The organism is Streptomyces sp. NPDC052043 (assembly GCF_044548235.1).
Classification (GTDB): Bacteria; Actinomycetota; Actinomycetes; order Streptomycetales; family Streptomycetaceae; genus Streptomyces.
The window spans coordinates 347,186-403,285 of record NZ_JBIUBT010000005.1; the positions used below are offsets into that span (position 1 = coordinate 347,186).

Sequence of the window (56,100 nt, forward strand, 5' to 3'; positions counted from 1 at the left end):
ACCTGATCAGCGCGAGCCGGGACCTGCTCGACTTCGTCGTCCGCCAACAGGTCCTCGAAGGCCCCCGGGTCGGCGTGCGCACACGTACCAGGGCGGTCGGGCTGCTCGGCGACCGCCGCACCGTGACGGGCGTGCGGGTCCGCACCGCCGACGGGACGGAGGACGAACTCCGTGCCGACCTGGTCATCGACGCCTCGGGCCGGGCCACCCGCACGCCCCAGTGGCTCGCCGGGCTCGGCATCACCGGCCTCGCGCAGGACCACATCGACTCCGGTCTGGTCTACGCCAGCCGGATCTACCGTGCTCCCGTCCCCACCGACGACTGGCCCATGGTCGGTGTGCAGGCCGACCCGCGGCTGCCCCGGCCCGGCAAGGCGGGCGGCATGCTGCCGATCGAGGGCAACCGCTGGCACGTCAGCCTGATGGGTGCCCCCGGCGGGCATCCCACCCGTGACGCGGACGCCTTCGAACCCTTCGCCCGCACCCTGCGCCACCCCCTCCTGGCCGACCTCCTGGCCCACGCCGAACCGCTCACCGACGTCAGCGTCAGCCACAGCACCGCCAACCGGCGCTACCGCTACGAACGACTCGCCCGCCGGCCGGAGGGCCTGGTGGTACTGGGAGACTCGGCGGCGGTCTTCAACCCCGTGTACGCGCAGGGCATATCAGTGGCGGCGCAAGGCGCCCTCGCCCTGCGCGAGCTGCTCTCGGGCGGCCTCACCACGGGGCTCGCCCACCGCGCCCAGCGCGCCATCGCCCGCCCCATCGACCACGCGTGGGCTCTCGCCACCGGACAGGACATCCACTTCGCCACCACGAAGGGCAAGAGCCCGACCCTCGCCGACCGCCTCCTGCACCGTTACGTCAGCCGCCTGTCCCGCACCGCGACAGGTTCCTTCCACGCCGCGACGGCGCTGACCGACGTGCTCGCCCTGCAGGCCGCGCCCGCCTCACTCGTCAAACCCGGCGTGCTGCTGTCAGCCCTCCTCGGTCCCCTCCGCCCGCCACTCGACGGCCCCCAGCTCACCCCTGCCGAGCGTGACCTCCTGAACAGCCCGAACAAGCCGGCAAGAGATTCCGACTATGCATAGGTATGCAGTGCACGGAAAAGTCATTGACCGGTGAGTGGTCGCATTCCTATGCTCTGCGGGCATGGAGCTGATCCAGCACACCTCCGACCTCTCCGCCTATCTGGCCGCCGACGAGGCGATCGACCATCAGCACCCGGTGGTCCGCGAGACCGCTGCCCGCCTTGCGCAGGACGCGGCGGACTCGTATGACTATGCGCGTGTCGCGTACGAGTTCGTGCGTGACGCCATCCCGCACTCGCTGGACGCGGGCGACCCGCGCGTCACCTGGCGCGCCTCCGACGCCCTCCGCCTGCGCACCGGCATCTGCTACGCCAAGGCCCATGCCCTGGCGGCGCTGCTGCGGGCCGAGGACATCCCGACGGCGCTGTGCTACCAGCGACTGACGCGGGACGAGGGCGGTGGGCACGTGGTGCACGGAATGGTCGCGGTCCGGTTCAACGGAGCCTGGCACCGGCAGGACCCGCGCGGCAACAAGCCGGGTGTCGACGCCCGGTTCTCCCTGACCGGCGAGCGGCTGGCCTTCGTACCCGACCCGAAGTCCAACGAGCTGGACTACCCAGTGCTGTACGCTGAACCGCACCCGGCCGTGCTGGCCGCCCTCACGGCCGCTCCGGACCGGCCGCGGCTGTGGAAGACGCTCCCTGCCGCACTCTGACCGCGAGGCGGGAGAACATGGCACTGACGCTCACTGTGTCCGACGAGGTACGCGCACTCGCGCCCGGCTTCACGCACGTGGCCGTCGAGGCCCACGGGCTGGTGGGCGGACCGAGCACCGAGGCCTCCTCGGCGCTCCTCGACGACGCCGCACGCCGTCTGGCGGCACGCCTCGACGGACGCGCCCCGCACGAGGACCCGCACATGGCCGCCTGGCGTGAGACGTACACGGCGTTCGGCTCCAAGCCCTCCCGCACCCGCAACTCGGCCGAGGCGCTGGCCCGACGGGCGCTGACCGACGCCGGCCTGCCCCGCATCAACCTGCTCGTCGACCTCTACAACGCCATCAGCGTGGCCCACCTCGTCCCCGTCGGCGGCGAGGACCTCGACCGGATCCAGGGCGGCATGCGCCTGGTGCGCGCCGGCGGCGAGGAGGACTTCGTGACCGTCGCGGGCGGCGAGGAGACCGTCGAGCACCCGGACGCGGGCGAGGTGGTGTGGTGCGACGGGGCCGGCGTGACCTGCCGCCGCTGGAACTGGCGCCAAGGCCCGCGCACCCGCCTCACCGAGCAGACCACGTCGGGCATCTTCCTGCTGGAGAGCCTGCTCCCGATGCCGGTGGCCGAGGTGCAGGCAGCGGCGGCGGAACTCGCCGAACTGCTGGAGAAGTTCAGCCCGGGCGCCGAGGTCACCGTACGGCCGCCCGCGTCCTAGGCGCAGGCCTGTCCGTCATCTTCCCGGTCTGCTGTGCGACGCCGGTCAGTGCGCAAAGGCCCTATCAGTGCGCAACAGGCCCTGGGGGAAATCGGTCCGGGGTCAGTGCGCCCCGGCCGTGCGGAGCTGGTCCGGGGTCGGGGCCGTGCCGCCGAGGTGGGCGGGCATCCACCAGGTGTCGTCGGCGGACCGGGGGCGGACCGGGTAGGCGCGCTGGGCGGCCTCCAGGAGTTCCTGGACGCGCTCGCGCAGCTTGCGGGTGAGGGCGCCCGCGTACTGCTCGCGGGAGGCCTCCATGGCCTCGCCCACCCGGATCGTGATCGGGATGTGGCTGCGCCTGAAGTTGCGCGGGTGACCCTTGGTCCACAGCCGCTGCGTGCCCCAGACGGCCATCGGCACCAGGGGGACGCCCGCCTCCTGGGCCAGGCGGACCGCGCCCGACTTGAAGCCCTTCAGTGTGAACGACTGCGAGATCGTGGCCTCCGGGAACACCCCGACCACCTCGCCGGACTTCAGTGAGTCCAGCGCCCGCGCGTACGCCGCCTCGCCGTTGGCGCGGTCCACCGGGATGTGCTTCATGCCGCGCATCAGCGGCCCGGAGATCCGGTGCCGGAAGACCGACTCCTTCGCCATGAAACGCACCAGGCGCTTCTGCGGGAGCGCCGCGAGCCCGTTGAAGACGAAGTCCAGATAGCTGATGTGATTGCTCACCAGCACGGCGCCGCCCGTGCGCGGAATGTTCTCCGACCCCTGGCAGTCGATCTTGAGGTCCCACGCCTTGAACATCGTACGGGCGAGACCGATGACGGGGCGGTAGACGAGCTCTGCCATGAGCGGGACGGACCCTTCTGTCTGCCAGGGAAGGGGCTCCCGGCGGAAGTTACGCTGCCGTAGGTTTACGGCCTGTCGCAGATCGTGCCCCAAGAACGGCCCGGGAGCCAGCCCACGTGCCCGTCCACGGCGAGATCCTCGTCACGTCACCCCTGAGATTCCGCCCGACGGCCCAGCGGGGGTGTATGTGTCCAGGGGCGCCGGCCTTGGCGGCCGCCCGGGGGAGCGTCCCGGCTGCCGGGAATCTCCGCGCCCGCGCGGACGCTGACAGGGAAGGCGTGTTCGTGAAAGCGCGTCGGCGGAACAGCGAACCCGCGGAACAGCGGAACAGCGGAACAGCGAAACAGCGGAACAGCGGAACAGCGGGAAAGGGGAGAACGGGCGTGCGGGGATGTGGCGAGGGCAGGCGGCTCGGGGCGGCCGAACTCGGTGAGGGCCTCGGCGCGCGGGCCACACTGGTGCAGTTCTCCAGCGCCTTCTGCGCTCCCTGCCGGGCGACCCGGCGGATCCTCGACGAGGTGGCCGGCATGGTCCCCGGGGTGGCGCACGTCGAGGTCGACGCCGAGGCCCGGCTCGACCTGGTGCGCGAACTCGGGATCCTCAGGACGCCGACCGTGCTCGTCCTCGACGCGGACGGCCGGGTGGTGCGGCGGGCCGCCGGACAACCGCGCAAGGCGGACGTCATCGCGGCGCTGGGGGAGGCGGTGTGAGGCCCCTGTCCGTGACGGTGGGGCAGCTCCCGCATCCCGTGACGTACTTGACTGTGCACGCCAACTATCGTGAGCCTGACCGCATGCCCTCGGAACTCCTTCTTCTCGGGCGGCCCCGCGTCGACCCAGCCCGCCACACGAGCGTGCGCCGTCCGGACTGTTGAGCAGCCGCGGATCCCGCTCGTCCGACCAGCAGGAGGACGACTCCATGACGGCCACGTCCGGCCTGGGTGCCTTCGGCACGGTCCAGTCCGCCTCCCCCCAGCTGCTGCGCTCCGTCTTCCGGCGGCATGCGGCGGGCGTCGCGGTGATCACGGCTCGGGGCGAGACCGGTCCGGTCGGCTTCACCGCCACCTCCCTCGCCTCCGTCTCCGCCGAGCCCCCGCTGCTCTCCTTCGGTATCGGTACCGGCAGCTCCAGTTGGCCGGCCATCGCCGCGACCGACCACGTCGGCGTCCACATACTCGGTGAGCACCAGGAGGACCTGGCCGCCACCTTCGCGCGCAGCGGTGCCGACCGGTTCGGAGCGCCGACGGCGTGGCGCGAGGGCCCCGAGGGGGTGCCCGTCCTCGACGGGGTGCTCGCCTGGCTGGTGTGCCGGGTCGTCACTCGGGTGCCGGCCGGGGACCATCGCATCGTGCTGGCCGAGGTCGTCCTGGGCGACCCCGCGGGCGTCGGCCGCCCACTCCTCTACCACCAGGGCCGCTTCGGCGCGCTGCGTGATTGATCACCCCGCGGCTCTCCTGCGAAGTCGTTCGGTTCCGGTTACGCTGCGTTGCGAAGGTCACAGTTCAAAGCGCTTGCTCAGCGGGCATGAACTGGGTGTACTGACGAGTAATATTCCACTCGGAGCGCGCGGTCGCCCTGACCGGGATCGGCCGCTTCAGGCGCCTATGCTGCCTCCAGGAAGGCAGCCCAGAGAAGACGATGCAGTAGGAGAGCCGGCGTGAGCTTGAGGATCGTTGTCACTGTGAAGTACGTGCCCGACGCCACTGGCGACCGGCACTTCGCCGATGACCTGACCGTCGACCGGGACGACGTGGACGGTCTGCTCTCCGAGCTGGACGAGTACGCGGTCGAGCAGGCGCTGCGGATGTCGGAGGAGTACGACGGGGACGGCGACGCCGAGGTCACCGTTTTGACGGTGGGTCCGGAGGACGCCAAGGACGCGCTGCGCAAGGCGCTGTCCATGGGTGCCGACAAGGCGATCCACGTGGAGGACGAGGACCTGCACGGCACCGACGCGATCGGCACCTCGCTGGTGCTGGCCAAGGCGATCGAGAAGGCCGGCTACGACCTGGTGATCTCCGGTATGGCTTCCACCGACGGCTCCATGGGTGTGGTTCCGGCGCTGCTGGCCGAGCGCCTGGGTGTCCCTCAGGTGACGCTGCTGTCCGAGGTGTCGGTCGAGGACGGCACGGTGAAGGGTCGCCGGGACGGCGACGCGGCCTCCGAGCAGCTCGAGGCGTCCCTGCCCGCGGTCGTGTCGGTCACCGACCAGTCGGGCGAGGCCCGTTACCCGTCCTTCAAGGGCATCATGGCGGCCAAGAAGAAGCCGGTTCAGTCCTGGGACCTGTCCGACCTGGACATCGACGAGGACGAGGTCGGTCTGGAGAACGCCTGGACGGCCGTCGACTCCGCCGCGGAGCGTCCGGCCCGCACCGCGGGCACGATCGTCAAGGACGAGGGCGAGGGCGGCAAGCAGCTCGCCGAGTTCCTCGCGAGCCAGAAGTTCATCTGAGCCCGCAATCCGCCGACCGCCCCCCTTCGCAAGCAGGAGAGAAGAAGTCCCATGGCTGAAGTCCTCGTCTACGTCGACCACGCAGGCGGTGCCGTCCGCAAGCCGACCCTGGAACTGCTGACCCTGGCCCGCCGCATCGGCGAGCCGGTCGCCGTCGCCCTCGGCGCCGGTGCCGCGGACACCGCCGCGACGCTCGCCGAGCACGGCGCGGTGAAGGTCCTCACCCACGACGCGCCCGAGTACGCCGACTACCTGGTCGTGCCGAAGGTGGACGCCCTGCAGGCCGCGGTCGGGGCCGTCTCCCCGGCCGCGGTGCTGGTGCCGTCCTCCACCGAGGGCAAGGAGATCGCCGCCCGTCTGGCGCTGCGCATCGGTTCGGGCATCATCACCGACGCCGTCGACCTGGAGGCCGGCGACGAGGGTCCGGTGGCCACCCAGTCGGTGTTCGCCGCCTCGTACAGCACCAAGTCCCGTGTCTCCAAGGGCACTCCGGTCATCACGGTCAAGCCGAACTCGGCCGCCGTGGAGGCCGCCCCGGCCGCCGGTGCCATCGAGGCGCTGGACGTCACGTTCTCCGACCAGGCGACGGGCACGAAGATCACCGGCCGGACGCCGCGTGAGTCGACGGGTCGCCCGGAGCTGACCGAGGCCGCGATCGTGGTCTCCGGCGGCCGTGGCGTCAACGGCGCGGAGAACTTCGCGGTCATCGAGGCGCTCGCCGACTCCCTCGGCGCGGCCGTCGGCGCCTCCCGCGCCGCCGTCGACGCCGGCTGGTACCCGCACACCAGCCAGGTCGGCCAGACCGGCAAGTCCGTGTCCCCGCAGCTCTACATCGCCAACGGCATCTCCGGCGCGATCCAGCACCGGGCCGGCATGCAGACCTCGAAGACCATCGTCGCGGTCAACAAGGACCCCGAGGCTCCGATCTTCGACCTGGTCGACTACGGCGTGGTCGGCGACCTGTTCCAGGTCGTCCCGCAGCTCACCGAGGAGATCAAGGCCCGCAAGGGCTGATCCTCCGGCACCGACCGAGGCCCCCGTGCCCCGCCCTCTCCGGGTGGGACGCGGGGGCCTCGGCCCGTCCTGGCGGCCCACCCTCCCGAGCGCACCCTCCCGGGCTTCGGCAGGTGATCCCCGCCTCCCACGCGCCAGGATGAAGGCGTGGGCGGTCGCAGAAAGACGGTGTTGACCCACGGGAAGATCCACGGATAACTTCGTTCTGCGGATTATTGATTCCATGAAGCGGAAAGCAGGAGGGTGTGGAATGGGTCAGGGCCAGCAGGAGAACGTGGCGACGAGCCTCGCGGGCGCCGTCAGCGAGGAGATCAGCGCCTCCCTCGCGCCGGTCGACGCCGAACTGGAGCGCCGCTACCCGGGCGACCCCGGCACCCGCCAGCCCGTGCACACCGTCTATGTCCCGGGCGACGTCTTCGACGCCGGCACCGTCCGCTCCTGGGGCGACCAGGCGCTCGCCGCGCTCGACGAACACGCCCCGGACGCGGCCTCCTTCGCCGCCGTCCTCGGACTGAGCGACGACCTGGCCGCTCCCGTGTACGACCGCGTCCGCGCCAAGCTGGAGCGGGAGCCGATCGAGGACCTGCGGATCGACTTCGAGGACGGCTACGGCCCCCGCCCCGACGCGGAGGAGGACGAGGCGGCCGCCCGCGCGGCCGGACTGGTCGCCGAGGCGTACCGGAACGGGACGGCCGCACCGTACATGGGCATCCGTATGAAGTGTCTGGAGGCGGCGGTCCGCGACCGGGGCATCCGCACCCTCGACATCTTCCTCACCGGCCTGATGGAGGCGGGCGGCCTGCCCGAAGGGCTGGTCCTGACCCTGCCGAAGGTGACCTACCCCGAGCAGGTCACCGCCATGGCCCGGCTGCTCGAGGCCTTCGAGAAGGCCCATGGGCTGGCGCCGGGGCGGCTCGGCTTCGAGGTCCAGATCGAGACCAGTCAGTCCATCCTCGCCGCCGACGGCACCGCCGCCGTCGCCCGGATGATCCAGGCCGCCGAGGGCCGCGCCACCGGACTGCACTACGGCACCTTCGACTACAGCGCCTGCCTCGGTGTCTCCGCCGCCTACCAGGCCAGCGACCACCCGGCCGCCGACTACGCCAAGGCCGTGATGCAGGTCGCCGCGGCGGGCACGGGCGTACGCGTCTCGGACGGCTCCACCAACGTCCTGCCGGTCGGCCCGACGGAGAAGGTGCATGACGCCTGGCGGCTGCACTTCGGCCTCACCCGTCGTGCCCTGGCCCGCGCCTACTACCAGGGCTGGGACATGCACCCCGGCCACATCCCGACGCGGTACGCGGCGGTGTTCGCCTTCTACCGCGAGGGCTTCGAGCAGGCGGCCGCCCGGATGGCCCGCTACGTCAGCCGGGCCGGCGGCGACGTCATGGACGAGCCCGCCACCGCCAAGGCGCTCAGCGGCTACCTGCTGCGCGGCCTGGACTGCGGCGCCCTCGACTCCGCCGAGGTCACGCGGCTCAGCGGCCTGACCCGCGCCGACCTGGAGTCCTTCGCCGCCCCGCGCCGCGGCGACCTCACAGCGTCGGCGCAGTAGCCGCACGGCCCACCGTCAGGAGCGTGACCAGGGACCTCTGGCCCCGAGGTCATGCTCCTGCACGCTGCGGGTCACGTTCCCGCGCGTCCCTGCGGCCGGCGGTGGTTCAGCCCGACGGGGGCAGTTCGCCCGAGCCGCGGGTGATCAGCCGGGTCGGGATCTCGATGCGTTCCGGGGCGAGGAGGGTGCCGTCCAGCTGGCGGAAGAGGCGCTCCGCGGCCGTCCGGCCGAGGGCTGCCGCGTCCTGGGCGACGACGGTGACGCCCGGCTCGAGCAGATCGGCCAGTTCGATGTCGTCGAAGCCGACGAAGGCGACCCGGCGCGCGTGCCCGGCCAGCACGCGGATCACGGTGACGGTCACGCGGTTGTTGCCCGCGAAGACCGCGGTGACCGGGTCGGGCCCGGACAGCATCGTCTCGGTGGCCCGGCGCACCCGCTCCGGGTCGGTGACGCCCAGCGACATCCAGGAGTCCTCGACCGGTATGCCCGCGTTCTCCATCGCCGCCCGGTAGCCGCGCAGACGCTCGGCGGCCGTGTGGATGCGGGGCATGTCGCCGATGAACCCGATCCGGCGGTGGCCGTGGGCGATCAGGTGGGCGACGCCGTCGCGGGCGCCGCCGAAGTTGTCCGACAGCACGACGTCGGCCTCGATGTTCCCGGCCGGGCGGTCGACGAACACGGTCGCGACACCCGCCTTGATCTCCGGCTCCAGATACCGGTGGTCGTCACCGGCCGGGATCACGACCAGTCCGTCCACCCGCCGTGCGCACAGCGCCAGCGCCAGCTCCTGCTCGCGCTCCGGGTCCTCCGCGCTGGAGCCGTTGATCAGCAGGGCCCCGTGCGCGCGGGCGACCTCCTCCACCGCACGGCTGAGCGGCCCGTAGAACGGGTCGGCGAGGTCTTCCAGGACCAGCCCGACACTCGCCGTACGGCCCTTGCGCAGCACCCGCGCGCTGTCGTTGCGGCGGAAGCCCAGGGCCGCGATGGCGTCCTGGACGCGCCGCTCCGTGTCGGGGGTGACCCCGGGCTCGCCGTTGACCACGCGGGAGACGGTCTTCAAGCCGACGCCCGCGCGGGCCGCCACGTCCTTCATGGTCGGACGGCTGCCGTAGCGGTTCCCCAGGGCGCGGTGGGGACGGTCTGCGGGGCGGTCTGCTCGACGGGCGGTCTCGGGCACGGTGCGGCGTCCTGTCCTGTCGTCCACGGAGAAGTGACGCGTCCACGGGGATCGCGGGTCCATGGGTTCGTATGAGGATGTGGCGTCGAGCATAGAACCTGGACAACGTTGTCATACGCACGAGAGACTGTCCATCGAACACTCCGGGCCGCGCCCCTTACGGTAGGACCGGAACTGCGCCCACCTCTTGGTTTTCTCATGGTTGACGGGGAGATCTGACTCTGATGCACACCGACCTCGTGGCCGCGCTGGACATCGGCGGCACCAAGATCGCCGGAGCGCTGGTGGACGGCCGCGGCGGCATCCTGGTACGCGCGCAGCGCCCGACGCCCGCGCAGGAGGACGGGGACACCGTGATGCGGGCCGTCGGGGAGGTGCTCGGCGAGCTGGGCGCGTCGCCGCTGTGGTCGCGTGCCACGGTCCTGGGCATCGGCAGCGCGGGCCCGGTGGACGCCTCCGCGGGCACGGTCAGCCCCGTCAACGTGCCCGGCTGGCGCGGCTATCCGTTGGTCGAGCGGGCCAGTGCCGCGGCCGGCGGCCTGCCTGTGGAGCTGATCGGCGACGGCGTGGCCATCACGGCGGCCGAGCACTGGCAGGGCGCCGCCCGGGGGCACGACAACGCGCTGTGCATGGTCGTCTCCACCGGTGTCGGCGGCGGCCTGGTCCTCGACGGGCGGCTGCGTCCCGGCCCGACCGGCAACTCCGGTCACATCGGCCACATCAGCGTCGACCTGGACGGCGACCCGTGCCCGTGCGGCTCGCGCGGCTGCGTGGAGCGCATCGCGAGCGGTCCGAACATCGCCCGCCGGGCCCTGGACCAGGGGTGGCGCCCGGGCCCGGACGGCGACACCTCGGCCGCCGCGGTGGCCGCCGCCGCCCGCGCCGGGGACCCGGTCGCCGTGGCCTCCTTCGCCCGCGCCGCCCGCGCCCTGGCCGCGGGCATCGCCGCCACCGCGACCCTGGTCGAGGTCGACATCGCGGTGATCGGCGGCGGAGTGGCCAAGGCGGGGGACGTGCTCCTCGCCCCGCTCCGCCGTGCCCTGGCCGACTACGCCACCCTCTCCTTCGTACGGCGTCTGACGGTCGCCCCGGCCCAGATGGGCACCGACGCCGGCCTGGTCGGAGCGGCGGCCGCAGCGCTCGCGGCCCGAACGGACGTGACGGCGGCTGGGGTCTGACACGGCGGCCGCGGTCCAGGGCACGGGCCGTGCCGGCCGGACGCGGCGGCGTTCCCCGGCGCGGGCTCGGCCGGGGAACGCCTCCTCAGCCGGCTCAGCACATCAGGCGGGCGTCCGCCCAGTCCGCGTGGTCGGAGTCGATGCCGTCGCCGCCGTCCGTGACGACGAGGCGGACCACCTGCGCTCCGGTCACGTCGGCCGACAGCGGCTGCGCGCCCGACGCGTTGGTGAGGACCCCGGTGGCGGCGACCTTCCTGCCGTCGGCCCAGACCTCGAACGCGACCGTGCCCTTGCCGTCCTTCTCGTCGTCGACACCGACGTCCGCGGTGACCGCCCGGCAGGCGCCGCCGGTGTAGAACTCGACGGCGCTCTCCGCGTGGACGCCGAGCCCCTTGGCGTACACCACCCCGCCGAGGGTGATCGGATGACCGTCACCGGCGGCGCTCTCGCCGTTGCTGGTGTCGCGCTCCACCGGGCCGTAGCCGTTGGCGGCCGACATCCAGGGAAGGTCGCTGAGGTACGACGTCCCGGCGGGCGGCCGCACCACCACACCGGCGGCGACGGTCAGGTCGCTGTCGGCGCGGGTGCCGCCGGGGGAGCGGTAGCCCGCCTCGAGTGTCAGGTCGTACGGTCCCGTCGGTGTTCCGGCCGGTGCGATGACCGTCCAGCGGGTGCGCAGCGCCTTGCCCGTCGGTACGGACGGGGCCCGGGACGCGGACTCGGGCCGTACCGTCCAGCCCTTGGGGCCGGTCAGGGACACGGACACCTGCGTGGCCGGCGTACGGCCCAGGTCGGTGACGGTCGTGGTCAGCGTCACCGGCTTGCCCGCCTCCAGCAACGGGACCCCGTCCAGGCCGAGTTCGACGGCGGGCGGGTTCGCGGCCCAGTGGCGGTCGGCGAAGACGCGGACCAGGACGGTGCCGTGGGCCGGAACGGTCGCCGAGATCGCGCCCGCGGTGTTGTAGGACCGGTGCCGCCACAGGTCGCGCAGCGTGTAGGCGGCGGCGTCGGGCAGGCCCACGGCCCGCGCGGTGGTGGCGATGCGCTGCGGGCTGCCGGTCTCGTTGAACAGCGCGACGGCGCGGCTGCCGTCCGCCATCTCCTTGGCCACGACCCAGCGTCCGCCCTCGGAGGAGACGACGGCGCCCTGCCTGCCCAGCGGGTCCTGGTCGACGGCGACGACCTCCTTGTTGCCCAGGATGTCGAGGGTCGCCTCGGAGGCCTCGCGCAGGTCCGAGCCGATGAGGAGCGGCGCGGCCATCACGGACCACATCGAGAAGTGGGTGCGGTACTCGGTGTCCGTCATGCCGCCGTTGCCGACCTCCAGCATGTCGGGGTCGTTCCAGTGGCCCGGACCGGCGTACGGGGCGAGCGGCAGGTTCTGCTTCAGGATCGACAGCATCGAGCCCCAGTTGTCGCTGATGTCGTCGGTGGTGCGCCACAGGTGCCCGATGTCGGAGGCCCATTCCCAGGGTTTGTTCTGGCCCCATTCGCAGATGCTGTAGACGATGGGCCGGCCGGTCGCCTTCAGCGCGTCCCGCATGGTGGTGTACCGGATCCTGGCGTCCACGCCCTGGTTGTTGCAGTTGTCGTACTTGAGGTAGTCCACGCCCCAGTCGGCGAACTGCTGGGCGTCGCTGTACTCGTGGCCGAGCGCGCCGGGGAATCCGGCGCTGTTGCAGGTCTTGGTGCCGGCGCTGGTGTAGATGCCCAGCTTGAGCCCCTTGGAGTGCACGTAGTCCGCGACGGCCGCGATGCCGTTCGGGAACCGGGCCGGGTCGGGTACGAGCTTGCCGTTTGCGTCGCGGGCGGGCAGGGCCCAGCAGTCGTCGAGGTTGACGTACTGGTATCCGGCGTCCTTCAGGCCCTCGGCGACGAAGAGGTCTGCGATGCCCTTGACCATGGCCTCGTCGAACTCGGTTCGGCAGTTCGTGGAGTTCCAGTTGTTGAAGCCCATCGGAGGGGTGAGGGCGAGCCCGTCGGCCCGGGTGGGCGTGACGGAGTCCGGTGTGGGAGCCGCGGCGACGGGCGCGGCGGCGACGGGCGCGGCGGGGACGGCGACGGCAGGGACGGCAGGCGCGGCGGGCGCGGCGACGGCGGGGACGGCGAGTCCCGCGGTGCACAGCAGTCCTGCGACCAGAGTCCCGACCACGGTGCGACGGGCGGTGCGCGTGTACGGGTGACGCATAGGAACGCTCCTCCGAACTCGCGAAAGATGGGATGACCTCATGTCCGCGTCATCGGTGCGCGGTTATGGTAGGACGTGTCCAACTCTGTTGGAAGAGAAGTGGTAACGGTTGTTCGATATCCCGTCAGATCCCTTGACTGCTCCCCGAGTTGGCGATGAGATCCCCTTCTCGCGTTCGGTTGTGTTGAGTCGCACCCCGAGGAGGGGACATGGCGCAGTCATCGTTCAACCGGCTCGTCCCGCCGACCGGTGCGGCAGGACATCCGGTCTCCCGGCGCAATGTCCTGCGCGGCGCGGCCGTCGGAGCGGGCGCGGTCACCCTTCCCGCCCTGCTGTCCGCCTGCGGCTCAGGACCCGGCGGAGGCAAGGATGAGGTCACCGTCGGGTCGAACGCCTCGGACGCGGTGCCGAAGAAGGCGTTCGCGGCGGCCTTCGACGCCTACCGGAAACAGTCCGGCAAGAAGGTCAAGGTCAACACCAAGGACCACAACGACTTCCAGGAGAACATCAACCGCTATCTCCAGGGTCGGCCCGACGACGTCTTCATGTGGTTCGCGGGGTACCGGATGCAGTACTTCGCGGAGAAGGGGCTGCTGACCGACATCAGCGACGTGTGGTCGTCCTACTCCGGGTTCTCCGACGCCCTGAAGGCGCAGTCGACGCACAACGGCAAGCAGTTCTTCGTGCCGTACTACTACTACCCGTGGGCGGTCTTCCACCGTAAGAGCCTGTTCCAGCAGAAGGGCTACCAACAGCCCAGGACCTGGGACGAGTTCATCGCGCTGGCCAAGCAGATGTCCAAGGACGGCACCCCGGTCGCCTTCAGCGACAAGGACGGCTGGCCCGCCATGGGCACCTTCGACTACATCAACCTGCGCCTGAACGGATACGACTTCCACAAGTCCCTGATGGCGGGCGAGCAGGCGTGGACCGACAACCGGGTGAAGAAGGTCTTCGACACCTGGCGCGAACTGATGCCGTACTACCAGAAGGGCGCCCTCGGCCGGACCTGGGAGGAGGCCGGGCAGAGCCTTCAGCAGCGCAAGACGGGCATGGCCGTCTTCGGCATGCCGCACCCCGGCAGCCAGTTCCCGGAGAACGAGCGCGACGACATCGACTTCTTCGCGTTCCCCGAGATCGACCCGCAGTACGGCCAGGACGCCGTGGAGGCGCCCATCGACGGCTTCCTCGTCGCGAAGAAGTCCAAGAACGTCGCCGCCGCCAAGGACCTGCTCAAGTGGCTCGGCACAGCGAAGGCCGAGGACGTCTACCTGCGGTACGACCCGAACAACGTGGCCGTCAACTCCGGTGCCGACACCTCCGCTTACAGCGCCCTGCAGAAGAAGTCCGCCGAACTCGTCTCCGGCGCGAAGCAGATCTCGCAGTTCCTGGACCGCGACACCCGCCCCGACTTCGCCTCCACCGTGATGATCCAGGCGATCCAGGACTTCATCGGCAATCCGAAGGACGTCGACGGGCTGTGCAACAGCATCGAACGGCAGAAGAAGACCATTTTCTCGCAGCCCGTCGGCTGATCACTGGGGGACCTCTTCCGTGGCGCTCACCTCCCCGCGGCGCGCCGGACGGCCACGGCTGCGCCGGTTCACCCGCCGTGACCTCGCCGTCCTCGGCGTGCTGCTCGGCATACCGGTGCTGCTCGACGTCGCCATCGTCTGGGGGCCGACGCTGGCCTCCGTCGGACTGTCCTTCACCTCCTGGGACGGCATCGGGGACATCCACTGGGCCGGCGGCGAGAACTACCGGAACCTCGCGGAGAACTACCCGCCGTTCTGGCCCGCGGTCCGCCACAACATCCTGTGGCTGCTCTTCCTTGGACTGATCGCGACACCGTTCGGGCTGTTCCTGGCCGTCCTCATCGACCGGGGGGTCCGCTTCAGCCGCTTCTACCAGTCCGTGCTCTACCTGCCGGTGGTGCTCTCGCTGGCCATCGTCGGCTTCATGGCCCAACTGCTGCTGGGCACCGACCAGGGCGCGATCAACACCCTCCTCGGCAACCGCACCGACCCCATCGACTGGCTCGGCGACTCCCACCTCAACATCTGGATGATGATGATCGCGGCGAGCTGGCGGCACGTCGGCTACGTCATGATCCTCTACCTGGCCGGCCTGAAGTCCGTCGACCTGGCGCTGAAGGAGGCGGCGGCGATCGACGGGGCGAACGAACGCCAGACGTTCTTCCGCGTGGTCCTGCCGACCCTGCGCCCGGTGAACGTCGTCGTCGGCGTCATCACCGTCATCGAGGCGCTGCGCGCCTTCGACATCGTCTACGCGGTCAACAAGGGCCGCAACGGCCTGGAACTGCTGTCGGTGCTGATCACCGACAACATCATCGGCGAGGCGAGCCGCATCGGCTTCGGCTCCGCCATCGCCGTGGTCCTGCTCACCGTGTCCCTGGGGTGCATCGTGACGTTCCTGGTCCAAGAGCTGCGAGGTGCGCGCGACCGATGACGGCAGACATCCGCGGCACCGTGCCCGCACACCGCGCGGCGCCGGCACCCGCACCGCCCGCGGCACCCCGGCGGCGGGGCCGCTGGGGCGTGCAGATCTTCCTGTCGGCGGTGTCGCTGGTGTTCGTCGCGCCGCTGCTGCTCGCCGTCTACGCCTCACTGCGCCCCTATCAGGACACGGCGCAGCACGGCTACTTCTCCTGGCCCAGGCATCTGTCCTTCGGGTACTACCGCCAGGCCTACACCGAGTCCGGCATGGGCAGGTACTTCGCCAACACGCTGATCATCGCGGTGCCCGCGGTGATCGTCACGCTGTTCCTGGCGGCGTTCGTGGCGTTCGCGGTCTCGCGCCTGAAACTGCGCGGCGGCCTCGTCCTGCTGGTCTTCTTCACGGCGGGCAACCTGCTCCCGCAGCAGGTGATCGTCACACCGCTCTACGTCCTGTTCAACAGGATCCCGTTGCCGTGGTGGATGTCCGACTCGCTGACCATGTACGACTCCTACTGGGCCGTCATCATCGTCAACATCGGCTTCCAGCTGGGCTTCTGCGTCTTCGTCCTGGCCAACTTCATGCGCACGCTGCCCCAGGAGATCCTGGAGGCGGCGATCGTCGACGGCGCGGGCGTGTGGACGCAGTTCTGGCGCATCACCCTGCCGCTGTGCCGCCCGGCCCTCGCCGCCCTGGCGACCCTCGAGTTCACCTGGGTCTACAACGACTTCCTGTGGGCCCTGATCTTCATCTCCGACCCCGACAAGCTCCCGATCACCTCCTCCCTGAACAACCTCCGCGGGCAGTTTTTTACCGACTACAACCTGCTGGCGGCCGGATCGGTCCTGGTGGCCCTTCCGACGATCCTGGTCTTCCTGCTCCTGCAACGCCACTTCATCGCGGGGCTGACGCTGGGTTCGACGAAGGGGTGAGCCCTCCCCCCGGGTGCACGAGCGTGACCTCGGAGCGGTCGGCGCAGTTGAACCGAGCATGAAGAAGCGCAGCATGCTCGCCCTCGCCTCCCTGGCCACCGGATTCGTCGTCGCCGCCGTCAGCCCGTCGCACGCCGTCGACCACGACGGGCTCGGCGATCGGAACGTGAAGGACATCGTGGGCACCGTCGACCAGGTCGTCGGTCAGGAAGGCCACGCCGCGGACGACGACACGTCCGGGCACCACCACGGCTGACCCCCACCGGCCGAGAACGGCGCCGGCGCCGTCCTGTGACGTACTGGTACTGACAGGCCCACAAGCGAACGCCCCCGACTGGGAGTCATGGTCGGGGGCGATGGACGTTCGGCGGGTTGGTGCTCTCGTCGTGGTTCGTTGTTACTGCCCTTCGTCGGGCGGTTTGGCTCGGTCGTCGATGACTACGCGGACGGGTTCGGCCTCGATCGTCTGATCCGGATTGCGGGTGATCTCCTCCACGGTTTCAGTGAGGCGCTTGTGGAGGTGTCCGGCGACGAGGAACGCCCACGTGTCACGGTGGGCCCGGAGGTTGGCGTAGGAGATGCCCGCGGCTGCGCGGAGCGTGACGAGGTTTGGGGGCTCTTCGATTGCCACGGCCGGCTGGCGTGCTTCGGGTTGAGGGTGTTCGGTCGCTGATGGTTCGACTGGTGACAGCGGGCGGTCAGGCGTCAGGGTTGACTTCGGAGTGCGTGAACCGCACGGGCTTGCCCAGCGACCGGGCGTAGGCGATTTCCGCTCGGGTGCTGTCTCCGATGTAGTCGCCGACTACGAGCACCTCATCAGCGAGCCGGATCTTCGCCCGGTGCAGATCGTCGAGTCGAACCTTCAGCGCCTCGGCCTCGACAGGATCGGACCAAAGTTCGTGCGGCGACTTCATGTCACAGCCCGGTTTGACGACAATCTTTCCGGCTTTGGTCTCCCGCAGATCGGCCTCGTTCATCTCGGTCATGAAGCGGGCGGGGCCGCAGATCGCGACGATACACGGGAGGCTCAACAGCTTCTTCGCGTCGGCGAGCTTCTCCTCGGGGGTGAGCAGTTGCGGGTATGACACTGGTGCCTCCTGGTGGTGTGGTCCAAAGGGTGCCTGCGGAGACGAGAACGAGGGTGTCCAAGATCGTTTTGTGACGAACGACGTGGACACCCTCGCGACAGCACTCTATGCGACGACCGACGACATCATGGCTCCGTCATGCCCGTGCCCACCTGCGCCACCTCTTCCCCTACCTGTCCCAGCAGCCCAGCTACAAGTAGCGGCTGCGCAAGGCCGCCGGTCTGATGCGAAGCGTCCACCGGATCCTGGCCACCACCACCTCGGTGTGGAGCGACGACGCATGGGTGGTGGACTCCACCCCATCTGGTGACTGCGGATTGATGAGGGTCGCCGCCCTCAGACGTGGAGGTCGGGAGGGAAGCCGGTCCAGCGAAGGTTGGCGGGCAGGTGACCCGTGTCGTTGAAGACAAGCACGGATGGAGGTCGGCCGGGCGCATAGCGGATGACGGTCAGCGCGGCATTGGCGTGGTTGATGCCCATCCAGCGCCACTCCGGGGCGTCGAGGGCGGCGCGGACGAGCCAACCGATGAGGAAGTTGTGCGTGACGACGAGTTCGTGGCGCGGCTCGTCACCGACGACAGGTCCGGTGAACTGCGCGAGAGCCGCCCGGGCCAGTTCTGGCCCTTGTTCGCGCTCCTCGGCTGGGAACTGGGCCAGGTGACCGAGCATGGCATCGGCCGATTCCGACGGCAGCTCCTCGCGCTGCGGCATATAGGGGATGTAGTCGCCAGCCAGTTCGGACGGCCGCACGGGAACGCCGTCGAGCTGCTCGCAGACCAGCTGCGCCGTCTGCTCCGCGCGCGCGAGCGGGCCGTGGTGGATTGCCGTGAGAGGTGCCTCACGAAGCCGCTCCCCGAGCAGGACGGCTTGGCGGCGGCCGGTGTCCGCCAACTTGCTCTCGTCCTCGGACGCCTCACCGTGCCGGGTGAGGTAAAGGTAGCGGGCAGCTGTTGCCGTCATGGGCGAGTCCTTTGTACAGGTCTGCGTGGTGACTGATGGGCCGGCCGCCCTTGTGGCCCTTCTTCTTCCGGTTGGCAGAAGGAGAATCCGCAGATTGATCACGCCTTGGTACATGCCCCGGCTCGGGCCTATAGCCAGCGGTTGTACCAGGCGCGGATTCGCCGAAGGGCGTCGAGTTGGTGGGCGCGCTCGGCGAGCCCGTGGCCCTCGCGAGGATAGACGACGAACTCGTGCTCGACCCCGAAGTGGCGCAGGGCACGATGGAAGTGGATCGCCTGGCCGAGCGGAACATTGGTGTCCTCTTCGCCGTGCAGGATCAGCACCGGGGTGCGGATCCTGGAGGCGTAGGAGATTGGACTGTGCCGGTCGTGAACGTGTGGTCCCGGGTGCTCCCATCCGGTGCTGCCGCCGAGCGCCGCGTCGAGGATCCCCCAGTCGCCAGTCCCGGCCTGCATGCCCCAGTCGCTGATGCCCGCACCCATCATGGCGGCCTTGAACCTGTCCGTACGGCCTATCGCCCAGGCCGCGATAAAGCCCCCGTGGCTCCATCCGGAGATTCCCAGACGCTCGGGGTCGGCGACTCCCTGTGCCACCAGCAGGTCGATTCCGCTGAGAATGTCGGTCCACTCATCGCCGCCGACCGCGCCCGCGACCATGGCGGCAAACTCGTGGCCGTGCCCCGAGCCGCCTCGGGGGTTGGGCAAGAAGACCGCGTACCCGGCGGTCGCCAGCCACTGGCCGCAATCGACCGCGTTGAGGGCGAATTCGTCGGCGTAGCGGGAGTAAGGGCCACCATGGACCATGGTGACGAGCGGAAACGGACCGTTGTCCCGAGTCCGGCCGGCCGGCAGGATCAGTAGGCCGTCCAACTGGACTCCGTCGGAGGCCTGGTAGCTGAGGCGCTCCTGGACCCCCCAGCGGATCCTGCGCAGTTCTGGCCTGGTGTCGCTGAGCCGGACCAGTGGCCCGCCCGTGGGTCCCGCATGGACGTTCTTGGGCTCGTACGCCGTGCTCGCCAGCAGGGCGACGGTTTCCCCGGAGCGACTCGCGGTGAGCCCGGCGAGCATGCCGGGGGCGGAGGACAACTGGTGGAACCGCAGGGACTCCGGGTGGAGCTGGTACAGCGCGGTATCCAGCCCGTCGGCGAACAGCGCGAGTGGGGGCCCGTCCGCGACCTGCACCAGCTCGGCCGGGCTGACGGACATGCCGACGGTGAGGTTGCGCTGTTCGACGGCCGGGCCGTTCGCCGGAGGGACGGTGTCGATCACGGCGAGCCCGCCGACCAGGTGCGCAGGGGTCACTGCCAGGTGGGCCAGATGCCACACGCCGTTGTCGTTCCACCAGGCCGGGGACTGAGCCTCGATCCCGACCGGACCCAGGTCGTGGACGCCGGCCGAGCCCGGGTCGACCAAATGCAGTTCCGCCGTCACGACGCCGGGGTCGAGCTCAGGGGTGGACCAGCTCAGCACGGCCAGCGGGCCGCCGTCCGGACGCTGGGCCAGCTCGACCACATGCCGGTCACCGAGGCCGTCCACGGTGCGGAGCACGCCGGTCTCCAGGTCGAGCAGGCGTAGCCGGGTGGCGGGAAGGTGCCGGCCCCAGACCTTGGCGTCGTCGCGCTCGGCTTCCCGGCGTTCGTCCTCGGCGGCGGGTTCGTCCTCGGCGAGCAGAGCGACAGTGCGGCCGTCGAAGAGCGGGCAGTAGTCGGAGATGCCGCCGCGCCAACTGGTCAAGGCCTCGGCCTTGGCGATGTCCTCGCTGCCCTCCAGGCGGATCCACTGGAGTTGGGCGGTGCCCTGCTCCTCGCGGTCGGAGGTGAAGAAGAGAGAGGCCGAGTCCGGCGCCCACTTCGGGGCGAGGTCGCGGGCCGTGCCGTTGGTCAGCCTGCGCGGGGCTGTGCTGCCGTCGGCTGCGGTGACCCAGATGGACCCGTGCGGACGCCCGCCCCTTCCGCCGTTCGCGACCACTCCGTGGGCGACCAGGCGGCCGTCCGGCGAGATGGCCGGTGCCACGGCGGCGGCAACGTCCACCACCAGTTCGGCGGTGAGCGGGTCGGTCGGTTCGGGAGTCGGCTGCGGTGCGGGGTGCGGCATGCAGACTGCCTTTCGCTCGTCAGTACGGCAAGCGGACATCCTGTCGCACTATCGGGGCGGTGTCAGTCCTCAACTCGGCGGGGTGGAGGGCGTCTGCCGCGAGGTGACGGTCTCGATGGAGGAGCGGAACGTGGAGTATCTGCGGGGCGTCCGGGAGAAGGAAGTAGAGGGGGCGGGCCTCTGGGTGGCGTCATTTCCCATGCCTCTCCCAGATGATCTACTGTCCGACGCTCCGCCGCTGTTCAGCGGCCTACCCGTCCTGGAGTATCAATGATCGTCTGGATCAACGGCGCTTTCGGTGCGGGGAAGACGACCACCGCGCGGGAACTGATCGAGCTGATCCCGAACAGTACGCTCTTCGACCCCGAGGTCATCGGCGGTGCGCTGACGTATCTGCTGCCGCCCAAACACCTTGCCGAGGTCGGCGACCACCAGGATCTGCCGATCTGGCGGCGGATGGTGATCGACACGGCGGCCGCGATGCTCGCCGAGTTGGGCGGAACCCTCGTGGTGCCCATGACCCTGCTGCGCCAGGAGTACCGCGACGAGATCTTCGGCGGGCTCGCCGCCCGCCGCATCCCCGTGCGGCACGTCCTCCTGGCCCCGGCCGAAACGATCCTGCGGGAGCGGATAGCCCGTCGGGAGGTCCCGCCCGACCTGCCCGACGGCGAGATACGCGTCCGCCAGTGGTCCTACGACCACATCGAGCCCTACCGGACCGCCCTGGCCTCCTGGCTCACCGCCGACGCGTACCCGGTCGACACCAGCGCCCTCACCCCGCGCGAGACGGCCGTCCGCATCGTCGAGGCCGTCGGCAGCGGCGCCGTGCCCGTCTGCGACATCGTGCAGACCCCGGAGCCCACGGCCGAGACCGTCGCCTCCGGAGTGCTCCTGTTCGACGAACGGGACCGCGTGCTGCTCGTCGACCCCACCTACAAGCCCGGCTGGGAGTTCCCCGGCGGCGTCGTCGAACCCGGTGAGGCCCCGGCTCGCGCGGGTATCCGCGAGGTCGCCGAGGAGACGGGGGTACGGCTGGACGAGGTGCCCCGGCTGCTGGTCGTCGACTGGGAGCCGCCGGCGCCGCCCGCGTTCGGCGGTCTGCGCTTCCTCTTCGACGGCGGCCGGCTCGACTCCGCGGCGGCCCGGCGCCTGCTGCTGCCCGGCCCGGAGCTGCGCGACTGCCGCTTCGTCACCGAGCAGGAGGCCGCCGACCTGCTCCCACCCGTCCGCTACGCCCGCCTGTGCTGGGCGCTACGGGCCCGCGAGCGCGGCGCGGCGGTGTACCTGGAGGCGGGCGTACCGGTCGGCTGACGCCCGGCAGGCCCCGCGGGCCTTCCCGACGCATGACTGCCGTCCGGTGGCCCGCCGCTACGCGCGGAGCGTGGAGCTGCTGTAGGCCCCTTCCAGCATGTCGTGCGGGTACGGGGTCAGGCGGCTCTCCGTGCGCAGGCGGTCGTGGAAGTCGTTCAGCCGTACGGCGAGCGGGGCGTGACGGACCAGCAGCGCGGCCGCCGCCGGCGGGATGCCGTCGGGTCGATCGCCTTCGGCGCAGGCCCGGACGAAGGCACGGCGCTCCTCGAGTTCGTACCCGTACAGCATGACCACCAGCCAGTTCACCAGGTGGGTGACGGTGTAGGCGCGGTCGTAGCCGCGGTGCCGGGCGAGGAACGCGCGCTCCTGCGACGTGAGCCGGAACCGGTGGCTCAGGGAGAGACCGAAGTCCGTCAGGTACACCTGTGTGCCGTCGGTGAGGATGTTCCCGAAATGCAGGTCCAGGTGCAGCATGCGCTGCTCGTGGAGGAAGCCGGTGACGGTCTCCAGGGCGCGTACGACGAAGTCGCACGCGCGGTCCACCTCGTCGGTGGCCAGCCGGGCGCGGAACCAGTCGTCGAGGGTGCAGGGCACGTACTCCAGGAACAGGGTCAGGCTCGCGGTGGCCGTGCGCAGGGCCTCCAGGCGGTCCCGCACCTGCGATATGCCGCCCCAGTAGGCGACGCTCCCCTCCACGTCCGCCAGTTCGTCCGGCAGCGGCCCGGGCGCATCGGGCAGCACCCGCCAGTGGTGGAGCAGCGGAAAGCCCGGGAAGCGGCCGGACAGCACCCAGTTCGTCGTCATCCGGTGCACGGCGAGCTCCCGCCAGGCCCCGAGCCCCGGGGTGCCGATACCGTAGTGGAAGTACGGCGGCAGCTCGAACAGGTTCGCGGTGGATTGCCGGTGATCGGGGTGCAGTTCGAGGTCGGTCAGGCGTACGTGCTTGACGAAGACCGGCCGGCCGTCCACCTCGACGAGCGTGGACCGGCCGCCGATCCCGGTGCCGAACGGCTTGCCCTCGGCGACGAGCCGAGCCAGTTCCCGGTCGCTGAGCATCGAGAGCGAGGTGGCGATGTCGGTATGGGCGGGGATGCGCTCCGAGAGGATCATGCCCCCATCTTCCGGCGGACGCCCGGTGTTCATCCGCCGAATCACGAAGCCCAGCGCCCCCAGTGTGTCCGTCACAGGGCCAGGGGAGGGCCCCGCCGTGAAGCGAGGGCCCTCCGCCGCGGGCAGGGCGGGTCGCTCAGCCCGCCGCGTAGTTGCGCAGGAACAGGGCCTCCGTGACCGACAGACGCTCCAGTTCCTCGGGGGAGACGCTCTCGTTCAGGGCGTGGATCTGCGCCTCCGGCTCGCTCAGGCCGATCAGCAGGATCTCGGCCTGCGGGTAGAGCGCGGCGAGGGTGTTGCACAGCGGGATGGAGCCGCCCTGACCGGCGTACTGCATGTCCTCGCCGGGGTAGGCGACCGCCATCGCGTCGGCCATCGCCCGGTAGGCCGGGCTGGTGGTGTCGGCGCGGAAGGCCTGGCCCTGGCCGATCTGCTCGGTGCGCACCCGGGCGCCCCACGGCGTACGGGCCTCCAGGTGGGCCTGGAGCAGCTTGGTCGCCTCGCCCGCGTCGACGCCCGGCGGCACCCGCAGGCTGACCAGGGCGCGGGCGCCGGCCTGCACGGACGGGGTGGCGCCGACGACCGGCGGGCAGTCGATGCCGAGCACGGTGACGGCCGGACGGGCCCAGATGCGGTCGGCCACCGTGCCGGAGCCGATCAGCTCCACGCCGTCCAGCACCTTGGCGTCCGTGCGGAACTGCTCCTCCTCGTAGGCCAGGCCGTCCCAGACGGATTCGTTGGCCAGTCCGTCGACGGTCGTCGAGCCGTCCTCGGCGCGCAGCGAGTCCAGCACACGGATGAGCGCGGCCAGCGCGTCCGGGGCGGCACCGCCGAACTGGCCGGAGTGCAGGTTGCCTTCGAGCGTGTCGACCTGGATCCGGATCAGGGTCATGCCGCGCAGGGTGCTGGTGACGGTCGGCAGCCCGACCCGGAAGTTGCCGGTGTCACCGATCACGATGGTGTCGGCCGTCAGCAGTTCGGGGTGCTCCTCGGCGTAGCGCTCCAGGCCGCCGGTGCCCTGCTCCTCGGAGCCCTCGACGATCACCTTGACGTTGACCGGGACGCCGCCGGCGGCCTTCAGGGCGCGCAGGGCGAGCAGGTGCATGATGACGCCGCCCTTGCAGTCGGCGGCACCGCGCCCGTACCAGCGGCCGTCACGCTCGGTCAGCTCGAAGGGCGGGCTGGTCCAGCCGGCCTCGTCCAGCGGCGGCTGCACGTCGTAGTGGGCGTAGAGCAGGACCGTCTTCGCGCCCTGCGGTCCGGGCAGGTAGCCGTACACCGACTGGGTGCCGTCCGGGGTGTCGAGCAGCGCCACGTCCGTGAAGCCCTCGGCGCGCAGCGCGTCGGCGATCCAGTTCGCGGCGCCCTCGCTCTCGCTCTTCGGGAACTGGTCGAAGTCCGCCACCGACTGGAAGGCCACCAGCTCCGCGAGTTCCGCGCGCGCCCCGGGCATGAGGGAGGCGACGGTCGCGGCGACCGGATTCGACGACATGGGCACGCTCCTTGTAGGTGCGACGGCGCACTCGTGGGTACCTGGGGGATACTTCCGAGCGCTTCTGTATTCCGGATGATCGTGTCAGCGTAGACGCGACCCTGTGCACGGGGCACGTACGCTGCTGATCCTCCCACAGCGGCCCACTGCCGAGGCGGCCGTAGGATGCGGGAGACAGCAGCGGCAGGCGGCTTGATCGGGAGCGGTAGACCATCGTGAGCAGCGAGAACTCTTCGGCGGACGACGTGCGGCGGGTGTGGGACGTCGTCGTGGTGGGCGCGGGACCCGCGGGGGCCTCGGCCGCCTACGCGGCGGCGGTCGCGGGGCGGCGCGTGCTGTTGCTGGAGAAGGCGGAGCTGCCCCGCTACAAGACGTGCGGCGGCGGGATCATCGGCCCCTCGCGCGACTCGCTGCCGCCCGGCTTCGAGCTCCCGCTGAAGGACCGTGTGCACGCGGTGACCTTCTCGCACAACGGCCGCTTCACCCGCACCCGCCGCTCCAAGCAGACGCTGTTCGGGCTGATCAACCGGCCCGAGTTCGACCAGCAGTTGGTCGAGCACGCGCAGAAGGCGGGCGCCGAGCTGCGGACCGGCGCCGCGGTCTCGCGGGTCGAGCAGCACGGTTCGGCGGTCCCGGACCGGCGTACGGTCGCCGTGGTGCTCCAGGGCGGTGAGACGGTGCTCGCCCGCGCGGTGGTCGGCGCCGACGGCAGCGCCAGCCGCATAGGAGCCCATGTCGGGGTGAAGATGGACCAGGTGGACCTCGGCCTGGAGGCGGAGATCCCGGTGCCCGAGACCGTCGCCGAGGACTGGCGCGGGCGGGTGCTCATCGACTGGGGACCGATGCCCGGCAGTTACGGCTGGGTCTTCCCCAAGGCGGACACGCTGACCGTCGGGGTGATCTCGGCGCGCGGCGAAGGCGCCGCCACCAAGCGGTACTTGGAGGACTTCATCGCCCGGCTGGGCCTGGCCGGCTTCGAACCGAGCATCTCCTCCGGCCATCTGACGCGCTGTCGCGCGGAGGACTCGCCGCTCTCGCGCGGACGGGTGCTGGTGTGCGGGGACGCGGCCGGACTCCTGGAGCCGTGGACGCGTGAGGGCATCTCCTTCGCGCTCAGGTCCGGGCGGCTCGCGGGGGAGTGGGCGGTGCGCGTCGCCGAGGCGCACGACGCGGTGGACGCCCGGCGCCAGGCCCTGAACTACGCCTTCGCGATCAAGGCGGGACTGGGCGTGGAGATGGGCGTCGGCAAGCGGATGCTCTCGGTGTTCGCGCGTCGGCCGGGGGTCTTCCACGCCGTCCTGACCGGCTTCCGGCCCGCCTGGAAGGCGTTCAAGGACATCACCCGGGGCGCGACCTCGCTCGGTGAGCTCGTCCGCACCCACCCCATGGCCCACCGCGCCCTGACCGCGCTGGACCGGCGGCCGACCCCGCCCGCCGCCGAGGACGCCGAGGACACGGTCAGTTCGTGACCGTGATGCGGAAGACCGGGTGGTCGGGGGCGATGCGGCGCAGCTCGGCATCGGAGGAGCCGGGGCCGACGCCGTTGAAGAAGACCCCGACCTCGGCCTTCCACCGCTTGAGGTAGGCGCGCAGGAGCGGCGCCTTGTCGTCGTCGGAGACCTCGGTGGCCGTGAAGGTGTCCACCCGCCGGCCCAGGTGGAGTTCGCCGCCGCCCGCCGCCCGCATGTTGTGCGTCCACTGGACATGCCCGCGCGGGGCGACCAGGTACTGCTGTCCGTCGACGGTCAGCAGGTTCACGGGGGTGGTGCGCCACTCGCCGCTCTTACGGCCGCGGACCGCCAGGACGCGGGAGCCCCAGACGCTGATGCCGCGGCGGGTCACCCAGGCCACGGCGCGGTTGAAGACGTTGACGGTGAACCAGCCGGGCTTCTGCACGTGTGCGGACATGACTTCCTCCGGGACCTGCTCTGGAAGCGGAAAGTGTGAGCAGTGCTCTCGCTCGACACCAGTGTGGGGCAGATCGGTGATCCAGGGCAAGAGCAGTGCTCTCTTTTGTGTTCACTGCTCCGGAAAAGTGGAAGACTCGTTCTCATGAGCACCGCACAGGGAGCCCGTGCCCGGGCCAGGACGGAGATCACCGCGGCGATCAAGGACGAGGCCCGCAGGCAGCTCGCGGCCGAGGGTGCCGCGAGACTCTCGCTGCGGGCCGTGGCCCGCGCACTCGGCATGGTCTCCTCCGCCCTGTACCGGTACTTCCCGAGCCGTGACGACCTGCTGACCGCCCTCATCATCGACGCCTACGACTCCGTGGGCGAGGCCGCGGAGGCCGCGAACGCGGACGCGTCCGGCGCCGAGCCCCTGGCGCGCTGGACCGCCGTGTGCGAGGCGGTGCGCGCCTGGGCGCTCGCCCACCCGCACGAGTACGCCCTCATCTACGGCTCCCCCGTGCCCGGCTACACCGCCCCGATGACGACCGTCCCGGCCGCGGCCCGTGTCGGTCTGGTCCTCATCGGCATCGTGCGCGACGCCCACGAGCGGTACGGGCTGACCGTGCCGCCGCTTGCCGCCGAGGTGCGCGGCGAGGCCGAGCGGATCACCGCGGACCTGGCGCCCGGACTGCCGCCCGAGGCGGGGGCCGCTCTCGTCGCCGCGTGGGCGCAGCTCTTCGGGCTGGTCGGATTCGAGCTGTTCGGGCAGTTCAACCGGCTGGTGGAGGACCGCGAGCCGTTCTTCAGGCACACGGTGGTCCAGCTCGCGCACGGGATCGGCCTGCGGGCCTGACCGCCGCCGTGACCGGCCGCGCACCCGCGTACTCGCGCACCCGCGTACTCCCCGGGGAGTACGCGTGATCACCTCGCCCGGCTGACGCCCCCCGCGGCGACGGGCGTCTAGCGTGGCGGTCATGACGGAGCAGCGCGTACGCCGGGGCGGCCCGCCGCAGTGGTGGCGGCACGGCCCTGCGTGGTGGCACCGCGCCGACGAGGAGGAGGCGCGCGGCCGCCACTGGCCCTGGCTCTCCACCGCGCTGTTCACCGCCTTCGTGCTCATCGGCACGCACTTCTCGGCCCGCAACCAGCACGGCCACCGGGAGCCCCTGGACGCCTTCGGGTTCGCGCTGCTGCTCGTGACCCTGGGACTGCTGCTGTGGCGCAAGCGGTATCCGGCGTTCGTGGCGTTCGGCACGGCGGCGACCACCCTCGCCTACTACGCCGCCGGGTACCCGTACGGACCCGTCTTCCTGGCCGTCGCCGTCAGCTGCTTCAGCGCCGTCGTCGCCGGGCACCGCAGGGCCGCGTGGGCGTCGGTGGGCATGCTGTGGGCCGGGCACGTGCTGATCGCGCTCTGGCTGTACCGCTGGCTGCCGCCCCCCGGGAACACCGCTGCCTCCTGGGGGCAGGAACTGGCCATCGCCACCTGGGTGGTGGCCTTCGTCGCGGTCTCGGAGCTGGCCCGCGTCCGCCGCGAGCAGTGGGCCAAGGAACGTGCCGAGCGCGCCCAGGCGGCCCGGCGCCGGGCCGACGAGGAACGGCTGCGGATCGCCCGGGAACTGCACGACGTGCTCGCCCACAGCATCTCCGTCATCAACGTCCAGGCGGGCGTCGGCCTCGCCCTGCTGGACGCCGACCCGGAGCAGGCGCGCACCGCGCTGACCACCATCAAGGCCGCCAGCAAGGAGGCGCTGGGGGAGGTGCGCCAGGTGCTCGACACCCTGCGCACCCCGGGCGACGCCCCGCGCGCCCCCGCGCCCGGCCTCGGCCGGCTGCCCGAGCTGGTGGACCAGGCGGCGACGGCCGGCCTCACCGTCGAGGTGCAGGGGGCACCGCCCCGCCTTCCGCCCGGCACGGACCTCGCCGCCTTCCGCATCGTCCAGGAGGCGCTCACCAACGTCGTACGCCACTCGGGCTCACGGCACGCGCGTGTCCGCCTCGACCACGACCGCCGCGCGCTGCGGCTGCGCGTCGACGACGACGGGCCCGCGACCGGGGCGGACGCCGGCGGCAGCGGCAACGGCCTCGCCGGGATGCGGGAGCGCGCCGCCGCGCTCGGTGGCACCATCGACGCGGGCGCGCGCCCCGACGGCGGCTGGCGGGTGCTCGCCGTGCTGCCCCTGACGACGGAGGAGGAGAACCGGTGATCCGGGTACTGCTGGCCGACGACCAGTCGCTGGTACGGGCCGGCTTCAAGGCGCTGCTCGACGCCCAGCCGGACATCGAGGTCGCCGGGGAGGCCGCGGACGGGGAGGAGGCCCTGCGCAAGGTGCGCGACCTGAGCCCCGACGTGGTGCTCATGGACATCCGCATGCCGTTGCTCGACGGACTGGCCGCGACCCGCCGCATCACCCGCGAGCCGCGTCTCGAGGACGTCAAGGTGGTCATGCTCACCACCTTCGAACTCGACGAGTACGTCTTCGAGGCGATCCGCTCGGGCGCCTCCGGCTTCCTGGTCAAGGACACCGAGCCCGACGAGCTCCTGCGTGCGGTACGGGCGGTGGTCGTCGGCGACGCCCTGCTGTCCCCCGGCGTGACGCGCCGCCTGATCGCCGAGTTCGCCGCCCGTTCCAAGGAGCCGGCGGCCGCCGACGCCCTCGCGCAGCTCACCGAACGCGAACGCGAGGTGATGGCCCTGGTCGGGATCGGCCTGTCCAACGAGGAGATCGCCCGCCGCCTGGTCGTCAGCCCCCTCACCGCCAAGACCCACGTCAGCCGCACCATGGTGAAACTCGGCGCCCGCGACCGCGCCCAACTGGTCGTCCTGGCCTACGAATCGGGCCTGGTACGCCCGGGCTGGCTGGGCTGAGCACCCGGGCGGGGCAGCCGCGGGAGCGGGCGTGGAAGCCGCGCGGCGGCGCGTCGCCGCCGTCCACGGAGCGGGCCGTGCAGACCACGTCCGCAGTGCCGCCGAGCGCGGCCTCGGCGTCGTGGCGGTGGACCGGCGGTGGACCGCCCTCTCACCCCGCCGTCGGGCGGGGATTCTGCCGGGCGCGGCACGGCCCGGGGAGGGCCGTCGTCGCCGCCCTCGGCACCGGACCGGCGTAGGCCGCGTTGCGCTACTCCATTCGGCGGGTTGGGCTGGAAGGTGACTCATTGCCCACGTTCCGGACGGCGATCATGACGATGTCCCCCTTCGGCGCCTCCTTCGGCGGCCCGGACCCGTTCTCCGAGATCCTCAACCGCTTCTTCGGCATGACGCCGGGCGCGGCGCCCCCGCAGGTGCAGCGGGTACCGATCGGACGGTTGCTGACCGACTCCGCACGGGAGCTGATCAACCAGGCCACCGCTCGGGCTGCCGAGGACGGCAGCTCCGACCTGGACACCGAGCACCTGCTCTGGGCGTGCACCCAGGTGGAGCCGGCCCGCGGCCTGCTCGTCCAGGCCGGAGCCGACCCGGACCGCCTCGGCGCGGCTCTCGCCGAGGCGCTGCCCGGCGAGAGCGGCACCCCCTCCGCGCAGCCCGGCCTGACCCCGGCCGCCAAGCGCGTGCTGCTGCGCGCCTACGAGCACTCCCGGGCGGCCGGAGTGTCGTACATCGGCCCCGAGCACATCCTCGGTGCGCTGCTCGACACCCCGGGCGCCGCCGCGGCGCGCGTCCTGAGCGCCCACGGCATCGAGGCGGACCAGCTGCGTCGCAGCGCCGACACGGCCTCCCGCCCCGACACCGCGCCCGGCGGGGCCGAGCCCCCGAGCGACACCCCGACCCTGGACCAGTACGGGCGCGACCTGACCGCGGAGGCCCGTGCCGCGAAGCTGGACCCGGTGGTGGGGCGGGCCACCGAGATCGAGCAGACCGTCGAGGTCCTCTCCCGCCGCACGAAGAACAACCCCGTCCTGATCGGCGAGCCGGGCGTCGGCAAGACCGCGATCGTCGAGGGCCTGGCCCAGCGGATCGTCAACGGGGACGTGCCGAAGACCCTGGAGAACAAGCGGGTGATCGCCCTGGACCTCACCGGACTGGTGGCGGGCGCCCAGTACCGGGGCCAGTTCGAGGAGCGGCTGAAGAACGTCATCGACGAGGTCAAGGCGGCCTCCGAGTCGACGATCCTGTTCCTGGACGAACTGCACACCGTCGTCGGCGCGGGCGCCACCGGCGAGGGCTCCATGGACGCGGGCAACATCCTCAAACCGGCCCTCGCCCGCGGGGAGCTGCACGTCGTCGGAGCCACCACCCTCGACGAGTACCGGCGGTACGTGGAGAAGGACGCCGCCCTGGAGCGCCGCTTCCAGCCGGTCATGGTGCCGGAGCCGAGCGTCGAGGAGACGGTGCAGATCCTGGAGGGGCTGCGCGACTCCTACGAGGCCCACCACCAGGTCCGCTACAGCGACGACGCCCTCGCCGCCGCGGCGGAGCTGTCGGACCGCTACGTCACCGACCGGTTCCTGCCCGACAAGGCCATCGACCTGCTCGACCAGGCCGGGGCCCGGGTGCGCCTGCGGTCCCTGGGCCGGTCCACCGAGGTCGTCGAGCGTGAGGACCGGCTGGCCAAGCTGCGCCGCGAGAAGGACCAGGCCGTCGCCGCCGAGGACTTCGAACGGGCCTCCGAGATCAAGGACCGGATCGCCGAGGTGGAGACGGAACTGGAGGGGCTCGCCGAACGCCGCGAGGGCGTGCTCGAGGTGACCGTCGACGACATCGCCGACGTGCTGTCCCGGCGCACCGGCATCCCGGTGTCCCAGCTGACCGAGACCGAGAAGGCGCGGCTGCTGAAGCTGGAGGAGGCGCTGCACTCCCGGGTCGTCGGCCAGGACGAGGCGGTCACCGCGATCGCGCAGGCGGTGCGCCGCAGCCGCGCCGGCATGGGCGACCCCAACCGGCCCGTGGGCTCCTTCCTGTTCCTCGGCCCCACCGGGGTCGGCAAGACCGAACTGGCCAAGGCGCTGGCCGAGCTGCTGTTCGGGGACGAGAACCGGATGGTCCGGTTCGACATGAGCGAGTTCCAGGAGAAGCACACCGTCTCCCGGCTCGTCGGGGCGCCGCCCGGGTACGTCGGCCACGAGGAGGCCGGCCAGCTCACCGAGAAGGTGCGCCGCCAGCCCTACAGCGTGCTGCTCTTCGACGAGGTGGAGAAGGCCCACCCGGACGTCTTCAACACCCTGCTCCAGGTGCTCGACGACGGCCGGCTCACCGACGCCCAGGGCCGTACCGTCGACTTCCGCAACACCGTGGTCATCATGACCTCCAACATCGGCGCCCAGCGGATCCTCGCCCACCACGGGAACGTCGCCGCCATCAAGGACCAGCTGATGCAGGACCTGCGCGGAAGGTTCCTGCCCGAGTTCCTCAACCGCATCGACGACATCATCATCTTCCACGGCCTGAGCGAGGAGGACCTCAGCCGGATCCTGGACCTGCTGCTCGACCACAGCCGCCGTCGGGTGCGCGCCCAGGGCCTGGAGCTGGAGGTCACCGACGCCGCGAAGAGGCTGCTGGTCGCCCACGGTCACCAGCCCGAGTTCGGGGCCCGCCCGTTGCGCCGCACCATCCAGGCCGAACTCGACAACCGCATCGCCTCCCTGCTGCTGAGCGACTCGGCCGACCCGGGTGACACGATCGTGGCGGACGTCGAGAAGGACGCCCTGGTCTGCCGGGTCGAACACCCGGAGGTCCCCGGCCGGATGACCTGACGAAGCAGAGCGGCCCGGCCGCGCCGGCACGCGCCCGGCCGTCGGCGTCCGTCAGGCGAGGGTCACCTCCACCGGCAGCCTCTTGATGCCGTTGACGAAGTTGGAGCGGACCCGGGGCACGTCCCCGGTCAGGCGGATGCCGGCCAGGCGCGGGATCAGCTCCTCGAACATGATCCGGATCTCGGTGCGGGCCAGGAGGTTGCCCAGGCACAGGTGCGGGCTGCCCTTGCCGAAGGTGACGTGGTCGTTGTCCTGCCGGGTGACGTCGAAGTCGTACGGGTTGCCGAAGACCTCCTCGTCGCGGTTGCCGGAGGCGAACCACATGACCACCTTGTCGCCCTCCTTGATCCGCTTGCCGCCGAGTTCGGTGTCGCGGGTGGCGGTGCGGCGGAAGTGGTACACGGGGGAGGCCCAGCGCAGGAACTCCTCGACCGCGGCGGGGATCAGGGAGGGGTCCTCCTGGAGGCGGGCCAGCTGCTCGGGGTGCTGGAGCAGGGCCAGCATGGTGTGGCTGATGGTGTGGCGGGTCGTCTCGTTGCCCGCCACCACCAGGAGCAGGAAGTAGTTGTCGAAGTCCTGCGCCGAGAGCGGGACGCCGTCCCGCGGGGTGCCGTTGACCAGCTGGGAGACGAGGTCGGTGCCGTCGCCGCCGCGCCGCTGCCGCGCCAGCTCCCGGCCGTAGGCGAAGACCTCCAGGGAGGCGGGGGAGCGGAAGGGCAGGTCACGGTACTTCTCGCTCTCCTCGCTGTGCAGGAGCACGTCGGCGTAGTCCGGGTCGGTGTTGCCGATGATGCGGTTGCCCCAGTCGATGAGCTGCTGGTTGTCCTCCGGGGGCACGTCGAGCAGCCGGGCCAGCACGTTGATGGGGAAGTCGGCGGAGACCTCCTTGACGAAGTCGAAGGTGCCCTTGGCCAGGGCCGCGTCCAGGGTGGTCGCGGTCAGACCGCGCAGGAAGTCGCCGTAGCTGTTGATCACGTTCGCGCCGAACTGGCGCTGGATCAGGCTGCGCAGCGCGCGGTGGCGGACCCCGTCGAGTTCGAGGATGGAGGCGCGCTTCTTGATCTGGTCGTCGTCGACCTCCTCGAGGTTGACGAACCGGGTGGAGGTGAAGGTCTCGGCGTCGCGGTCGACGCGGGCGATGTCCGCGTGCCGGGTCACGCTCCAGAAGCCGGAGTTGGGTGCCTCCTCGGGCTGCCAGTGCACCGGGTCCTCGTGCCGCAGGGTGTGGAACATGCGCCAGGGGGTGACGCCGTCGCTGAAGTTGTCCAGGTCGGCGAGGTTCACGTCGCCCAGCGGCAGCGGCTCGCGGACGGCGTCGGACAGGATCGGGATGGTCATGGGTGGTGTCTCCTCGGCGTCACGGGGCTCGGTGCCGGCGGGCGCGGTGTCGAAGGGCGGCGGCCGGTGCCCTGGGCGGGGCGGGCCCGGTCGGAGGTCGTGGGCGGGCGCGTTCAGACGCAGTCAGGCGCGCTCAGGCGCGGTCAGAGGTGGTAGGCGTACTCGGTGAACTCCCAGTCGGTGACGTGCCGCCCGAAGCGTTCGACCTCGTCGCGCTTGTAGGTGAGGTAGGAGGCGGTGAAGTCCTTGCCGAGGACGTCGGCCAGCGCGGTGTCCGCCTCCAGGGCGTCCAGCGCGGCGGACAGGGTGCCCGGGAGCATGGCGGACCGCTCGGTGTCGTAGCCGTATCCGTCCAGCGGGGCGGGCGGTTCCTCGCCGGCCAGGACGCCGAGCAGGGCGGCGGCCACGGTCCCGGCGATGAGCAGGTAGGGGTTGGCGCCGGCGTCGCCCAGCCGCAGTTCGAGGCGGGAGCCGGCGCCCCGCTCGGGCGGGATGCGGACCATGGCGCTGCGGTTGTCCAGGCCCCAGTCGATCAGCCAGGGGGCGAGGGTGTCCGGGCCGAAGCGCTTGTAGGAGTTGACCGTCGGATTGGCCAGCGCGGCGAGCGCGGGCGCGTGGGCGAGGACGCCGGCGACGGCGTGGCGGGCGGTCGCGGACAGGCCGTACGGCGCCGCCGGGTCGTCGAAGGCGTTGCCGCCGTCGTCGTCCTCGCAGGACAGGTGCAGGTGGAAGCCGGAGCCTCCCGCGTCGTTGAACGGCTTGGCCATGAAGGTGGCCAGGCGTCCCTCCTTGCGGGCGAGCTCCTTGACCGCCGACTTGAAGCGGAAGGCCCGGTCGGCGGCCGACAGCGCCTCCGAGTGGACCAGGTTGATCTCGAACTGGCCCCCGTCGAACTCGTGGTTCCCGCTGCTCACACCGAGGTCGGCGGCGCGCAGCAGGCGCAGGGTGCGCAGCAGGTGGTTGTCGTCGTCGGCGCGCAGGCCCGCGGTGTAGACGACGCCCCGGGCGTCGCTGTAGCGGCGCCAGCCGCGCGGGGAGCCGGGCGCGGGCTCGCACAGGAAGTACTCCAGCTCGGGGCCGATCACCGGGTGCAGTCCGTGCTCGCGGCACCGGTCGAGTACGGCGCGGAGCAGGTCGCGGGGCGACTCGGGGGCGGGCAGCCCGGTGGCCGGGTCGGTGACGTCGCCCAGACAGCTCGCCACACCCGGTTCCCAGGGCAGGGACACGAGGGTGTCGAGATCCGGTGTCACGCAGATGTCGGGCAGTCCCGCGTCCAGGCCGCCGGCGACCGGGACGACATCGCCCTGCGGGCTGGTGTGGTAGACGGCGCGGCAGAAGGCCAGGCCGTGGTCGCAGGCCGAGGGCAGGTGCTCCAGCAGGATGTCCCGGGCGCGGTCGGTGCCGATGAGGTCGGGGTAGGTCACCCGGACCACGTCGACGCCCTCGGCGGCGAGCCGGTCCTGGTGCCGGCGGACGGATGGGGAGTCGGTTGCGCTCACCGGTGTCTCCTCTGGGGAATGTGGGGCGCTTCCCAGGCCGGAGCGGGCGCTGGGAGAAGGACGGGAGAAGGAAGGAAGAGGGCGGCGCCGCACTGCGGGTAGGAGCAGGGGCCGCTCAATGTTTGAGGCCAAACGGTATGGATCCCGTCACCTCGCCGCAAGAGGTTGGTCGCAAAAATTTATCCATCCGGATAGCTCTTGACCAGGGCCCGTCCGGTTCCTATGTTGTTTGATGCCAAACGAGTCCGGGGTGCGGTGTCACCCACCCCGTTGGCCGGGGCCCGGCCGCATCCGGTCCGGGCCCCTTTTCCTTCCAGCCCCGCGCCCCAGCCCCGCGCCCGACGCCCTCAGCACCAGGAGGACCGGCCATGAAGGTCGTCGTCGACATGAACAAGTGCCAGGACCACGGTCAGTGTGTCTTCGCCGCCCCTGACGTCTTCAGCTTCGACGACGCCGGACGTCTGGCCTACGTCAGCGACCCCGACGACGCGCTGCGCGAGGAGGTCGAGGAGGCCGCCGACGTCTGCCCGCTCCAGGCCATCCGGATCGAGGACTGAGCCGTGAGCGCACCCGTCGTCGTGGCCGGCGCCTCCATGGCCGGCCTGCGCGCCGCCGAGCAGCTCCGGGCCGCCGGATACCTCGGCCCGATCACCCTGGTCGGCGAGGAACCGCACATGCCCTACAACCGGCCGCCGCTGTCCAAGGAGGTCCTGGCCGGCAAGGCGGCCTTCGAGACGCTGGCCTTCAGGCCCCGTGCCGCGGTCGCCGACGCCGCATGGCGCCTGGGCAGCAGGGTCGTCGCCGCCGACCTCGACCGGCGCCTGGTCGAACTCGACGACGGCGAGCGGCTGTCCTACGCCGGACTCGTCGTCGCCACCGGGATGCGGCCCCGCCGGCTGCGCTGCCCCGGACCCCTCCGCGGACGGCACACCGTCCGTACCGTCACCGACGCCCGCGGGCTGCGCGAGGCCCTGACCCGCCCGGACGCCCGGGTGGTCGTGGTGGGCGCGGGCTTCATCGGCTGCGAGGTCGCCGCCACGGCCGTCGCCCTCGGCGCCGCCGAGGTGACCGTCGTGGACCCGCTGCCCCTGCCCATGGCCGGACCGCTCGGCGAACTGCTCGCCGGGGCCCTGCTGAAACGGCACCAGGAACGCGGAGTGCGCTTCGCGCTCGGCACCGGCGTGGCCGGCTTCGAGGGCACGGACCGAGTCACCGGCGTGGAACTCGGCGACGGGACCGTGCTCCCCGCGGACGTCGTGGTGGAGTCGGTCGGATCCGTCGCCAACACCGAGTGGCTCGACGGCAACGGCCTCGACCTCACCGACGGCGTGCTCACCGACGAGCACCTGCGCGTCGGCTCACGGCCCGAGGTGGTGGCGGTCGGCGACGTCGCCCGCTTCCCCAACGCCCGCTACGACGGCGTACCCCGCCGCGTCGAGCACTGGTCGATCCCCACCGACACCGCCAAGCACGCCGCCCGCGTGCTCGCCGCCCACCTCGGCGGCACCGACGCCGGCCTCGACCCGTTCGCGCCGCTGCCCACCTTCTGGAGCGACCAGCACGACTTCCGCCTGCAGTCCTTCGGGGCGCCCGGGCTCGGCCTCGGCGACGTACGGATCCTCGACGGCGACCCGGAGGGGGACGTGCTCGTCGGCTACCACACCGGCGGCCGCCTGGTCGGCGTCGTCGCCCTCGGCGGCCAGGCCGCGGCGGCCGCCGCCGCCCGCCGCCGCGCGGAACTCCTCAGCCTGCCCGCCCTCACCGCCTAAGGAACGCCTGCCATGACCACCGTCCGCGGATTCTTCCCCCCCAAGACGGCGACGGGCGCCTCGTCGCTGATCCCCTCACCGCCGTGGCACTACTCCGGCGACCTGCTCACCGTCGAGTACCGCACCGACCCGGCACGCGTGCGCGAACTGCTGCCCGAGCCGCTGGAACTCGCCGACGAGGACCCCGGCGCCGTGGCGCTGATCTGGGCCGACTGGCAGTCCTGCGCCGCCGCGGGAGAGGAACTGCTGGACCCGGTGCGCGCCCAGTACAAGGAGGCCTTCGCCGTCGTCCGCTGCACCTACAAGGGGCAGACGTACACGCGCTGCGTCCACATCTGGGTCGACAAGGACTTCGCCATCGCCCGCGGCCTGCACCAGGGCTATCCGAAGAAGTTCGGCTCCATCCACCAGACCCGCCCGCACCCCTACGGTCCGGCCCCGCGGATCGAGGCGGGCGCCCGCTTCGGCGCCACGCTCGCCGCCGCCGACCGCCGTATCGCCCAGGCCGTGGTCACCCTGCGCGAGCCGTCCGAGACCAACGGCTTCGTCAACGGCCACCCCATGGCCCACCACCGCTGGCTGCCGTCCATCGAGAAGGGCAAGGGCCTCGCCCTGGACGAGCTGATCGAGTCCGGCGCCGCCTCCTTCGAGGGCGGGCAACCGTGGGTCGGCGACGCCGATCTGGAGCTCTTCGAGTCGCCCACCGAGGAACTGGCCCGGCTGGAGGTCCGCGAGCCCATCGCCGCGTACTACCGCCAGGTCGGCGTGGTGTGGGACGGCGGCCGCCTGCTCGAGTCCGGCACGTCCGGCGCCGAGTGACGCACCCGCAGACGAAACACTCTGGAGACCGGACATGACCGACACCCACACCACCACCGTCGCCTCGGTCGCCGTCGACACCCGGCACTGGATCGGCGGCGAACGCGTCGCCTCCGCCGAGACCTTCACCGACGTCTCGCCCATCGACGGCCTCGCCCTCGGCGAGATCTCCCGCGGTACGGCGACGGAGGCCGCCGCCGCCGCGGCCGCCGCCAAGGCCGCCTTCCCCGGCTGGGCCGCCACACCGCGCGCCGAACGCGCCCGCATCCTGCACGCCGTCGCCGACGGTGTGGAGAAGCGGCTCGAAGACCTCGCGATCGTCGAGACCACCGACAACGGCGCCCTGCTGCGCTCCCACCGCCGCGGCGTCATGCCCCGCGTCGCGCACAACTTCCGCTTCTTCGCCGACTGGCTGCTGAAGCTGGACCACGCCGACTTCGACACCCGCGGCCACACCAACCACGTCAGCTGGGACCCGGCCGGCCCCTGCGTGCTGATCACCCCGTGGAACGCGCCGCTGATGCTGGCGACCTGGAAGGTCGCCCCGGCCCTCGCCGCCGGCAACACGGTGATCCTGAAGCCCGCCGAGTGGTCCCCGCTGACTGCCTCGCTGCTCGCCGACATCGCCGCCGAGGCGGGGCTCCCGGCCGGTGTCCTCAACGTCGTCCAGGGCCTCGGCTCGGAGATCGGCGACGCGCTCACCTCGCACCCGGACGTGCGCCGGATCAGCTTCACGGGTTCCGTCCCGACGGCCCAGCGGATCTCCGCGTCGGCCGCCGCGAACCTCACCCCGCTCAGCCTCGAACTCGGCGGCAAGTCCCCGCTGCTGGTGTTCGCCGACGCCGACCTCGACCTGGCCGTCGACCTCGCGGTCGAGCAGTACGACAACGCCGGCCAGGTCTGCCTCGCGGGCACCCGGCTGCTGGTGGAGGAGCCGGTCGCCGAGGAGTTCACACGGCGCTTCGTCGAGAAGGCCTCCCGGCTGGTGCAGGGCGACCCGCGCGACGAGGCCACCGACATCGGCCCCACCATCCACCCCCGCCAGCTGGAGAAGATCGACGGCTTCGTGCAGCGGGCGCTGGCGGCCGGAGCCCGGGCCGTCATCGGCGGCCATCGCGGGGACGGCCAGTTCTACGCGCCGACGCTGCTGACCGACGTCGCCCAGGACTCGGAGATCGTGCAGGAGGAGGTCTTCGGGCCCGTCCTGACCCTCCAGACCTTCCGCACCGAGGAAGAGGCCGTCCACCTCGCCAACGACACCCGCTTCGGCCTGGCCGCCACCGTCGCCACGGGCGACCACGAGCGCGCCGAACGAGTCACCGCACAGCTCGTCGCCGGCACCGTCTGGGTCAACTGCTTCTTCGTCCGCGACCTCCAGGCACCCTTCGGCGGCTCCCGCCACTCCGGCGTCGGCCGGGAGGGCGGCGACTGGAGCTTCGACTTCTACTGCGACCTGAAGAACACCGTCACCGCCCCGAAGGGATGGAAGGACCATGGGTGAGATCGTCGGGGCGGGGCTGCTCGCCCACGTCCCCACCGTCGTGCTGCCGAAGGCGACCCGGCTGGAGCTGAACGAGGGCAAGGAGATCACCCTCGTCACCGGCCTGAAGCAGCTGCGCGAGGATGTTTTCGCACGCGACGGCGCCGACGCGTACGACACGGTGGTGGTCCTGGACTCCCACTGGGCGACCACCGTCGAGTTCGTCGTCACCGCCCAGCACCGGCGCGCGGGCCTGTTCACCTCCGAGGAGCTGCCGCGCGGCATGTGCCGGATGCCCTTCGACTTCCCCGGCGACCCCGAACTCGCGCACAACATCGCCTCGTTCGCCGACAAGCACGGCACCTGGATCACGGCGATCGACGACGAGTACCTGCCGATCTACTACGCCACCATCAATCTGTGGAAGTACCTCGGCGAGGGACTGCCCGACAAGCGGTGGGTGACCATCGGCGTCTGCCAGACCGGCGACATGGAGGACCATCTGCGCCTCGGCCGTGCCCTCGCCGACGGTATCGCCGCCACCCCCGGCCGCCGGGTCCTGCTCATCGCCTCCGGAGCCCTGTCGCACACCTTCTGGCCGCTGCGCGAGCTGCGCGACCACGAGGCCAGCGACCCGGCCCACATCTTCACGCCCGAGGCCCGCGAGGCCGATCACGAGCGCATCGCCTGGTTCAAGGAGGGCCGCCACGACAGGGTCCTCGACACCATGGACGAGTTCTGGAAGTACAAGCCCGAGGCGAGGTTCTTCCACTACCTGATGATGGCCGGCGCACTCGGCGAGCGGGCCTGCGTCGCGAAGGCCCGCCAGTACGGCGAGTACGAGAACTCCATCGGCACCGGCCAGGTCCACCTGTGGTTCGACCGCCCGGCCGAGGGCTGGACCGGCAGCGGTCTGCCCACGTCCACCGCCCCGCACACGACCGCCTAGAAAGGCCCCCCATGCCCGAGTACCGCCGCATCCTGCTCGACGGCGCAGCCGTCCAGGTCACCGTCGACGGGGACGAGCTGGTCGCCGGGGACGGCCGCCGCGTCAAGATCGACGACGCTCGGCACCTGCCCCCGGTGGTCCCCTCCAAGGTGATCGCCGTCCACCTCAACCACCGCAGCCGGGTGGACGAGTTCCGGATCGGCCTGCCCGACACCCCGACGTACTTCCACAAGCCGACCTCCGCGCTCAACTCCCACCGGGGCGCGATCGTGCGCCCCGAGGGCTGCAAGTGGCTCAACTACGAGGGCGAGGTCGCCATCGTCATCGGCAGGACGGCGCGCAACATCTCGCCGGCCGAGGCGGGGGAGTACATCGCCGGGTACACCGTCGCCAACGACTACGGCCTGCACGACTTCCGCGACACCGACGCCGGCTCCATGCTGCGCGTCAAGGGCTCCGACACCCTCTGCCCGCTCGGTCCCGGCCTGGTCACCGACTGGGACTTCCACGGCAAGCGGCTGCGGACCTACGTCAACGGCGAGGTCGTCCAGGACGGTTCGACCGACGAGATGACCTGGGACATGCACTACCTCGTCGCCGACATCGCCCGCACGATCACCCTTTACCCCGGTGACGTGCTGCTCTCCGGCACCCCCGCCAACTCGCGGCCCGTGGAGCCGGGTGACGTCGTCGAGGTCGAGGTCGAGGGTCTCGGCCGCCTCACCAACCACGTCGTCACCGGTCCGACCCCGATCCGGAACGACGTCGGGGCCCAGCCCACCGAGTCCGAGGAGGTGCTGTCCACCGCGCTCGGCGGCGACTGGGAGTTCCGCGGCATCCGCCCGCCGCGCCGCTGACCGGCCCGCGGTCGATAGGGTCGGTGCCATGACCGAGCCCGGACACCCCGTGAATCCCACGGAGCCCGGGGATCCTGGGGAGCCTGCGCCGAGCACGGAGCCCAAGGCTCCCAGCGGCCCCACCGCGCCCGCAGGGGCCGGCCCCGGGCGGCCGCCGCGCAAGCGGGTGCGGAACTACGGGGCCGGGCGGGACGCGTTGCTCGACGCCGCCGTGCGCGTGGTGGCCCGCGGTGGGCTGCGCAAGCTCACCTACCGGGCCGTGGCGCAGGAGGCCGGGGTCACCCACGGGCTCGTCGTGCACCACTTCGGTTCGCGCGACGCCCTGATCGAGGAGGCGCTCGCCCACGCCGTACGGTCCTCCCTGAACAGCAGCGCGCTCGAGCCCGGCACGGGCAGGGTCGCGGACTTCTCCGCCGGGCTGTCGGACATGGTGGAGGCCGACCCGGACCTCCAGGCCTTCCAGTACGAGTTGCTGCTGGAGGCGCGCCGTCGGCCCGAGCTCATGCCGCACCTGCGCGCCCTGTACGAGGAGTATTTCGGCGCGACCCGGCGGGAGCTCTCCCAGATGCTGGACCGGCCGGTCGACCGGGGCCTGTACCGGCTGGTCTTCGCGGCCCTGGAGGGCCTCGTGCTGCACCAGCTCGTGTTCGGCGAGCGCGAGGTCACCGAGGAGGCCCTCGCCCACCTGCGCGAGCTTCTCCAGCGGCTCGCCACCGACCCGGACGAGGCCTGAACCGTACGCCCGACCGGCGTGGTCACGGCCGTAGATCACGGTGGTGTAAGGATCGGCGATCAGCGCGGATTCACCGCCCTCGCCCCCTTGTCAAACGGATAGTTCCCCCCTCACGATGGGGCAACTCGTTTGGCCTGAAACGACCCTCTTTCTCTGGCAGGTGATCCGAGTGGACAGTCAGACGGCCTCCGCGCAGCGGACCGTACGGGACACATCCACCGCAGCCACACTCAAGCCCAATGCGTTGGGTGTTGTGGGCATCCTCTTCTTCGTCCTGTCCGCGCAGGCTCCCTTGACCGGGATCGCCGGGGCGGCCCCGATCTCCGTCGCCATCGGCAACGGGGCCGGCACCCCTGCGGCCTATGTGCTCGCGGGCGCCATGATCCTGCTGTTCTCGGTCGGCTTCGTCGCCATGGGGCGGCACGTCGTCGACGCCGGCGCCTTCTACACGTACATCGGCACCGGGCTCGGCCGCACCGCCGGAGCCGGCAGCGCGGGCCTCGCCCTGTTCTCGTACTGCGTCATCCAGGCGGCCATGTACGGGCTGTACGGCTCCATCGTCAGCGGACTGGTCGACCACCACACCGGCCTGGACCTGCCGTGGTGGGTCTGGGCCCTGGCCACCATGGCCGTGGTGAAGGTGCTCGGGGCCGCCGGCATCGAGATGGGCGCCCGCCTGCTGGCCGTCTTCGTCACCGCCGAGTTCAGCATCCTGCTGGTGTTCGGACTGGTCATGCTGTTCAAGGGCGGCGGGCCGACCGGACTCAACATGTCCGACAGCTTCTCCCCGTCCGCGGCGCTCCAGGGCGCACCCGGGGTCGCCGTGATGTTCGCCGTCGCCTCCATGTTCGGTTTCGAGGCCACCGCGATCTACGGCGAGGAGGCGCGCGATCCCCGCAGGACCGTCCCGCGGGCCACCTACCTGTCCGTGGTCGTGGTCACCGGCTTCTTCGCGCTGACCTCCTGGATGCTGATCTCCTCCTACGGCGCCTCGAACGCGTCGGCCGCCGCGGGCAAGGCACTGGAGAACGGGGACTCCACGGACTTCGTCTTCGCGCCGATCGCCGCGGAGTTCGGCGGCTGGGTCAACCAGGTGCTGCCGATCCTGCTGGCCACCTCCCTGTTCGCGGGCATCCTCACCTTCCACAACTCCGCCAACCGCTACCTGTTCTCGCTCGGCCGGGACGGGCTGCTGCCGGCGGGTCTGTGCCGGCTCAACGCCCGCCACGCCCCCGCGGCCGCCGGCTGGGTGCAGACCGTGATCGCCCTGGCCCTGGTCGTCCCCTTCGCACTGACCGGCAAGGACCCGGTGCTGACCCTCTTCTCCTGGTTCAGCGGGGTGGCCGTCCTGGCGATGATGCTGCTGTACCTGCTGACCTCGGTGTCGGTGATCGCCTTCTTCCACCGCGAGCGCCTGGACCGCCGGGTGTGGAACACCCTCCTCGCCCCGGCACTCGGCGTGTTCGGTCTGGCGGGCGCCATCTGGCTGATCCTGGCCAACTTCACCACCCTCATCGACGGTTCGACCGGCACGGCCGTGAGCCTCATCCTCCTGGTGCCCCTGGTTCTGGCGCTCGGCGCGGTCAACGAACGGGTCAGGCGGCGCGCGACGAGGCCGTAACCCCCTCAGCCGCTCCGAAGCGACGAACGATCAACGTGGTCTGGAGGACCGCATGTCCGCTGTCACCCACGACGCATGGCTCCACCGGGCCAAGGAGTTCCAGCCGCCTCGCGCGCACCATGTCGACGGTGTCGAGGAGCCCGGCGGCGGCGCCGCCTTCCGGGTCGTCTCGCCCCGGGACGGCCGGGTGCTGACCGAGGTCGCCGACGCCGGCCCCGCCGAGGTCGACGCCGCCGTGGCCGCCGCTCGCCGTGCCTTCGACAGCGGACCGTGGCCGCGGTGGGCGCCCGCCGACCGCGGCCGGGTCCTCCTGCGCATCGCCGATCTCCTCCAGGAGCGCCGCGCGGAACTCGCCCTCGCGGTGAGCCTGGAGATGGGCAAGCCGATCAGCGACGCCCACGACATCGAACTGCGCGCCGTGATCAACACCTTCCGCTGGTACGGGCAGCTCGCCGACAAGCTCACGGACGAGTCCCCGCACACCGCCGCGGACGCGCTCGCCCTGGTCACCCGCGAGCCGGCCGGTGTCGTCGGCGCGGTGGTGCCCTGGAACTTCCCGCTGACGCTCGCCGGCTGGAAGGTCGCCCCCGCGCTGGCGGCCGGCTGCACCCTCGTCCTGAAACCCTCGGAGAACTCGCCGCTGTCCGCGCTGCTGCTGGCCCGGATCGCGACCGAGGCAGGGCTGCCGCCCGGGGTGCTCAACGTGGTGAACGGCGAGGGTCCTGTGGCCGGGCGGGCCCTCGGCCTCCATCCGGACGTCGACGTGCTGGCGTTCACCGGCTCCACGGCCGTCGGCCGCCACTTCCTGCGCTACTCCGCCGACTCCAACCTCAAGCGGGTCTGGCTGGAACTCGGCGGCAAGTCGCCGAACATCGTCCTGCCCGACGCGCCCGACCTGGCGAAGGCCGCCGCCACCGCCGCCTGGGGCATCTTCTTCAACCAGGGCGAGATGTGCACCGCGCCCTCCCGGCTGCTGGTGCACTCCTCGATCGCCGAGGAGGTCACCGAGGCGGTCGTGGCACGCGCACGGGAGCTGCGGGTGGGCGACCCCCTGGACCCCGCCACCGAGATGGGCGCCCTGGTCGGCAAGGCCCACCTGGGTCGCGTGCTGGACCACGTCCGGCAGGGCGCCGACGACGGGGCCCGTCTGCGCACCGGCGGCCGGCGCGTGCTGGCGGAGACCGGCGGCGTCTACGCCGAGCCCACCGTCTTCGACCGCGTCGAGGCGCGCAGCCGGCTCGCCCGCGAGGAGATCTTCGGCCCGGTCCTGTCCGTCCTGACCTTCGACGGGATCGACGAGGCGGTCGCGCTCGCCAACGCCACCGAGTACGGCCTCGCCGCCGGCCTGTGGACCTCCGACCTGTCCACCGCACACCGCGTCTCCCGGGCCCTGCGGGCCGGCACCGTCTGGGTCAACTGCTACGAGGAGGGCGACCTCACCGTCCCCTTCGGCGGGATGAAGCAGTCGGGCAACGGCCGGGACAAGTCCGTCCACGCCCTGGAGAAGTACACCGAACTGAAGACCACCTGGATCCAGCTGTGAGCCGAACCCCCGTGCGTCCCCTGATCGCGGTCCCCGCCCGCTTCTCCGCCACCACCTCCGCCCTGCGCTTCGCCGCCGAGGTCAACGCCCGTGCCCTGATCGAGGCGGTGTGGCGGGCCGGCGGCGAACCGGCGAACATCCACCCGGCGGATCCCGCCGAGCACGACGTCGCGGCGCGGCTCGCCCGCTTCGACGGCGTCCTGCTGCCCGGCGGCGGCGACCTCGCGCCGCACCGGTACCGCGCCGCCGACACCCACGACAGCGTCTACGACGTCGACGACCTCCAGGACGCCTTCGACCTGGAGGTGGCCCGCCGGGCCCTGGAGTCAGGGCTGCCGCTGCTGGCGATCTGCCGAGGGCTTCAGGTGGTCAACACCGTGCTGGGCGGCACGCTGCACCAGGACATGGGCGGGCCCGGACAGGACCACCGGCACGTCCGGCACCCCGTCTCCCTGGCCCCCGATTCGGCCCTGGCCCGGATCATCGGCGCCGACAAGGCCGAGGCCTCCTGCTACCACCACCAGCACATCGACCGGCTCGGCGACGGCCTGACGGTCACCGCCCGCGCCGCCGACGGCACCGTGGAGGGTGTGGAGCGCGCGGGCGGGCCGGGCTGGTTCGCGGCCGTGCAGTGGCACCCCGAGGACACCGCACACGAGGATCCGGCGCAGCAGCGCCTGTTCGACGCGCTGGTGGGCGCCGCCCGTGCCTGAGTTCCCCGGTCCGCGTGGGGCGGCGCGGTCCGCGCCGGGTCAGCCCTTGGCGCGGCGCCCGCTGCGGCGCGGCGCCGGGGCCGCGCCGTCCAGCAGCGACCGGCGGCGTTCCTCGCCGTGCTCCTCGACCTGGAGGACCACACGCCGCAGCATCTCCGCCAGCCCCCGGCACTCCTCGCTGCTGAGCTGCGAGGTGACGAAGGCCTCTTCCTCGTTGAACTCCGGAAAGACCAGGCTCATGAACTCCTCGCCCGGGGCGGTGAGCGAGAGCAGGACGAGCCGGCCGTCGGTGGGGTGCCCGGTGCGGCGCAGCAGCCCGCGCGACTCCAGGGTGCGGGAGACGCCCGTCAGGGTGCCCTTGGAGATGCCGGCCTCCTCGGCCACGTGCCGGGTCTCCGACTCGCCCCACACCCAGACCACCCACAGCACGACGAACGCGGTCCAGGTCAGGTCCGAGCCGCGCAGCACCGAGTTCTCCAGGTGCTGGCGGACCGCGGAGGCGGCCCGGTAGATGTTGGCGACCGCCGCCATCTGCTCCCGGCGTACGCGGATGCCGCCGAGCTTCGCCTGCGCGAGCTTCTCCGCCTCGGTGATGGAACGGTGGCCGGGCACGGGCACTCCCTCGCTCTGATCGCCGGGACCGGGCGGGCCGGTGCCGCCCGCCGTCATTCGGGCTCAAAGTGTACGGCGATCAGTCCCCGGGGCGACCCGCCCCTTCCCCCGCCCTCGACTTCCCCCGTCCTCGGTCCGCCCTCAGCCGGTCTTCCATCCCCAGGGCGTGTCCGCGCGCGCCCACTCCTCGTCCCACCGGGCGAAGCGCCGGCGGTCGAGCCGGGCCCGGGCCAGCTTGGCACCGCCGATGACGACGCCCACGGTGGTCGTTCCCGCCCAGAGGCCGCCGAGGGCCGTCTGGAAGGCGATGTCGGCCGATGAGGCGGGCGGCGGGATCAGCACGCCCCGTCCGTTCGTCCACACCGTGACGTGGGCGCCGGGTGTCGCGGAGACCGGGACCCTGGTCCGGCCGGTGCGCGCCGAGCCGTCCGCGTCCGTCCAGCGGACCGTGCCCCAACCCAGGGCGCCTCCCGCGGGCCGGACCGACCCGTGGGCCGCATCCTGCGTCACCACGGCGGACACCGGCCGGCTCTCGGCCCGTACCCGGTCCGCCGCCCGCTGCAGCGCGCCCGCCGTCACCACGCCCGCGAGGACACCGCCGACCACGGCGAGGACCCAGGCGACGAGCAGGATCCACGCCTCCACCAGGTCGCTGGTCCGCCTGAGCGGATTGCGCCGCCATCGCCACAGCCACAGTCCCGCACGACGTGTCACCTTCGACACCCCCTCGTGAGCATCGACGGCCCCTTCTGCCAGTGTGCCTCCAGGGACGGCCCAAGGCTTCCGGAGCCCGGAAAAGGGGGGCGGGGGCCGTCGGCGGGGGCGCCCCCGAGCCGGGCCGCCGGCCCGCGCCGGGGCCTTTGACACGGATTGGTTAAGGGTTCCCCTCGTGGCCGTTGCCGCACGGTGAGCGCGCCATGATGGCACCATGACGCTCGCCGCGCGCGCTCTCGCCCAACTGGTCACCTGGCCCGATCTCAAGGAGGCGGTGCCGAGCTGCGGCAGCGGGCAGGCGCTCAGCTCGGCGGGCGGGGAGATCGCCCACTTCCACTCCGGCCGTGACGTCGACCTCCGTCTGACCGTCCGGGCGATCCGCCGCCTGGGGAGCGACCTGCGGCGCTTCGCCGCGATCCGGGTCGTGCCGGGCTCCTCGTGGGTGACGGTCCGCCTCGACGCCTCGGCCGACGTCGATCTGCTGCTGAGCCTGATGAGCGTGGCGCTCAAGGCCCAGCAGGCGCCGCCGGACGACGGCCGTGCCACCCCCTGCGGCTGCAACGACGGCCGCGGCGTGGGCTTCCTGCGGTTGTGACGCGAAGTGGGCCGGCGCCGTCAGACGGCCAGCACCCGCAGGCCCGCCTCCTCGAACCCGCGCACCGTCTCCGGTGCCGCCGCCGCGTCCGTGACCAGGGTGTCCACCGACTCGGCCGAGCAGATGCGGGCGAAGGCCCGCCGGCCCAGCTTGCTGGAGTCGGCGGCCACGACGACGCGCTCGGCGCGCTCGCACAGCAGCCGGTTGACGGCGGCCTCGGCCTCGTCGTGCGCCGCCGCGCCGTGCGCGACGTCGAAGCCCACCACCCCGAGCACCGCCACGTCCAGCGTGATCTGGCTCAGCACTCCGTCCGCCAGCGGCCCGATGAGCTCGTAGGACTGCGGTCGCGCCACCCCTCCGGTCAGCACGATCTTGAACTGGGGCCTGACGGCGAGCTCGTTGGCGATGTTGAGGGCGTTGGTCACCACGGTCAGCGCGGGGGAGCCGGAGGCGAGGTCGGCGCGCACCGCCAGGGCGCGGGCCACCTCGGTGGTCGTGGTGCCGCCCGTCAGGCCGACCGCCTCGCCGGGTGCCACGAGATCCGCGACCGCCTTGGCGATCCGCTGCTTCTGAGAGGCGTGGCGGGCGGTCTTGTAGCGCAGTGGCAGCTCGTAGGAGACGCCGTGCACCACCGCGCCGCCCCGGGTCCGTACCAGCATCTGCTGCTCGGCGAGCTGGTCGAAGTCCCGCCGGATCGTCGCGGCCGACACCCCCAGTCCGGTCGCCGCCTCCTCGACGTCCAGCCGGCCGCGCTCCACGAGCAGTTCCAGCAGCGCCTTCCAGCGGGCGTCGCGCGACATCCGCCTCCTCCGTTCCCTCGGTCCTCCGTGACCCTAGCGCACTCGACACTTCCTCAAGTTGCTTGATTGTGCTCGAAAGTCGGCGCTATCTTGCAGGAACACGCATTCCATGGGAGCAGGAGGAGGGGCCATGAGCCATGTCGAGGACGAGCTGACCAGTCAGCCCGAGTGCTGGGCCCGGGTCGCGGCCGACGTCGCCGTCCACGGCCGGGCGCTGCCGGCCCAGGGGGAGCGGGTCGCGATCGTCGGCTGCGGTACCTCGTACTTCATGGCCCAGGCCGCCGCCGCGCTGCGTGAGGGCTCGGGACAGGGCGAGACCGACGCCTTCGCCGCCTCGGAGTTCCCCTACGAGCGCTCCTACGACCGCGTGCTCGCCCTCACCCGGTCCGGCACCACCACCGAAGTGCTCGACGTGCTGCGGGAGCTGAAGGGGCGCACCCGCACCACGGCGGTCACCGCGGACCCCGCGACCCCCGTGATGGACGCCGCCGACGAGGCCGTGGTCCTCGACTTCGCGGACGAACGCTCCGTGGTGCAGACCCGGTTCGCCACCACCGCCCTCACCCTGGTGCGCGCCCACCTCGGACTGCACACCGACGAGGTCGTCGTGGACGCCCGGGCCGCCCTGTCCGCCGCGCTGCCCGAACCGCTCCTGGCCTGCACGCAGTTCACCTTCCTCGGCCGGGGCTGGACCGTCGGACTGGCCAACGAGGCCGGTCTGAAGATGCGGGAGGCCTCGCTGTCCTGGACCGAGGCCTACCCGGCGATGGAGTACCGGCACGGCCCCATCAGCGTCTCCACCGACGGCACGGCGACCTGGATGTTCGGCCGGGCACCCGAAGGGCTCGCCGAACAGGTCCGCGCCACGGGCGCGTTGTGGATCGAGGGCGAACTCGACCCGCTGGCCGAACTGATCCGCGCCCAGCGGCTCGCGGTCGCCGTCGCCGCGGCCCGCGGCCTGGACCCGGACCGGCCCCGCCACCTCACCCGCTCGGTCATCCTCGCCCCCTGACGCCCCCTGACGCCCCGTCACCCCGTTCGGCACCGGAAAGGACAGACCGTGCCGCTTGCAGCCACCGGCGAGCTGGTCGCCGGCGCCGCCGCCGCGCGCTCCGCCGTCGTCGCCTTCAACATCATCACGCTGGAACACGTCGAGGCCGTCGTCGCCGGGGCCGAGGCGGTCGGCGCGCCCGTCGTCCTCCAGGTCAGCGAGAACGCCGTCATGTTCCGCTACGGGCGGCTGCTGCCGCTCGCCCGCGCCGCCGTCGCCGCGGCCGAACGCGCCACCGTGCCCGTCGCGTTGCACCTCGACCATGTGCAGAGCGACGACCTGCTGCGCCAGGCGGCCGACGCCGGCTTCAGCTCCGTGATGTACGACGCCTCCCGGCTGCCGTACGCGCACAACCTCGCCGCGACCAGTGCGGCCGCGGCCTGGGCACACGCCCAAGGACTGTGGATCGAGGCCGAGTTGGGCGAGGTCGGCGGCAAGAACGGCGCGCCGCCGCTGGACGCCCACGCCCCCGGCGCGCGCACCGACCCCGCCGAGGCGCACGCGTTCGTCACCGGCTCCGGGGTGGACGCCCTGGCCGTGGCGGTCGGCAACACCCACGCCATGACCGAGCGCACCGCGGCCCTCGACCACGACCTCATCAAGCGACTCGCCGGAGCACTGGACGTGCCGCTCGTCCTGCACGGCTCCTCCGGCGTCCCGGACGGCGAACTGGCCGCCGCCGTCGCCGGGGGCATCGCCAAGGTCAACGTCGGCACCGCCCTCAACATCGCGATGACCGGCGCGATCCGCGACTTCCTCGCCGCGCACCCGGAGGCGGTCGACTCCCGCAAGTACCTCAGTGTGGGCCGCGAGGCGATGGTGGGAGAGGTGGAGCGGCTCATCGGCGTGATCGGCTCACGCGGTACGGCGCCTACCTCTTGACGGCCCGCAGCACCACGAACTTCGGGTCGCTCGCGACCAGCCGGCTGTTGCCGAACAGCCGGCGCAGCTTGACGTGGTAGCCGAGGTGGCGGTTGCCGATCACCCACAGCTCGCCGCCGGGGCGCAGCGCGCGCCGCGCCCCGGTGAACATCCGCCAGGCCGCCTCGTCCGTGGTCGCCTGGTGCGAGTGGAAGGGCGGATTGTTCAGCACCAGGTCCACGCTGCCGGCCGGCACCCCGGCCAGCGCGTCGCCGACCCGGAACTCGGCCCGCCCCGGCCCGCCGTTCGCTTTGTACGTCTCCTCCGCCGAGGCCACGGCCTGGAACGACTCGTCGGTGAACAGCACCTCGGCGCCGGGGTCGGCCAGCGCCAGCGCCGTACCGACGACACCGTTGCCGCACCCCAGGTCCACCACCCGGCGGGCGCCGCCGCCCGCCGGCAGGTGCCGCAGGAAGAACCGGGTGCCGATGTCGAGCCGGTCGGCGCAGAAGACCCCCGCGTGGTTGACGACGGTCCGCCCGGAGGCGGCGCCGATGCCGTCGGGCAGCGTGTAGGTGTGCGGCCACGGGTTCGCGGGCCGCTCCAGGGAGGGGTCCGGCGTGCAGAGGATCAGGCGGGCCTTGCGCCGCGCGAGCGAGGTCCGGGTGGGGCCGAGGATCCGCTCGAACAGCGTCAGCGTGGAGGTGTGGATCTCCTTCACCATCCCGGTGCCGACGACGACCGTGCCCTCGTGCACCGCGGGCGCCAGGCGCAGCAGCTGGTCCTCCAGCAGTGCCAGGCTCTTGGGCACCCGCACCAGCAGCACGTCGATCCGGCCGGGCGGGGGGTCCTGGGTGGTCAGCAGGCGTACCGCGCCGGGCTCCGCGCCGCTTTGGGCGAGGTTCGCACGGGTCGCCTCCTGCGTGAGGAAGGAGTCCGTGATCTGCGTCGGCCGGTGCGCGGCCAGCGCCGTGACCAGGGCACCCCAGCGGTCGCCGACGACCACGACGGTCCCGGACAGGTCGGTCCCCCGCTCGTCGAGGTGCCCCAGCAGGTACTCGTCGGAGGCGTCCCAGGCCCGCAGCCGGTCACGCGGGTCCTGCGGGAACCGGGCGAGCTCCAGCTCGCCCCAGGGAGTCGTCATACGGTCGTTCATCGCCGTCAAGGCTAGCGGAGCCGCAGCTCACGCCGTGTCCGGCAGGATGGGAGACATGGACGCCGAGCTGTTTCCGCGCGGCCGCACGCAGATCGCGCCAGGCGCCGTGCACGTACCGGACTGGCTGGATCCGGCCCGGCAGCGCGCGCTGCTCGCCGCCTGCCGGGAGTGGGCCCGCCCGCCGGCCGGCCTGCGCACGGTGCGCACACCCGGCGGCGGCACGATGACCGCCCGGCAGGTCTGCCTGGGCCGGCACTGGTACCCGTACGGCTACGCCCGCACCGCCGTCGACGGCGACGGCGCCCCGGTGAAGCCGTTCCCCGCGTGGCTGGACGACCTGGCCCGCGACGCGGTGACCGACGCCCTGGGCCCCGGCGCGGCCGGCCAGGCCCGGTACGACATCGCCCTGATCAACTTCTACGACGCCGAGGCGCACATGGGCCTGCACCGCGACAGCGACGAGAAGTCCGGCGCGCCGGTGGTGTCGCTGAGCCTCGGCGACCGTTGCGTGTTCCGCTTCGGCAACACCGAGACCCGTACCCGGCCCTGGACCGACGTCGAACTGCGCAGCGGAGACCTGTTCGTGTTCGGCGGACCGTCCCGCCTCGCGTACCACGGGGTGCCGCGCGTTCAGCCGGGCACGGCACCAGCCGAGTTGGGGCTGACGGGACGGCTGAACATCACCCTCAGGGTGAGCGGCCTCTGACCCGGCCCGCTGAACGAGTCGCCGCTCACCCGATGTGCGGATCATGGGAGACTCGCCCCCATGAACGGCAAGGCGGACCCCCGGACGCCGGGGGAAGGGAGCACCTCCAGGACACGGCTGGACCGGGGGCGCGGCGCGCTCGGGCCCGCGTTGGAACTCGTGCACACCGGGCGCGCCCCGACCCGTGCGGTCCTCACCGCCGAGCTGGGGGTGACCCGGGCGACGGCCGGTGCGGTGGCCGCCGAACTGGAGGCGCTGGGCCTGATCAGGGTGGACGCCCGGCCCGGCGCGGCGGCCGGGTCCCAGGGGCGCCCCTCGCACCGTCTGGCGGTCGCCGAGGACGGTCCCGTCGCCCTCGCCGCGCAGGTGCACGCCGACGGGTTCCGCGCCGCCCTGGTCGGCCTCGGCGGCCGGATCGTGGCGACCGCGCCCGGCTGCGGGGCCGTCGACGCCGACCCGGCCGAAGTGCTCGGCTCCGTCGTCGAGGCCGGTGCCGAGCTGCTGCGCGCGACCGGCCGGCGCTGCGTCGGCGCCGGACTCGCCGTGCCGTCCGCGGTCACCGAACCGGAGGGCCTCGCCCTCAACCCGCTCCATCTGGACTGGCCCGCCGGGGCGCCGGTCCGCCGCGTCTTCGCGCAGTGCGTGCGCGCGGCCGGGATCACCGCACCGGTCTTCGCCGCCAACGACGTCAACCTCGCCGCGCTCGCCGAGCACCGGCACGGCGCCGGGCGCGGCGCGCGCGACCTGCTGTGCGTGGCGACCGGGCACCGGGGCGTGGGCGGCGCGCTGGTCCTCGACGGGCGACTGCACACGGGAAGTTCGGGACTGGCGCTGGAGGTCGGCCACCTCACCGTCAACCCCGAGGGCCGCCCCTGCCACTGCGGCAGCCGCGGCTGCCTGGACGTCGAGACGGACCCGCTGGCCTTCCTCACCGCCGCGGGCCGCGAACCGGGCCCCGAGATGTCCCTGCTGCGGCAGGCCGAGGACCTGATCCGCCACCACTACGACGATCCGGCCGTCCGCGGGGCCGTCGAAACCCTCGTCGACCGCCTGGGGCAGGGTCTGGCCGGCCTGGTGAACATCCTCAACCCGGACCGGATCATCCTCGGCGGACTGCACCGCACCCTGCTCGACGCCGCCCCCGACCGCCTGCGCGCCGTCGTCGCCGAGCGCAGCCTGTGGGGCCGAAGCGGCGTCGTCCCGATCCTCTCCTGCACCCTCGACCACAACAGCCTGGTCGGTGCGGCCGAACTGGCCTGGCAGCCGGTCCTGGACGACCCGCTGGCGGCCCTGACCTGACCCGGTCCCGGCACCCCCGGTACGTCCCACGAGGTAGGCCGCATCCGCCCGCCCGACCTGCGGAGCGCGGCCCCGCCGGATTTGCCCCGCAGGCCGGGGCGAGCCGCGCGGAGCAGCCGCGGCACGCCCCCGTACTCCCCGGGAGGTAGCCGCACTGCCGCTGGCCGTACGACGCCCCGGAGCCCCTTCCCGAGCCACTGTCGACGCAGCAGCGGAGAACTCTCCGCAGCCCTTCGGCAGACCCCTCGAGGGAGATGAACCAAGATGCAGACCCTGGCGAACTGGGACGGCGGCCCCGGGCCGTGGATTCTCTTCGTCCCGCTGTTCTGGGCGGCCGCCGTCGTCGGCGCCGTCACCCTCCTGCGCCGTGCCGCCCGGCGCGGCCGCGGCCCGTCCTGGCGCGGCAGGGACACCGGGCCCTGGCGCGGCCCGGACGGGCGCCCCGCCGCCGACTCGCCGCTCGCCGTCCTCGGCCGCCGCTTCGCCTCCGGCGAGATCGACGAGGACGAGTACTGGCGCCGGCTGTCCGTCCTGGAGGAGCAGTTCGGCCGCACCGGCGGTGCCCGGTGACCACCACGCCCGACTCCACCGCCTCTTCCACCACCGCCACCGCCACCGCCTCGGCCGGCACAGCGGCCACCATTACGGCCGCGCGGGTCGTCGACGCCGTGAAGGTCCACGGCGCCGGCGACACCGCCGTAACCGCCCTGGACGGCGTGAGCGTGGGCTTCCCGGCCGGGCGCTTCACCGCGATCATGGGCCCCTCGGGCTCCGGCAAGTCCACCCTGATGCACTGCGCGGCCGGGCTCGACACGCTCACCTCCGGCAGCGCGTACATCGGCGACACCGAACTGGGCGGCCTCGACGACCGCCGGCTGACCCTGCTGCGCCGCGACCGCGTCGGCTTCGTCTTCCAGGCCTTCAACCTGGTGCCGACCCTCACCGTCGCCGAGAACATCACGCTGCCCCTCGACCTGGCGGGCCGACGGGGCGACCCCGAGTGGATCGACGCGCTCGTCGAGGTCGTCGGCCTGCGCGACCGCCTGCACCACCGGCCCGCCGAACTCTCCGGCGGACAGCAGCAACGCGTCGCGGTGGCCCGCGCGTTCGCCGGCCGCCCGGACGTCGTCTTCGCCGACGAGCCCACCGGCAACCTCGACTCCCGCTCCGGCCAGGAGGTGCTCGGCCTGCTCGGCCGCGCGGTGCGGGAGACGGGCCGCACGGTCGTCATGGTCACCCACGACCCGGTCGCCGCCGCCCACGCCGACGAGGTGCTCTTCCTCGCCGACGGGCGCCTGGTCGACCGTATGGAGTCCCCGACCGCCGACCGGGTCCTGGACCGCATGAAGGCCTTCGAGGTGAGGACGTGAACGCCTCCCTCCGCCTGAGCCTGTCCTCCCTGCGCGCCCACGGACGGCGCTTCGCCGGCACCTTCCTCGCCGTGTTCCTCGGCGTCGCCTTCCTGGCCGGGACCCTGGTCATGGGCGACACCCTGCGGGCCAGTTTCGACTCCATGTTCGGCCGGGCGACCGACGGCACGGACGCCGTCGTCCGCAGCGCCTCCGTCATCACCGCGCCCGGCGAGGGCCAGGGCGTACGCAGGCCGGTGGACACCGCGCTGGTGAGCACCATCGAGCGGCTCCCCGGGGTCGCGGCCGCCGCCCCGGACATCCAGGGCGCGGGCCAGCTCCTCGGCCGCGACGGCAAGCCCATCGGCGGCCAGGGTCCACCCACCCTCGCCGGCAACTGGATCAGCGACCCCCGGCTCAACCCGTACCGGCTCGCCGAGGGGCGCGCCCCCGCGAAGCCGGGCGAGGCCGTCGTCAACCGCGGCGCCGCGAAGAAGGGCGGCCTGCGGATCGGCGACACCACGACGCTGCGCACCCCCGACCCCGTCGAGGTGACGATCGTGGGCCTCGCGACCTTCGGCGGCGAGGACGGCATGGCGCAGGTGACCTTCACCGGACTGACCCGGGCCGACGCCGAGAAGTACCTGACCGCCCGGCCGGGGGAGGCGGCGAGCATCCAGGTGCGGGCCGGACCCGGGGTGAGCCAGGCCGAGTTGGTGCGGCGGCTGACGCCCGCGCTGCCCCAGGGCGTCGAGGCGCTCACCGGCCAGGAGGCCGCTCGGGAGAACACCGACATGGTCTCCAGCCAGTTCCTGACCGTCTTCACCACGTTCCTGCTGGTGTTCTCGGGTGTCGCGCTGCTGGTGGCCACTTTCTCCATCCACAACACGTTCGCGATCGTCGTCGCCCAGCGCACCCGCGAGAACGCCCTGCTGCGCGCGCTGGGCGCCTCCCGCCGCCAGGTCACCGCCGCCACCCTCGTGGAGGCGAGCGCCGTCGCGCTGACCGCGTCCGCCGCCGGACTGGCGGGCGGCATCGGGATCGCCGCCGGGCTCCAGGCGCTGTTCCCGGCGATCGGATTCCCCTTCCCCGACGGCGGTCTGGTCGTCCAGCCGCTGTCCATGGCACTGCCGCCGGCGGTCGGCGTCGTGGTCTGCCTCGGCTCCGCGCTGACACCCGCCGTACGGGCCGGCCGCACCGCTCCCATGGCCGCGCTGCGCGAGACGGCCGTCGACACCTCCGGCGCCTCCCGCCCGCGCGCCGTGACGGGAGCGGTCCTCGCCGCGACGGCCGTGGCCGTGACCCTCACCGGTGTCCTGGTGTCACCGTCCGTATGGGCGGCCGGAGTCGGCGCCGTCCTCGCCCTGGCCGCTTTCGTGGTGCTCGGCCCGGTCGCCTCCGCCACCGCCGTGCGTCTGCTCGGCAGCCCCCTCGGCCGGCTGCGCGGCGTCACCGGTGCGCTGGCCCGGCGCAACGCGCTGCGCAACCCGAAGCGCACCGCGGCCACCGCGAGCGCGTTGATGATCGGGGTCGCCGTGGTGTCGCTGTTCACGGTCTTCGGCGCCTCGCTCAAGGCCACCATGGACCAGACCGTCTCGCAGTCCTTCGCGGGCGACCTCGCCGTGAGCACCCCCTCCTTCGGGGCCGGCGGCAGCGGCCTGAGCCCCCGGCTGGCCGGGGCGATCCAGCGGCTGCCCGAGGTGGACACGGCCGTCGGACTCGGCCGGGGCGTCGCCGAAGTCGACGGCGAGGGGCGGGCC

At 72.2% G+C, this 56,100-nt stretch carries 53 protein-coding genes (2 of these 53 only partly in view); 37 read left to right on the plus strand and 16 right to left on the minus strand.

Features of this window, described 5'->3' with window-relative positions:
- From ACIHCX_RS15845 to ACIHCX_RS15855, 3 genes are all read left to right on the plus strand, one after another.
- A protein-coding gene (locus ACIHCX_RS15845) for an FAD-dependent monooxygenase (RefSeq protein WP_400029631.1) crosses the window boundary here: on the plus strand, positions 1-1,091 show its 3' portion. The gene continues 337 nt to the left of window position 1, outside the view; only the last 1,091 of its 1,428 coding nucleotides appear in the window; its start codon lies beyond the left edge, outside the window; it ends in the stop codon at positions 1,089-1,091.
- A gap of 61 nt (positions 1,092-1,152) precedes the next feature.
- Complete coding sequence (locus ACIHCX_RS15850; RefSeq protein WP_400029633.1) at positions 1,153-1,746, plus strand: transglutaminase domain-containing protein; 594 nt, start codon at positions 1,153-1,155, stop codon at positions 1,744-1,746.
- 17 nt (positions 1,747-1,763) lie between these two features.
- On the plus strand, positions 1,764-2,459 hold the full coding sequence (locus tag ACIHCX_RS15855; protein WP_400029635.1) for a B3/4 domain-containing protein: 696 nt from the start codon (positions 1,764-1,766) through the stop codon (positions 2,457-2,459).
- Between the two features lie 102 nt (positions 2,460-2,561).
- Here ACIHCX_RS15855 and ACIHCX_RS15860 read toward each other — a convergent pair whose 3' ends face one another.
- Positions 2,562-3,290: a lysophospholipid acyltransferase family protein gene (locus ACIHCX_RS15860; protein ID WP_400029637.1), complete on the minus strand. Its 729-nt coding sequence runs from the start codon at positions 3,288-3,290 to the stop codon at positions 2,562-2,564.
- A gap of 383 nt (positions 3,291-3,673) precedes the next feature.
- Between ACIHCX_RS15860 and ACIHCX_RS15865 the strand changes: the two genes are divergently transcribed.
- The 5 genes from ACIHCX_RS15865 (at position 3,674) to ACIHCX_RS15885 (ending at position 8,310) form a co-directional block, all read left to right on the plus strand.
- Entirely contained in the window at positions 3,674-4,000 is a 327-nt protein-coding gene (locus tag ACIHCX_RS15865; RefSeq protein WP_400029639.1) for a thioredoxin family protein, read from the plus strand.
- Positions 4,001-4,208: 208 nt separating this feature from the next.
- On the plus strand, positions 4,209-4,727 hold the full coding sequence (locus tag ACIHCX_RS15870; RefSeq protein ID WP_400029641.1) for a flavin reductase family protein: 519 nt from the start codon (positions 4,209-4,211) through the stop codon (positions 4,725-4,727).
- A gap of 219 nt (positions 4,728-4,946) precedes the next feature.
- On the plus strand, positions 4,947-5,741 hold the full coding sequence (locus ACIHCX_RS15875) for an electron transfer flavoprotein subunit beta/FixA family protein (RefSeq protein WP_400029643.1): 795 nt from the start codon (positions 4,947-4,949) through the stop codon (positions 5,739-5,741).
- A gap of 51 nt (positions 5,742-5,792) precedes the next feature.
- Positions 5,793-6,755, plus strand: coding sequence for an electron transfer flavoprotein subunit alpha/FixB family protein (locus tag ACIHCX_RS15880; RefSeq protein WP_400029645.1), 963 nt, complete (start codon positions 5,793-5,795; stop codon positions 6,753-6,755).
- Between the two features lie 250 nt (positions 6,756-7,005).
- The gene (locus ACIHCX_RS15885; protein WP_400029647.1) at positions 7,006-8,310 is read left to right on the plus strand and encodes a DUF6986 family protein; all 1,305 of its coding nucleotides are present in this window, start codon (positions 7,006-7,008) and stop codon (positions 8,308-8,310) included.
- Positions 8,311-8,416: 106 nt separating this feature from the next.
- On the opposite strand, the gene ACIHCX_RS15890 is transcribed toward ACIHCX_RS15885, so the two are convergent.
- A complete protein-coding gene (locus ACIHCX_RS15890; protein WP_400029649.1) occupies positions 8,417-9,487 on the minus strand; it encodes a LacI family DNA-binding transcriptional regulator in 1,071 nt (356 codons plus the stop codon).
- Positions 9,488-9,711: 224 nt separating this feature from the next.
- Between ACIHCX_RS15890 and ACIHCX_RS15895 the strand changes: the two genes are divergently transcribed.
- Positions 9,712-10,665: an ROK family protein gene (locus tag ACIHCX_RS15895; RefSeq protein ID WP_400029651.1), complete on the plus strand. Its 954-nt coding sequence runs from the start codon at positions 9,712-9,714 to the stop codon at positions 10,663-10,665.
- Positions 10,666-10,759: 94 nt separating this feature from the next.
- Here ACIHCX_RS15895 and ACIHCX_RS15900 read toward each other — a convergent pair whose 3' ends face one another.
- Positions 10,760-12,853 (minus strand): NPCBM/NEW2 domain-containing protein, encoded by a 2,094-nt coding sequence (locus tag ACIHCX_RS15900; RefSeq protein WP_400029653.1) that lies wholly within the window; start codon positions 12,851-12,853, stop codon positions 10,760-10,762.
- A 209-nt stretch (positions 12,854-13,062) separates the two neighbouring features.
- On the opposite strand from ACIHCX_RS15900, the gene ACIHCX_RS15905 reads away from it, so the two are divergent.
- The 4 genes from ACIHCX_RS15905 to ACIHCX_RS15920 are packed head-to-tail and all read left to right on the plus strand — an operon-like array spanning position 13,063 to position 16,498.
- A complete protein-coding gene (locus ACIHCX_RS15905; RefSeq protein ID WP_400029655.1) occupies positions 13,063-14,388 on the plus strand; it encodes an ABC transporter substrate-binding protein in 1,326 nt (441 codons plus the stop codon).
- A gap of 19 nt (positions 14,389-14,407) precedes the next feature.
- Positions 14,408-15,322 (plus strand): carbohydrate ABC transporter permease, encoded by a 915-nt coding sequence (locus tag ACIHCX_RS15910; RefSeq protein WP_400029657.1) that lies wholly within the window; start codon positions 14,408-14,410, stop codon positions 15,320-15,322.
- The gene (locus ACIHCX_RS15915; protein ID WP_400029659.1) at positions 15,319-16,242 is read left to right on the plus strand and encodes a carbohydrate ABC transporter permease; all 924 of its coding nucleotides are present in this window, start codon (positions 15,319-15,321) and stop codon (positions 16,240-16,242) included. The genes ACIHCX_RS15910 and ACIHCX_RS15915 overlap by 4 nt, the downstream gene beginning before the upstream one ends.
- Positions 16,243-16,300: 58 nt before the next feature.
- Positions 16,301-16,498, plus strand: coding sequence for a hypothetical protein (locus ACIHCX_RS15920; protein ID WP_400029661.1), 198 nt, complete (start codon positions 16,301-16,303; stop codon positions 16,496-16,498).
- A gap of 141 nt (positions 16,499-16,639) precedes the next feature.
- Here the strand turns inward: ACIHCX_RS15920 and ACIHCX_RS15925 are convergent, their stop codons facing one another.
- From ACIHCX_RS15925 to ACIHCX_RS15940, 4 genes are all read right to left on the minus strand, one after another.
- Positions 16,640-16,873: a hypothetical protein gene (locus ACIHCX_RS15925; protein WP_400029663.1), complete on the minus strand. Its 234-nt coding sequence runs from the start codon at positions 16,871-16,873 to the stop codon at positions 16,640-16,642.
- A 67-nt stretch (positions 16,874-16,940) separates the two neighbouring features.
- Complete coding sequence (locus ACIHCX_RS15930) at positions 16,941-17,330, minus strand: hypothetical protein (protein ID WP_400029665.1); 390 nt, start codon at positions 17,328-17,330, stop codon at positions 16,941-16,943.
- 336 nt (positions 17,331-17,666) lie between these two features.
- Positions 17,667-18,290 (minus strand): histidine phosphatase family protein, encoded by a 624-nt coding sequence (locus ACIHCX_RS15935; protein ID WP_400029667.1) that lies wholly within the window; start codon positions 18,288-18,290, stop codon positions 17,667-17,669.
- A 128-nt stretch (positions 18,291-18,418) separates the two neighbouring features.
- Positions 18,419-20,383, minus strand: a complete 1,965-nt coding sequence (locus ACIHCX_RS15940; protein WP_400029669.1) for a S9 family peptidase — start codon at positions 20,381-20,383, stop codon at positions 18,419-18,421.
- Positions 20,384-20,653: 270 nt separating this feature from the next.
- Between ACIHCX_RS15940 and ACIHCX_RS15945 the strand changes: the two genes are divergently transcribed.
- On the plus strand, positions 20,654-21,694 hold the full coding sequence (locus ACIHCX_RS15945; protein WP_400029671.1) for an NUDIX domain-containing protein: 1,041 nt from the start codon (positions 20,654-20,656) through the stop codon (positions 21,692-21,694).
- A gap of 57 nt (positions 21,695-21,751) precedes the next feature.
- Here the strand turns inward: ACIHCX_RS15945 and ACIHCX_RS15950 are convergent, their stop codons facing one another.
- Complete coding sequence (locus tag ACIHCX_RS15950) at positions 21,752-22,804, minus strand: protein kinase family protein (protein ID WP_400029673.1); 1,053 nt, start codon at positions 22,802-22,804, stop codon at positions 21,752-21,754.
- A 136-nt stretch (positions 22,805-22,940) separates the two neighbouring features.
- Complete coding sequence (locus tag ACIHCX_RS15955) at positions 22,941-24,296, minus strand: dipeptidase (protein WP_400029675.1); 1,356 nt, start codon at positions 24,294-24,296, stop codon at positions 22,941-22,943.
- Positions 24,297-24,511: 215 nt separating this feature from the next.
- On the opposite strand from ACIHCX_RS15955, the gene ACIHCX_RS15960 reads away from it, so the two are divergent.
- On the plus strand, positions 24,512-25,765 hold the full coding sequence (locus tag ACIHCX_RS15960; RefSeq protein WP_400029677.1) for a geranylgeranyl reductase family protein: 1,254 nt from the start codon (positions 24,512-24,514) through the stop codon (positions 25,763-25,765).
- Here ACIHCX_RS15960 and ACIHCX_RS15965 read toward each other — a convergent pair.
- On the minus strand, positions 25,755-26,204 hold the full coding sequence (locus ACIHCX_RS15965) for a nitroreductase family deazaflavin-dependent oxidoreductase (protein WP_400029679.1): 450 nt from the start codon (positions 26,202-26,204) through the stop codon (positions 25,755-25,757). The two genes, ACIHCX_RS15960 and ACIHCX_RS15965, sit on opposite strands and share 11 nt — an antisense overlap.
- 144 nt (positions 26,205-26,348) lie before the next feature.
- On the opposite strand from ACIHCX_RS15965, the gene ACIHCX_RS15970 reads away from it, so the two are divergent.
- The 4 genes from ACIHCX_RS15970 (at position 26,349) to ACIHCX_RS15985 (ending at position 31,876) form a co-directional block, all read left to right on the plus strand.
- The gene (locus ACIHCX_RS15970; protein WP_400029681.1) at positions 26,349-27,038 is read left to right on the plus strand and encodes a TetR/AcrR family transcriptional regulator; all 690 of its coding nucleotides are present in this window, start codon (positions 26,349-26,351) and stop codon (positions 27,036-27,038) included.
- Positions 27,039-27,159: 121 nt separating this feature from the next.
- Complete coding sequence (locus ACIHCX_RS15975) at positions 27,160-28,392, plus strand: sensor histidine kinase (RefSeq protein WP_400029683.1); 1,233 nt, start codon at positions 27,160-27,162, stop codon at positions 28,390-28,392.
- A complete protein-coding gene (locus ACIHCX_RS15980; protein ID WP_400029685.1) occupies positions 28,389-29,054 on the plus strand; it encodes a response regulator in 666 nt (221 codons plus the stop codon). Before ACIHCX_RS15975 ends, ACIHCX_RS15980 begins: the two co-directional genes overlap by 4 nt.
- A gap of 311 nt (positions 29,055-29,365) precedes the next feature.
- Positions 29,366-31,876 carry an ATP-dependent Clp protease ATP-binding subunit gene (locus ACIHCX_RS15985; RefSeq protein WP_400029981.1) on the plus strand — a complete coding sequence of 837 codons (2,511 nt, stop codon included), beginning with the start codon at positions 29,366-29,368 and terminating at the stop codon, positions 31,874-31,876.
- A 51-nt stretch (positions 31,877-31,927) separates the two neighbouring features.
- Here the strand turns inward: ACIHCX_RS15985 and ACIHCX_RS15990 are convergent, their stop codons facing one another.
- Both ACIHCX_RS15990 and ACIHCX_RS15995 read right to left on the minus strand, forming a co-directional pair.
- Positions 31,928-33,214 (minus strand): cytochrome P450, encoded by a 1,287-nt coding sequence (locus tag ACIHCX_RS15990; RefSeq protein ID WP_400029687.1) that lies wholly within the window; start codon positions 33,212-33,214, stop codon positions 31,928-31,930.
- Between the two features lie 143 nt (positions 33,215-33,357).
- On the minus strand, positions 33,358-34,713 hold the full coding sequence (locus tag ACIHCX_RS15995) for a glutamine synthetase family protein (protein ID WP_400029689.1): 1,356 nt from the start codon (positions 34,711-34,713) through the stop codon (positions 33,358-33,360).
- A gap of 368 nt (positions 34,714-35,081) precedes the next feature.
- Here ACIHCX_RS15995 and ACIHCX_RS16000 point away from each other — a divergent pair, with 368 nt between their 5' ends.
- The 10 genes from ACIHCX_RS16000 to ACIHCX_RS16045 all read left to right on the plus strand — a co-directional run bounded on the left by ACIHCX_RS16000 (position 35,082) and on the right by ACIHCX_RS16045 (position 45,197).
- Entirely contained in the window at positions 35,082-35,270 is a 189-nt protein-coding gene (locus ACIHCX_RS16000) for a ferredoxin (RefSeq protein WP_400029691.1), read from the plus strand.
- Positions 35,271-35,273: 3 nt separating this feature from the next.
- Positions 35,274-36,482, plus strand: a complete 1,209-nt coding sequence (locus tag ACIHCX_RS16005; protein WP_400029693.1) for an NAD(P)/FAD-dependent oxidoreductase — start codon at positions 35,274-35,276, stop codon at positions 36,480-36,482.
- A 12-nt stretch (positions 36,483-36,494) separates the two neighbouring features.
- Positions 36,495-37,301 carry an acetoacetate decarboxylase family protein gene (locus ACIHCX_RS16010; RefSeq protein WP_400029695.1) on the plus strand — a complete coding sequence of 269 codons (807 nt, stop codon included), beginning with the start codon at positions 36,495-36,497 and terminating at the stop codon, positions 37,299-37,301.
- Positions 37,302-37,335: 34 nt separating this feature from the next.
- A complete protein-coding gene (locus tag ACIHCX_RS16015; RefSeq protein ID WP_400029697.1) occupies positions 37,336-38,802 on the plus strand; it encodes an aldehyde dehydrogenase in 1,467 nt (488 codons plus the stop codon).
- Complete coding sequence (locus ACIHCX_RS16020) at positions 38,795-39,730, plus strand: 3,4-dihydroxyphenylacetate 2,3-dioxygenase (RefSeq protein WP_400029699.1); 936 nt, start codon at positions 38,795-38,797, stop codon at positions 39,728-39,730. The genes ACIHCX_RS16015 and ACIHCX_RS16020 overlap by 8 nt, the downstream gene beginning before the upstream one ends.
- A gap of 11 nt (positions 39,731-39,741) precedes the next feature.
- On the plus strand, positions 39,742-40,587 hold the full coding sequence (locus tag ACIHCX_RS16025; RefSeq protein WP_400029701.1) for a fumarylacetoacetate hydrolase family protein: 846 nt from the start codon (positions 39,742-39,744) through the stop codon (positions 40,585-40,587).
- Positions 40,588-40,615: 28 nt separating this feature from the next.
- On the plus strand, positions 40,616-41,320 hold the full coding sequence (locus tag ACIHCX_RS16030) for a TetR/AcrR family transcriptional regulator (RefSeq protein ID WP_400029703.1): 705 nt from the start codon (positions 40,616-40,618) through the stop codon (positions 41,318-41,320).
- A 169-nt stretch (positions 41,321-41,489) separates the two neighbouring features.
- On the plus strand, positions 41,490-42,941 hold the full coding sequence (locus ACIHCX_RS16035; RefSeq protein WP_400029705.1) for an APC family permease: 1,452 nt from the start codon (positions 41,490-41,492) through the stop codon (positions 42,939-42,941).
- A 52-nt stretch (positions 42,942-42,993) separates the two neighbouring features.
- Positions 42,994-44,484: an aldehyde dehydrogenase gene (locus ACIHCX_RS16040; protein ID WP_400029707.1), complete on the plus strand. Its 1,491-nt coding sequence runs from the start codon at positions 42,994-42,996 to the stop codon at positions 44,482-44,484.
- Entirely contained in the window at positions 44,481-45,197 is a 717-nt protein-coding gene (locus ACIHCX_RS16045) for a gamma-glutamyl-gamma-aminobutyrate hydrolase family protein (protein ID WP_400029709.1), read from the plus strand. The genes ACIHCX_RS16040 and ACIHCX_RS16045 overlap by 4 nt, the downstream gene beginning before the upstream one ends.
- A gap of 39 nt (positions 45,198-45,236) precedes the next feature.
- Here ACIHCX_RS16045 and ACIHCX_RS16050 read toward each other — a convergent pair whose 3' ends face one another.
- Both ACIHCX_RS16050 and ACIHCX_RS16055 read right to left on the minus strand, forming a co-directional pair.
- Positions 45,237-45,809 carry a MarR family winged helix-turn-helix transcriptional regulator gene (locus tag ACIHCX_RS16050; RefSeq protein ID WP_400029711.1) on the minus strand — a complete coding sequence of 191 codons (573 nt, stop codon included), beginning with the start codon at positions 45,807-45,809 and terminating at the stop codon, positions 45,237-45,239.
- A 141-nt stretch (positions 45,810-45,950) separates the two neighbouring features.
- On the minus strand, positions 45,951-46,523 hold the full coding sequence (locus ACIHCX_RS16055) for a hypothetical protein (protein ID WP_400029713.1): 573 nt from the start codon (positions 46,521-46,523) through the stop codon (positions 45,951-45,953).
- Between the two features lie 214 nt (positions 46,524-46,737).
- On the opposite strand from ACIHCX_RS16055, the gene ACIHCX_RS16060 reads away from it, so the two are divergent.
- Positions 46,738-47,118, plus strand: coding sequence for a luciferase family protein (locus ACIHCX_RS16060; protein WP_400029715.1), 381 nt, complete (start codon positions 46,738-46,740; stop codon positions 47,116-47,118).
- A gap of 20 nt (positions 47,119-47,138) precedes the next feature.
- On the opposite strand, the gene ACIHCX_RS16065 is transcribed toward ACIHCX_RS16060, so the two are convergent.
- Positions 47,139-47,918, minus strand: coding sequence for a DeoR/GlpR family DNA-binding transcription regulator (locus ACIHCX_RS16065; RefSeq protein ID WP_400029718.1), 780 nt, complete (start codon positions 47,916-47,918; stop codon positions 47,139-47,141).
- Between the two features lie 130 nt (positions 47,919-48,048).
- On the opposite strand from ACIHCX_RS16065, the gene ACIHCX_RS16070 reads away from it, so the two are divergent.
- A complete protein-coding gene (locus ACIHCX_RS16070; protein ID WP_400029720.1) occupies positions 48,049-48,930 on the plus strand; it encodes an SIS domain-containing protein in 882 nt (293 codons plus the stop codon).
- 48 nt (positions 48,931-48,978) lie between these two features.
- A complete protein-coding gene (locus ACIHCX_RS16075) occupies positions 48,979-49,851 on the plus strand; it encodes a ketose-bisphosphate aldolase (RefSeq protein WP_400029722.1) in 873 nt (290 codons plus the stop codon).
- Here ACIHCX_RS16075 and ACIHCX_RS16080 read toward each other — a convergent pair.
- A complete protein-coding gene (locus ACIHCX_RS16080) occupies positions 49,841-50,974 on the minus strand; it encodes a methyltransferase (protein ID WP_400029983.1) in 1,134 nt (377 codons plus the stop codon). The genes ACIHCX_RS16075 and ACIHCX_RS16080 overlap by 11 nt on opposite strands.
- Positions 50,975-51,041: 67 nt before the next feature.
- On the opposite strand from ACIHCX_RS16080, the gene ACIHCX_RS16085 reads away from it, so the two are divergent.
- The 5 genes from ACIHCX_RS16085 to ACIHCX_RS16105 form a co-directional block, all read left to right on the plus strand.
- Positions 51,042-51,692 (plus strand): alpha-ketoglutarate-dependent dioxygenase AlkB family protein, encoded by a 651-nt coding sequence (locus ACIHCX_RS16085; protein ID WP_400029724.1) that lies wholly within the window; start codon positions 51,042-51,044, stop codon positions 51,690-51,692.
- 60 nt (positions 51,693-51,752) lie between these two features.
- The gene (locus ACIHCX_RS16090; RefSeq protein ID WP_400029726.1) at positions 51,753-52,991 is read left to right on the plus strand and encodes an ROK family protein; all 1,239 of its coding nucleotides are present in this window, start codon (positions 51,753-51,755) and stop codon (positions 52,989-52,991) included.
- Between the two features lie 264 nt (positions 52,992-53,255).
- Positions 53,256-53,561, plus strand: a complete 306-nt coding sequence (locus tag ACIHCX_RS16095; protein ID WP_400029728.1) for an SHOCT domain-containing protein — start codon at positions 53,256-53,258, stop codon at positions 53,559-53,561.
- A 71-nt stretch (positions 53,562-53,632) separates the two neighbouring features.
- The gene (locus tag ACIHCX_RS16100; RefSeq protein WP_400029985.1) at positions 53,633-54,361 is read left to right on the plus strand and encodes an ABC transporter ATP-binding protein; all 729 of its coding nucleotides are present in this window, start codon (positions 53,633-53,635) and stop codon (positions 54,359-54,361) included.
- A protein-coding gene (locus ACIHCX_RS16105) for an ABC transporter permease (protein WP_400029730.1) crosses the window boundary here: on the plus strand, positions 54,358-56,100 show its 5' portion. 819 nt of this gene lie beyond the right edge of the window; 1,743 of the gene's 2,562 nt are visible here — the first part of the coding sequence; its start codon is at positions 54,358-54,360; its stop codon lies beyond the right edge, outside the window. Before ACIHCX_RS16100 ends, ACIHCX_RS16105 begins: the two co-directional genes overlap by 4 nt.

Coding starts and splice junctions, on each gene's coding strand:
- ACIHCX_RS15955 (WP_400029675.1), bottom strand. CDS start 24,296: ATGTCGTCGAATCCGGTCGCCGCGACCGTCGCCTCCCTCATGCCCGGG.
- ACIHCX_RS16095 (WP_400029728.1), top strand. CDS start 53,256: ATGCAGACCCTGGCGAACTGGGACGGCGGCCCCGGGCCGTGGATTCTC.
- ACIHCX_RS16025 (WP_400029701.1), top strand. CDS start 39,742: ATGCCCGAGTACCGCCGCATCCTGCTCGACGGCGCAGCCGTCCAGGTC.
- ACIHCX_RS15855 (WP_400029635.1), top strand. CDS start 1,764: ATGGCACTGACGCTCACTGTGTCCGACGAGGTACGCGCACTCGCGCCC.
- ACIHCX_RS15870 (WP_400029641.1), top strand. CDS start 4,209: ATGACGGCCACGTCCGGCCTGGGTGCCTTCGGCACGGTCCAGTCCGCC.
- ACIHCX_RS16065 (WP_400029718.1), bottom strand. CDS start 47,918: ATGTCGCGCGACGCCCGCTGGAAGGCGCTGCTGGAACTGCTCGTGGAG.
- ACIHCX_RS16030 (WP_400029703.1), top strand. CDS start 40,616: ATGACCGAGCCCGGACACCCCGTGAATCCCACGGAGCCCGGGGATCCT.
- ACIHCX_RS15985 (WP_400029981.1), top strand. CDS start 29,366: ATGACGATGTCCCCCTTCGGCGCCTCCTTCGGCGGCCCGGACCCGTTC.
- ACIHCX_RS15965 (WP_400029679.1), bottom strand. CDS start 26,204: ATGTCCGCACACGTGCAGAAGCCCGGCTGGTTCACCGTCAACGTCTTC.
- ACIHCX_RS16010 (WP_400029695.1), top strand. CDS start 36,495: ATGACCACCGTCCGCGGATTCTTCCCCCCCAAGACGGCGACGGGCGCC.
- ACIHCX_RS16060 (WP_400029715.1), top strand. CDS start 46,738: ATGACGCTCGCCGCGCGCGCTCTCGCCCAACTGGTCACCTGGCCCGAT.
- ACIHCX_RS15915 (WP_400029659.1), top strand. CDS start 15,319: ATGACGGCAGACATCCGCGGCACCGTGCCCGCACACCGCGCGGCGCCG.
- ACIHCX_RS15895 (WP_400029651.1), top strand. CDS start 9,712: ATGCACACCGACCTCGTGGCCGCGCTGGACATCGGCGGCACCAAGATC.
- ACIHCX_RS15990 (WP_400029687.1), bottom strand. CDS start 33,214: ATGACCATCCCGATCCTGTCCGACGCCGTCCGCGAGCCGCTGCCGCTG.
- ACIHCX_RS15850 (WP_400029633.1), top strand. CDS start 1,153: ATGGAGCTGATCCAGCACACCTCCGACCTCTCCGCCTATCTGGCCGCC.
- ACIHCX_RS15935 (WP_400029667.1), bottom strand. CDS start 18,290: ATGACGGCAACAGCTGCCCGCTACCTTTACCTCACCCGGCACGGTGAG.
- ACIHCX_RS15940 (WP_400029669.1), bottom strand. CDS start 20,383: ATGCCGCACCCCGCACCGCAGCCGACTCCCGAACCGACCGACCCGCTC.
- ACIHCX_RS16085 (WP_400029724.1), top strand. CDS start 51,042: ATGGACGCCGAGCTGTTTCCGCGCGGCCGCACGCAGATCGCGCCAGGC.
- ACIHCX_RS16015 (WP_400029697.1), top strand. CDS start 37,336: ATGACCGACACCCACACCACCACCGTCGCCTCGGTCGCCGTCGACACC.
- ACIHCX_RS15860 (WP_400029637.1), bottom strand. CDS start 3,290: ATGGCAGAGCTCGTCTACCGCCCCGTCATCGGTCTCGCCCGTACGATG.
- ACIHCX_RS16080 (WP_400029983.1), bottom strand. CDS start 50,974: ATGACGACTCCCTGGGGCGAGCTGGAGCTCGCCCGGTTCCCGCAGGAC.
- ACIHCX_RS15885 (WP_400029647.1), top strand. CDS start 7,006: ATGGGTCAGGGCCAGCAGGAGAACGTGGCGACGAGCCTCGCGGGCGCC.
- ACIHCX_RS16040 (WP_400029707.1), top strand. CDS start 42,994: ATGTCCGCTGTCACCCACGACGCATGGCTCCACCGGGCCAAGGAGTTC.
- ACIHCX_RS16070 (WP_400029720.1), top strand. CDS start 48,049: ATGAGCCATGTCGAGGACGAGCTGACCAGTCAGCCCGAGTGCTGGGCC.
- ACIHCX_RS15945 (WP_400029671.1), top strand. CDS start 20,654: ATGATCGTCTGGATCAACGGCGCTTTCGGTGCGGGGAAGACGACCACC.
- ACIHCX_RS15970 (WP_400029681.1), top strand. CDS start 26,349: ATGAGCACCGCACAGGGAGCCCGTGCCCGGGCCAGGACGGAGATCACC.
- ACIHCX_RS16020 (WP_400029699.1), top strand. CDS start 38,795: ATGGGTGAGATCGTCGGGGCGGGGCTGCTCGCCCACGTCCCCACCGTC.
- ACIHCX_RS15950 (WP_400029673.1), bottom strand. CDS start 22,804: ATGATCCTCTCGGAGCGCATCCCCGCCCATACCGACATCGCCACCTCG.
- ACIHCX_RS15975 (WP_400029683.1), top strand. CDS start 27,160: ATGACGGAGCAGCGCGTACGCCGGGGCGGCCCGCCGCAGTGGTGGCGG.
- ACIHCX_RS15920 (WP_400029661.1), top strand. CDS start 16,301: ATGAAGAAGCGCAGCATGCTCGCCCTCGCCTCCCTGGCCACCGGATTC.
- ACIHCX_RS15905 (WP_400029655.1), top strand. CDS start 13,063: ATGGCGCAGTCATCGTTCAACCGGCTCGTCCCGCCGACCGGTGCGGCA.
- ACIHCX_RS15880 (WP_400029645.1), top strand. CDS start 5,793: ATGGCTGAAGTCCTCGTCTACGTCGACCACGCAGGCGGTGCCGTCCGC.
- ACIHCX_RS16090 (WP_400029726.1), top strand. CDS start 51,753: ATGAACGGCAAGGCGGACCCCCGGACGCCGGGGGAAGGGAGCACCTCC.
- ACIHCX_RS16000 (WP_400029691.1), top strand. CDS start 35,082: ATGAAGGTCGTCGTCGACATGAACAAGTGCCAGGACCACGGTCAGTGT.
- ACIHCX_RS15900 (WP_400029653.1), bottom strand. CDS start 12,853: ATGCGTCACCCGTACACGCGCACCGCCCGTCGCACCGTGGTCGGGACT.